Origin of the sequence: Lysinibacillus sp. UBA5994, from assembly GCF_002429725.1 — a bacterium.
Lineage (GTDB): Bacteria > Bacillota > Bacilli > Bacillales_A > Planococcaceae > Lysinibacillus > Lysinibacillus capsici.
Genome location: NZ_DJAU01000017.1, coordinates 1 through 57,671, shown reverse-complemented (window position 1 = coordinate 57,671; position 57,671 = coordinate 1). Strand labels below are relative to the sequence as shown.

Annotated in this window: 56 protein-coding genes (1 of these 56 running past the window's edge); 50 read left to right on the top strand and 6 right to left on the bottom strand. The window is 36.7% G+C overall.

Going from position 1 to position 57,671, the window contains the following annotated elements:
* Nucleotides 1-1,976, bottom strand: partial view of an accessory Sec system translocase SecA2 gene (gene secA2, locus B3D98_RS05405; protein WP_288581418.1) — the 5' portion only. 388 nt of this gene lie to the left of the window's left edge; 1,976 of the gene's 2,364 nt are visible here — the first part of the coding sequence; its start codon is at nt 1,974-1,976; the stop codon falls past the left edge of the window.
* Between the two features lie 225 nt (nt 1,977-2,201).
* Here secA2 and B3D98_RS05400 point away from each other — a divergent pair, with 225 nt between their 5' ends.
* Entirely contained in the window at nt 2,202-3,269 is a 1,068-nt protein-coding gene (locus B3D98_RS05400; RefSeq protein ID WP_004230902.1) for a glycosyltransferase family 4 protein, read from the top strand.
* Nucleotides 3,270-3,507: 238 nt separating this feature from the next.
* Here B3D98_RS05400 and B3D98_RS05395 read toward each other — a convergent pair whose 3' ends face one another.
* Both B3D98_RS05395 and B3D98_RS05390 read right to left on the bottom strand, forming a co-directional pair.
* A complete protein-coding gene (locus B3D98_RS05395; protein ID WP_288581413.1) occupies nt 3,508-4,563 on the bottom strand; it encodes an LCP family protein in 1,056 nt (351 codons plus the stop codon).
* A gap of 147 nt (nt 4,564-4,710) precedes the next feature.
* Nucleotides 4,711-5,346, bottom strand: a complete 636-nt coding sequence (locus B3D98_RS05390) for a YigZ family protein (RefSeq protein WP_288581410.1) — start codon at nt 5,344-5,346, stop codon at nt 4,711-4,713.
* Between the two features lie 165 nt (nt 5,347-5,511).
* On the opposite strand from B3D98_RS05390, the gene B3D98_RS05385 reads away from it, so the two are divergent.
* From B3D98_RS05385 to prfB, 35 genes are all read left to right on the top strand, one after another.
* Nucleotides 5,512-6,660, top strand: a complete 1,149-nt coding sequence (locus tag B3D98_RS05385; protein ID WP_048392088.1) for a sensor histidine kinase — start codon at nt 5,512-5,514, stop codon at nt 6,658-6,660.
* Nucleotides 6,661-6,695: 35 nt separating this feature from the next.
* Nucleotides 6,696-7,370 carry a response regulator transcription factor gene (locus tag B3D98_RS05380; protein WP_131520840.1) on the top strand — a complete coding sequence of 225 codons (675 nt, stop codon included), beginning with the start codon at nt 6,696-6,698 and terminating at the stop codon, nt 7,368-7,370.
* A gap of 285 nt (nt 7,371-7,655) precedes the next feature.
* On the top strand, nt 7,656-8,201 hold the full coding sequence (locus B3D98_RS05375) for a DUF3225 domain-containing protein (RefSeq protein ID WP_004227588.1): 546 nt from the start codon (nt 7,656-7,658) through the stop codon (nt 8,199-8,201).
* Nucleotides 8,202-8,468: 267 nt separating this feature from the next.
* A complete protein-coding gene (locus B3D98_RS05370) occupies nt 8,469-9,311 on the top strand; it encodes a DegV family protein (protein WP_288581403.1) in 843 nt (280 codons plus the stop codon).
* A 44-nt stretch (nt 9,312-9,355) separates the two neighbouring features.
* Nucleotides 9,356-10,741 (top strand): DEAD/DEAH box helicase, encoded by a 1,386-nt coding sequence (locus B3D98_RS05365; RefSeq protein WP_288581400.1) that lies wholly within the window; start codon nt 9,356-9,358, stop codon nt 10,739-10,741.
* Nucleotides 10,738-11,328: a ComF family protein gene (locus tag B3D98_RS05360; protein ID WP_288581398.1), complete on the top strand. Its 591-nt coding sequence runs from the start codon at nt 10,738-10,740 to the stop codon at nt 11,326-11,328. The genes B3D98_RS05365 and B3D98_RS05360 overlap by 4 nt, the downstream gene beginning before the upstream one ends.
* 78 nt (nt 11,329-11,406) lie before the next feature.
* On the top strand, nt 11,407-11,820 hold the full coding sequence (locus tag B3D98_RS05355) for a TIGR03826 family flagellar region protein (protein ID WP_004227580.1): 414 nt from the start codon (nt 11,407-11,409) through the stop codon (nt 11,818-11,820).
* A gap of 121 nt (nt 11,821-11,941) precedes the next feature.
* Nucleotides 11,942-12,202, top strand: coding sequence for a flagellar biosynthesis anti-sigma factor FlgM (flgM, locus tag B3D98_RS05350; RefSeq protein ID WP_054549755.1), 261 nt, complete (start codon nt 11,942-11,944; stop codon nt 12,200-12,202).
* Nucleotides 12,203-12,229: 27 nt separating this feature from the next.
* Nucleotides 12,230-12,730 (top strand): flagellar protein FlgN, encoded by a 501-nt coding sequence (locus B3D98_RS05345; protein WP_288581396.1) that lies wholly within the window; start codon nt 12,230-12,232, stop codon nt 12,728-12,730.
* A 16-nt stretch (nt 12,731-12,746) separates the two neighbouring features.
* Nucleotides 12,747-14,408, top strand: a complete 1,662-nt coding sequence (gene flgK, locus B3D98_RS05340; protein WP_288581393.1) for a flagellar hook-associated protein FlgK — start codon at nt 12,747-12,749, stop codon at nt 14,406-14,408.
* A gap of 26 nt (nt 14,409-14,434) precedes the next feature.
* The gene (flgL, locus tag B3D98_RS05335) at nt 14,435-15,685 is read left to right on the top strand and encodes a flagellar hook-associated protein FlgL (protein WP_288581390.1); all 1,251 of its coding nucleotides are present in this window, start codon (nt 14,435-14,437) and stop codon (nt 15,683-15,685) included.
* A 118-nt stretch (nt 15,686-15,803) separates the two neighbouring features.
* Nucleotides 15,804-16,364, top strand: coding sequence for a DUF6470 family protein (locus tag B3D98_RS05330; RefSeq protein ID WP_288581387.1), 561 nt, complete (start codon nt 15,804-15,806; stop codon nt 16,362-16,364).
* Between the two features lie 13 nt (nt 16,365-16,377).
* Nucleotides 16,378-16,821, top strand: a complete 444-nt coding sequence (gene fliW / locus B3D98_RS05325) for a flagellar assembly protein FliW (protein WP_288581384.1) — start codon at nt 16,378-16,380, stop codon at nt 16,819-16,821.
* On the top strand, nt 16,822-17,040 hold the full coding sequence (gene csrA, locus B3D98_RS05320) for a carbon storage regulator CsrA (RefSeq protein WP_274771619.1): 219 nt from the start codon (nt 16,822-16,824) through the stop codon (nt 17,038-17,040).
* A gap of 209 nt (nt 17,041-17,249) precedes the next feature.
* Nucleotides 17,250-18,893, top strand: a complete 1,644-nt coding sequence (locus B3D98_RS05315) for a flagellin (protein WP_288581367.1) — start codon at nt 17,250-17,252, stop codon at nt 18,891-18,893.
* Nucleotides 18,894-19,013: 120 nt separating this feature from the next.
* Nucleotides 19,014-19,361, top strand: a complete 348-nt coding sequence (locus tag B3D98_RS05310) for a hypothetical protein (RefSeq protein ID WP_288581364.1) — start codon at nt 19,014-19,016, stop codon at nt 19,359-19,361.
* Nucleotides 19,362-19,379: 18 nt separating this feature from the next.
* The gene (locus B3D98_RS05305) at nt 19,380-21,221 is read left to right on the top strand and encodes a motility associated factor glycosyltransferase family protein (RefSeq protein WP_288581361.1); all 1,842 of its coding nucleotides are present in this window, start codon (nt 19,380-19,382) and stop codon (nt 21,219-21,221) included.
* A gap of 50 nt (nt 21,222-21,271) precedes the next feature.
* Nucleotides 21,272-22,243 (top strand): UDP-N-acetylglucosamine 4,6-dehydratase (inverting), encoded by a 972-nt coding sequence (pseB, locus tag B3D98_RS05300; protein ID WP_288581444.1) that lies wholly within the window; start codon nt 21,272-21,274, stop codon nt 22,241-22,243.
* A gap of 14 nt (nt 22,244-22,257) precedes the next feature.
* On the top strand, nt 22,258-22,872 hold the full coding sequence (locus B3D98_RS05295) for a pseudaminic acid biosynthesis-associated methylase (protein WP_288581358.1): 615 nt from the start codon (nt 22,258-22,260) through the stop codon (nt 22,870-22,872).
* A gap of 46 nt (nt 22,873-22,918) precedes the next feature.
* Nucleotides 22,919-24,070: an N-acetyl sugar amidotransferase gene (locus tag B3D98_RS05290; RefSeq protein WP_288581355.1), complete on the top strand. Its 1,152-nt coding sequence runs from the start codon at nt 22,919-22,921 to the stop codon at nt 24,068-24,070.
* A gap of 130 nt (nt 24,071-24,200) precedes the next feature.
* Nucleotides 24,201-24,761, top strand: a complete 561-nt coding sequence (gene pseH / locus B3D98_RS05285; RefSeq protein WP_288581352.1) for a UDP-4-amino-4,6-dideoxy-N-acetyl-beta-L-altrosamine N-acetyltransferase — start codon at nt 24,201-24,203, stop codon at nt 24,759-24,761.
* Nucleotides 24,758-25,480 (top strand): glycosyltransferase family protein, encoded by a 723-nt coding sequence (locus B3D98_RS05280; protein WP_288581349.1) that lies wholly within the window; start codon nt 24,758-24,760, stop codon nt 25,478-25,480. The genes pseH and B3D98_RS05280 overlap by 4 nt, the downstream gene beginning before the upstream one ends.
* Nucleotides 25,480-26,436 (top strand): UDP-2,4-diacetamido-2,4,6-trideoxy-beta-L-altropyranose hydrolase, encoded by a 957-nt coding sequence (gene pseG, locus B3D98_RS05275; RefSeq protein WP_288581346.1) that lies wholly within the window; start codon nt 25,480-25,482, stop codon nt 26,434-26,436. The genes B3D98_RS05280 and pseG overlap by 1 nt, the downstream gene beginning before the upstream one ends.
* On the top strand, nt 26,433-27,479 hold the full coding sequence (pseI, locus tag B3D98_RS05270; RefSeq protein WP_288581441.1) for a pseudaminic acid synthase: 1,047 nt from the start codon (nt 26,433-26,435) through the stop codon (nt 27,477-27,479). Before pseG ends, pseI begins: the two co-directional genes overlap by 4 nt.
* Before the next feature lie 20 nt (nt 27,480-27,499).
* Nucleotides 27,500-28,630, top strand: a complete 1,131-nt coding sequence (gene pseC / locus B3D98_RS05265; RefSeq protein WP_288581343.1) for a UDP-4-amino-4,6-dideoxy-N-acetyl-beta-L-altrosamine transaminase — start codon at nt 27,500-27,502, stop codon at nt 28,628-28,630.
* A gap of 60 nt (nt 28,631-28,690) precedes the next feature.
* Complete coding sequence (locus B3D98_RS05260) at nt 28,691-29,596, top strand: methyltransferase domain-containing protein (RefSeq protein WP_288581340.1); 906 nt, start codon at nt 28,691-28,693, stop codon at nt 29,594-29,596.
* Between the two features lie 656 nt (nt 29,597-30,252).
* Entirely contained in the window at nt 30,253-30,645 is a 393-nt protein-coding gene (locus B3D98_RS05255; RefSeq protein WP_288581338.1) for a flagellar protein FlaG, read from the top strand.
* Nucleotides 30,646-30,712: 67 nt separating this feature from the next.
* Nucleotides 30,713-32,248 (top strand): flagellar hook-associated protein 2, encoded by a 1,536-nt coding sequence (locus B3D98_RS05250; RefSeq protein WP_288581335.1) that lies wholly within the window; start codon nt 30,713-30,715, stop codon nt 32,246-32,248.
* A gap of 14 nt (nt 32,249-32,262) precedes the next feature.
* A complete protein-coding gene (locus tag B3D98_RS05245) occupies nt 32,263-32,622 on the top strand; it encodes a flagellar protein FliT (protein ID WP_288581332.1) in 360 nt (119 codons plus the stop codon).
* A gap of 202 nt (nt 32,623-32,824) precedes the next feature.
* Nucleotides 32,825-33,235 (top strand): flagellar export chaperone FliS, encoded by a 411-nt coding sequence (gene fliS / locus B3D98_RS05240; protein ID WP_048392059.1) that lies wholly within the window; start codon nt 32,825-32,827, stop codon nt 33,233-33,235.
* A gap of 181 nt (nt 33,236-33,416) precedes the next feature.
* Nucleotides 33,417-33,800: a PilZ domain-containing protein gene (locus tag B3D98_RS05235; RefSeq protein ID WP_048392058.1), complete on the top strand. Its 384-nt coding sequence runs from the start codon at nt 33,417-33,419 to the stop codon at nt 33,798-33,800.
* Between the two features lie 90 nt (nt 33,801-33,890).
* Nucleotides 33,891-34,442 (top strand): ribosome hibernation-promoting factor, HPF/YfiA family, encoded by a 552-nt coding sequence (gene hpf / locus B3D98_RS05230; protein ID WP_004227537.1) that lies wholly within the window; start codon nt 33,891-33,893, stop codon nt 34,440-34,442.
* Between the two features lie 144 nt (nt 34,443-34,586).
* Nucleotides 34,587-37,097: a preprotein translocase subunit SecA gene (gene secA / locus B3D98_RS05225; protein WP_054549768.1), complete on the top strand. Its 2,511-nt coding sequence runs from the start codon at nt 34,587-34,589 to the stop codon at nt 37,095-37,097.
* A gap of 328 nt (nt 37,098-37,425) precedes the next feature.
* Nucleotides 37,426-37,968, top strand: a complete 543-nt coding sequence (locus tag B3D98_RS05220; RefSeq protein WP_048392056.1) for a competence protein ComK — start codon at nt 37,426-37,428, stop codon at nt 37,966-37,968.
* Between the two features lie 122 nt (nt 37,969-38,090).
* Nucleotides 38,091-39,195, top strand: a protein-coding gene (gene prfB / locus B3D98_RS05215) for a peptide chain release factor 2 (RefSeq protein ID WP_237497242.1) whose coding sequence is annotated in 2 segments (ribosomal slippage) — nt 38,091-38,165 and nt 38,167-39,195 — 1,104 coding nt in all. Because the reading frame shifts where the segments join, the coding sequence is not laid out codon by codon here.
* Nucleotides 39,196-39,238: 43 nt separating this feature from the next.
* On the opposite strand, the gene B3D98_RS05210 is transcribed toward prfB, so the two are convergent.
* Entirely contained in the window at nt 39,239-39,748 is a 510-nt protein-coding gene (locus B3D98_RS05210; protein WP_048392055.1) for a competence protein ComK, read from the bottom strand.
* A gap of 227 nt (nt 39,749-39,975) precedes the next feature.
* Here B3D98_RS05210 and B3D98_RS05205 point away from each other — a divergent pair, with 227 nt between their 5' ends.
* From B3D98_RS05205 to B3D98_RS05150, 12 genes are all read left to right on the top strand, one after another.
* Nucleotides 39,976-40,224, top strand: coding sequence for an IDEAL domain-containing protein (locus B3D98_RS05205; protein ID WP_054549770.1), 249 nt, complete (start codon nt 39,976-39,978; stop codon nt 40,222-40,224).
* Between the two features lie 431 nt (nt 40,225-40,655).
* Nucleotides 40,656-42,635, top strand: coding sequence for an excinuclease ABC subunit UvrB (uvrB, locus tag B3D98_RS05200; RefSeq protein WP_115674275.1), 1,980 nt, complete (start codon nt 40,656-40,658; stop codon nt 42,633-42,635).
* 7 nt (nt 42,636-42,642) lie between these two features.
* Nucleotides 42,643-45,510 (top strand): excinuclease ABC subunit UvrA, encoded by a 2,868-nt coding sequence (gene uvrA / locus B3D98_RS05195; protein WP_112117403.1) that lies wholly within the window; start codon nt 42,643-42,645, stop codon nt 45,508-45,510.
* 283 nt (nt 45,511-45,793) lie between these two features.
* Nucleotides 45,794-46,981 (top strand): DUF4097 family beta strand repeat-containing protein, encoded by a 1,188-nt coding sequence (locus B3D98_RS05190; protein ID WP_054549774.1) that lies wholly within the window; start codon nt 45,794-45,796, stop codon nt 46,979-46,981.
* 242 nt (nt 46,982-47,223) lie between these two features.
* Nucleotides 47,224-47,910: a cell division ATP-binding protein FtsE gene (gene ftsE, locus B3D98_RS05185; RefSeq protein WP_016991524.1), complete on the top strand. Its 687-nt coding sequence runs from the start codon at nt 47,224-47,226 to the stop codon at nt 47,908-47,910.
* A complete protein-coding gene (gene ftsX, locus B3D98_RS05180; RefSeq protein WP_004227513.1) occupies nt 47,900-48,784 on the top strand; it encodes a permease-like cell division protein FtsX in 885 nt (294 codons plus the stop codon). Before ftsE ends, ftsX begins: the two co-directional genes overlap by 11 nt.
* A 53-nt stretch (nt 48,785-48,837) precedes the next feature.
* Nucleotides 48,838-50,145 carry a murein hydrolase activator EnvC family protein gene (locus B3D98_RS05175; protein ID WP_048392050.1) on the top strand — a complete coding sequence of 436 codons (1,308 nt, stop codon included), beginning with the start codon at nt 48,838-48,840 and terminating at the stop codon, nt 50,143-50,145.
* A 642-nt stretch (nt 50,146-50,787) separates the two neighbouring features.
* A complete protein-coding gene (locus tag B3D98_RS05170) occupies nt 50,788-51,420 on the top strand; it encodes a hypothetical protein (RefSeq protein ID WP_288581310.1) in 633 nt (210 codons plus the stop codon).
* A complete protein-coding gene (locus B3D98_RS05165; RefSeq protein WP_048392048.1) occupies nt 51,417-52,004 on the top strand; it encodes a redoxin domain-containing protein in 588 nt (195 codons plus the stop codon). The genes B3D98_RS05170 and B3D98_RS05165 overlap by 4 nt, the downstream gene beginning before the upstream one ends.
* A gap of 220 nt (nt 52,005-52,224) precedes the next feature.
* Complete coding sequence (locus B3D98_RS05160; RefSeq protein ID WP_048392047.1) at nt 52,225-53,667, top strand: S41 family peptidase; 1,443 nt, start codon at nt 52,225-52,227, stop codon at nt 53,665-53,667.
* A 122-nt stretch (nt 53,668-53,789) separates the two neighbouring features.
* The gene (locus B3D98_RS05155) at nt 53,790-54,971 is read left to right on the top strand and encodes a PDZ domain-containing protein (RefSeq protein WP_288581295.1); all 1,182 of its coding nucleotides are present in this window, start codon (nt 53,790-53,792) and stop codon (nt 54,969-54,971) included.
* Nucleotides 54,971-55,192, top strand: a complete 222-nt coding sequence (locus tag B3D98_RS05150) for a DUF2198 family protein (protein WP_004227503.1) — start codon at nt 54,971-54,973, stop codon at nt 55,190-55,192. The genes B3D98_RS05155 and B3D98_RS05150 overlap by 1 nt, the downstream gene beginning before the upstream one ends.
* A gap of 34 nt (nt 55,193-55,226) precedes the next feature.
* Here the strand turns inward: B3D98_RS05150 and B3D98_RS05145 are convergent, their stop codons facing one another.
* Both B3D98_RS05145 and B3D98_RS05140 read right to left on the bottom strand, forming a co-directional pair.
* Nucleotides 55,227-55,553: an AzlD domain-containing protein gene (locus B3D98_RS05145; protein ID WP_048392045.1), complete on the bottom strand. Its 327-nt coding sequence runs from the start codon at nt 55,551-55,553 to the stop codon at nt 55,227-55,229.
* Nucleotides 55,550-56,284, bottom strand: a complete 735-nt coding sequence (locus B3D98_RS05140; protein ID WP_048392044.1) for an AzlC family ABC transporter permease — start codon at nt 56,282-56,284, stop codon at nt 55,550-55,552. Before B3D98_RS05140 ends, B3D98_RS05145 begins: the two co-directional genes overlap by 4 nt.
* 124 nt (nt 56,285-56,408) lie before the next feature.
* On the opposite strand from B3D98_RS05140, the gene B3D98_RS05135 reads away from it, so the two are divergent.
* The gene (locus B3D98_RS05135) at nt 56,409-56,960 is read left to right on the top strand and encodes a helix-turn-helix domain-containing protein (RefSeq protein WP_048392043.1); all 552 of its coding nucleotides are present in this window, start codon (nt 56,409-56,411) and stop codon (nt 56,958-56,960) included.
* A gap of 11 nt (nt 56,961-56,971) precedes the next feature.
* Entirely contained in the window at nt 56,972-57,610 is a 639-nt protein-coding gene (locus B3D98_RS05130; RefSeq protein WP_004227497.1) for a TVP38/TMEM64 family protein, read from the top strand.
* Nucleotides 57,611-57,671 lie beyond the last annotated feature (61 nt).

Here is a 57,671-nt window from a genome sequence, read left to right as displayed (position 1 = left end):
TCCATTTGTTCGTAATCCCATTCAATTGGAGATACATCTTCTGGCGCGGCGTCATGAACAGCAAAATCAACCGTTTCACGTAGCATTTTCTTCAGTTCACCCATTAAATCTTCGCCAGCTAAAATTTTGTCGCGAAGTCCATAAAGAACGGTACGTTGGTCATTGATAACATCGTCTAATTTTAGGTTATACTCCCGCATGCCATATTGGGAACCTTCAACAATTCGTTGTGTTCGGTCAATAAGCTCTTGAACCTCTTTATTTTGAATAATACCCTGATCATCTACAATCATTTTTGCAGAGAATTTTTCTACTTCTTCTTTTGCGTAACGGCGGAACATATCATCTTCAATAGAGAGAATGAAGCGACTTTCGCCTACATCACCTTGACGGCCTGAACGCCCACGCAACTGATTGTCTACACGACGGCTTTCATGCTTTTCTGTCCCAATTACATATAAACCACCAAGCTCGTGTACATTCTCACCTAACATGATATCCGTACCACGACCAGCCATGTTTGTCGCTACCGTAATACGACCCTTTTGACCTGCCTGTGAAATAAGTTCAACTTCTTGTTCAACTGTTTTTGCATTAAGTAATTGGAATGTTAATTTTTCCTTTTTCAGATAGTCAGCTACAGTTTCAGATTGTAAAATCGATGTTGTCCCAATTAAAATTGGCTGGCCTTTTTCATGACGTTTTTTAACCTCAGCTGCAACATACTTATATTTTGCTTCCTGTGTGCTAAAAATAAGGTCAGGTTGATCAATACGCTGACGCGGACGGTTTGTTGGGATTTGCACAACTTCCATGCCGTATACTTCGCGAATTTCTTTTTCCTGTGTTTTCGCTGTACCTGTCATCCCGGAAAGCTTTGGATACATACGGAAATAGTTTTGAATTGTGACCTGGGCCATTGATTTATTTTCATCTGTAATCGTTACGCCTTCTTTAGCTTCAATCGCTTGATGTAAACCATCAGAAAGTGAACGACCTTCCAAAATACGACCTGTAAACATATCAACAAGCTCAATTTTGTCTTCTTTGACAATGTAATCAACATCGCGCTTAAACATCACATGTGCACGTACTGCTTGGATTACGTAATGGAAGAGTGTTTGGTGTTCTAAGTCATATAAATTATCGATATTGAAGGCAGCCTCAACCTTTTCAATACCTTTATCCGTTAGAGAAGTAGCCTTTGTTTCATCGTCAAAGTCATAATCTTCATCTTTCTTAAATCGTTTCGCTAACATAGCAGCAATGCGGTGTAATTCATCATTAGAAGGCATTTTACCTGCGATAATTAAAGGTGTTTTCGCTTCGTCGATTAATACACTATCTACTTCATCGATAATAGCGAAGTGATAAGGACGTTGTACTTTATCTGCTAAGCTATAAGCCATATTGTCACGTAGATAATCGAAGCCAAACTCAGTACCCACACCGTATGTAATATCGGCGTTATAGGCTTCTTTCTTTTCACCAGGTTCCATCATTGGTACATTTAAACCTACAGTTAAGCCAAGGAAACGATGGATTTGACCAACAAGCTCATAGTCACGCTTTGCTAGGTAATCATTAACCGTGATGACATGAACACCTTTACCTTCTAATGCACGCACATAAGAGGGAAGAGAAGCAACAAGTGTTTTACCTTCACCAGTAGGCATTTCAGCAATATTGCCTTCAGTTAATACCAGGCCACCGATAAGCTGGACATCAAAATGACGCATTCCTAATACACGCTTTGAGGCTTCGCGTACAACAGCAAATGCGTCCGGGATGATCGATGTAAGAGGCTCACCTTGTTCTAATTGATCTTTGAAAATAAAAGTCATTTCTCGTAATTCGGCATCTGACTTGTTAACATATTTTTCTTCAAGATTGTTAATTTGATCTACTATTTTGTAGTAGCGTTTTAATTGACGAGCACTAGTTTGCTCTTTATTACTTTTGAAAATTGAGAACATGAAATATACGCTCCTTTAAAGTTGTCTACATGCTAGACACTCCATTATTCTATCAAATTTTGCGAATGGTGACTACATTTGACTGTATAGGAATCTATTAATGCTAAAATGTACAAAATATTTGTGAAATCGTGGAAAATGTTTAGAAAAAGTATATTTCAATGCTTGTTCATGCTATAATCAATTTGGATTTCAATGTAGATTATATATTTGAGGAGGAGAGACATGCTTTACGTGTCTTTAATAGCAGCGTTCGTTGCATCCATTTTGTTAACTCCATTAGTGAAACGTTTAGCGTTTAGAATAGGTGCAGTGGATGCACCAAACTATCGAAAAGTACATGCTCGAATTATGCCAAGACTTGGCGGTTTAGCCATTTTCCTTGCCTTTATTATTGGCGTGACGATTTTATACTCATTTTTAGTTCATACAAAACATGGTAGTAATGAGGCTTTATTAGCTATCATTATTGGTGCTTGTATAATCGTAATCACAGGTGTTATTGATGATATGCGTGAGATTTCTGCTAAAGCAAAAATGCTTGGTCAGCTAGTTGCTGCACTGATTGTTGTTTTTGTAGGTGGTATTGAAATTGAAATGGTTAATCTACCTTTCTTAGGTACATTAGATTTTGGTTTATTGAGTATTCCATTAACGATTATTTGGATCATCGGTATTACGAATGCCATTAATTTAATTGACGGCCTTGATGGTCTAGCTGCAGGTGTTTCTACGATTGCACTGATTACATTAGCTGTCATGGCGTTTATCATGAGCAATGTGTTTGTTTTAGCGTTAGCAGCCATTTTAGCTGTAGCTTCACTTGGTTTCTTATTTTATAATTTCCACCCAGCAAAAATCTTTATGGGTGATACAGGGGCATTGTTCCTAGGATTTATGATCTCTGTGTTAGCGTTACTTGGTTTTAAAAATATTACATTCGTAGCTTTAATCATTCCAATTATTATCCTTGGTGTTCCGATTTCTGATACATTCTTTGCCATTGTTCGTCGTGTTCGCATGAAGAAGAAATGGTCTGACCCAGATAAATCACATTTACACCATCGATTACTCGATATGGGCTTTACACATCGACAAACAGTCCTAATTATCTACGGAATTGCAGTAATGTTTGGATTAGCAGCTATCATTTTCTCTATGGCAAAGGTTTGGGGAGCTATATTACTTGTAGCGGTCATCCTAACTGCTATTGAAATCTTTGTAGAGGTCATCGGATTGGCTGGTAAAAACTATAAACCATTATTAAATTTTGTACGGATATTTAGTAAATAAAATATAAGCAATCATACAATTTGTATGATTGCTTTTTTGTTGTTAAATAGGGTTACTATTAAAGTTAGACACTGAGAAACTCTTTTAAACCGATTATATATAGGGAATGGAATAGAAGGTAAACTTAAATAAGCTTGTTTATCGATTACTAGGAGGGGTAAATGAAAAGGGTAGTCAATCAATAGAGAAGCCATATAAAAAGACCATAGACAAGTTGTTTGTCTATGGTCTGAAAGCTCTATTCAGTAACTGAATTGTCATCGCTACTAGCAGCACTATCTGTTCCTGTATTGCCACTTGTTAGACTTGATGATTGTTCATTTAGGCCAAGATGGTTTTTGAAAATCTCCTTTGTTTCTTCAACAGAATCTTGATTTAACTGGTAATAATAAATACCAGTAGATGTATCATCCGTGCCATCTAATGTTAAGGAATCGATACGTGGTGCGCCTTTTGATAAATAAGATAAGAAGGACTTCATTTCAGTGAATGTCATATCTGTTTTCATATTATCACCAAGAGCTTTAATGACATCATCATATTTCGTAACGGACTTAACAGAAGCGACTTTTTTAATAATCGCAGATAGAATTTCCTGTTGACGTTTACCACGCTCAATATCATTATCCTGTTTACGTGTTCTTGCGAGTGCAAGTGCCTCACTACCATTTAAATGTTGTAAGCCTGGCTGTAAGTTAATTGTAAACTTATCAAACTCATCTAATTCATGTAAAGCATAAGGTACTTCAGCTTCAATACCACCTAAAGCATCGACTACATCAATAAAGGCATTGAAATTCATACGTACATAGTAATTGATTGGAATATCAAATAGTTCCTCTACTGTTTCAATAGTAGTAAGTGTTCCACCCATAGCGTGTGCATGAGTAATTTTATCTTTATAACCTACTTTAGGAATATAAACGTAAGAATCACGAGGAATGCTTAGCATTTTAATTGTATGAGTTTTGTTATTTAATGTAGCTAAAACGAGTGCATCGGAGCGTGAATGATCCGAACCTTGCCCTCGATTGTCACTATCATCAACACCTACAAATAAAATAGAGACATTGTCTTGTACAGGCTCTACTTTCTCTACACGTTGCGTTGAAACCTCTCGACCTTCTAACTCCTCATATGCTGAGTCTGCAGCATGCTCTACCTGTTTTGTAAGGTAAACAGCATAAGCCGTTACACAAATCACCAAGCTTGCAACTAGGAGTAGTGTAACTTTTATAATTAAGGAAGCTTTAGAAGACCTCTTTTTAGTCGGACTAATAGATCTTTTTTTCATAATAAATATATTCTCCTCTAATTATTGGGAATAATAATGCGATAAAGCTAAATTTTATTCAATTTTAACTAAGTAATTGTGTGGACAATAAAATAGCTTAACAAAAAAATTATACTATGCATATTTAGTTTCGACAATTAAAACTATTTAATTGACAATAAATTCTACAAATTGAGCATCTTCGAAAGTGATGGAAGCCTGTCCATTAGTCATTTCTGTTATCCAACTTCGGAACTGTTCCTCATCCTCTTTTAGCACAGAAACAATAATTTCAACACCCTCCAAATAACGTATTTCCTCTAAAGAATATGATGAACTTCTTATTTCATTTTCGACTTTTCCTAGCCATGTATAATCAATAGCTACTTTCATAACATGATGCAATTTACGTTCAACTATCTGTGCAGCAGTTAATCCCTCTGTAGTTGCTTTTCCATAAGCACGAATAAGGCCACCACCACCGAGCTTAATGCCTCCAAAATAGCGGGTCACAACAACGACCGTATCTTTTAACCCTTGTTTTTTTAAGACCTCTAACATAGGGACGCCTGCAGTACCACTAGGTTCCCCATCATCATTTGCCTTTTGAATATGATCATGCTCTCCAATAATATAAGCGGAGCAGTTATGTGTTGCATTATGATGCAATTTTTTTATACCATCTATAAAAGAAATTGCATCCTCTTCCGTTTCTGCACGTTCTATATAAGTGAGAAAGCGAGATTTGGAAATGACAATTTCGCTTTCACCATATCCTTTTACTGTTAAATAGTTTTCTCTCATTCGTATCAATCTCCTTTTAACTAGAGTTCTATTCTATAATTTTCATGAAGAAAAAGCATTAAATTTTAGCATGGTAATGCTATAATAGGTGTAGACTATGGAATATGTGATTTTAGTCTATTAAATTAGTAAGTAATCATAAGACATTAGACTGGGGAGTATACTATGTTTTCAAATGATACCTTCGATTTAAAGTCGCTTGATGACATTTTTAATCGAATGTTAGATACAATCATGAGCTCAAAGGATGATATCTTTATTATAAGTGAACAAAGCCGCAGAAGCTTTGAAGATATGCAAAAAGAGCTGGAAATTGTTCGAAAACAAATATCAATCGTAATTGATGATGGCGATGCATTGGAAAAAAGTACGCAGCTTGCTAAGCAACGACTTGTGCTAGTGAGTAAAGCTTTTGATAATTATACCGAAGAACAAGTTAGAGAAGCCTATGAAACTGCACATGATTTTCAAGTAAAGCTCTCCGTTATTAGAACACAAGAAAAACAGCTACGGGATAAAAGAGATGATCTAGAGAGAAGATTAAGAGGATTACTCGATACGATTGAACGTGCTGATCATATTGTTAATCAGGTAAATGTCGTTTTGAATTACTTAACTTCAGATTTAAGAAATGTTGGTTTAGCCCTTGAACAAGCAAAAATGAAACAGGATTTTGGGATACGTATTATTGCAGCTCAAGAGGAAGAGCGTAAGCGTTTATCAAGAGAGATTCACGATGGACCTGCTCAAATGCTTGCAAATGTCCTTATGCGCACTGATTTAATAGATAGAACGTATCGTGAAAAAGGTATTGAAAAGGCTTTGGCTGAAATTGCCGATTTAAAGAAAACGGTACGTAATGCTTTATCTGAGGTGCGACGTATTATTTATGATCTACGACCAATGGCACTTGATGATTTGGGAATTATTCCGACATTAAAGAAGTATTTATCGACAGTGACTGAATATAATCCAGGTGTTGAAATTCATTTCCAATCGAGAAGTACAGAAAAACGTATACCTTCAAATTATGAAGTATCCATTTTCCGATTAGTACAAGAATGTGTAACCAATGCCATGAAGCATGGAAAGTGTAAAGACATTTGGGTAAAGCTTGAATGGTTAAAAGATGCTGTCAACATTGTTGTAAAAGATGATGGCATAGGCTTTGACCCACAAGTAGTAAAAGATCATTCCTTTGGGATTTTAGGAATGAAAGAACGTATTGAAATTTTAAATGGTACAATCACCATTACGAGTGAAATCAATCGAGGGACAACGGTGTTATTTAAAATACCGTTAGAAGTAGAATGATGTAACTGTCGCAGAAATCTAGGGGGTAAAGACAAATGACAAAGATTATTATTGTAGACGATCACCAGCTATTCCGCGAAGGAGTAAAACGCATTTTAGATTTTGAAGATACGTTTGATGTAGTAGCAGAAGGTGACGATGGTACAGATGTGGTTACGTTATACGCTGAAAACGAACCAGATGTTGTACTTATGGATATTAACATGCCAGGCAAAAATGGAGTAGAAGCAACGTCAGAGTTAATTACTGAATTTCCAGATGCAAAAGTGATTATGCTGTCTATACATGACGATGAAACATATGTTACGCATGCATTAAAATCAGGTGCTCTTGGCTATATGTTAAAAGAGATGGATGCAGATGAAATCGTTGAGGCGATTAAAGTTGTTGCCAACGGCGGCTCTTATTTACATCCAAAAGTAACGAAAAACCTAGTAGCAGAATTCAAGCGACTTTCAGAACATGAGAATAAAGGAAACTTCCATCAAACTGAAATTCGTCGTCCATTCCATTTGCTAACTAAGCGTGAATGTGAAGTATTACAATTATTAACAGATGGTCAATCAAACCGTACAATCGGTGAGACACTGTTTATCTCTGAAAAAACAGTTAAAAACCACGTATCAAGTATTCTACAAAAAATGAATGTGAATGACCGTACACAAGCAGTTGTAACAGCCATTAAAAATGGCTGGGTTGAAGTACGCTAATTGCTAAAACTGTTTTTAAAAGCTACTTTTTATTGAAGTAGTTTTTAAAACAGTTTTTTATTGTTTTTTGGTAATAATTTGTATTGGACTTACATGATGAAGAACAGGTCATTCACAATTTTGTAACATTACTAATCATTAGTATGAATTTGATAACTAGCAATCCATGCAACATTTTACAGCCTAATGCGTCATAAGGAAGATGTAGCACTTAAATGTTGAAAATGCACAACAAAATTCCTACGAAAGCATTTATATGCTACAATATGCGCGGGAGGTTTTTTGATGTTAAAGAAAAGTTTTCTAGCAGTTCTAATCTTATTAGTGTTAACTGCCTGTGGTAATAAAGATGAAAAGATGAGTGATGAAGAACGAGATAAAGTAATAGAGGATGGTACAGTTGGCTTTGAAATGATGGGTGGAAACGTAGAAAAGGCTGATAATGTACCAGCGGAAGATGAAAAGGCGATTTTAGCATCTTTTGATGAGTATATTGCTGCATTAAATGCTGAAGAAATTGATCGTTATATGAATACAATCTCGAAAAATCCAAAGGGCTTTAAATACGATGAAGAAAAAACATATGCATCAGAAGTATTTGATCAATTTGATATTAAGCGTGAAGTAGAAAATGTAACGATTGCAAAGTATGAATCAGAAGAGGCGCAAGTATTTGCCAACATGAAAATGCACTCACTTCAGCTTGAGACAAATGTCGAACATGAAAGTGCAGGACGTCAGGTAACAGTCTTTGTGAAAGAGGACAATGATTGGAAAGTGACGAGTGTCTTTTATATTGGCGATGACTCACAGTCAAGTACAGGAAATTAACAGAAGCTATCTTCATTCAACATAACAATTGAGTGAAGATATGCCTATTATACATAGACAATGAATGTGAAATGGAAGCTAGCTTACTAGCACAACTCTAGAAGGGCGAGAACGGGAATCCGACGTTCGTCATTCATTTCACATTCATTTCTTTTTGTTTTCCGTCATTTATGCAAAAGCGAAGCGCCAGCAATAACAACACAACAACAACAATTGCACCAAGTAGAAATAGATTGTAAACTAAAAATTATAGGAGAGTGGACATGGATGAGGACGGCAATCGTAACAGATAGTACTGCATATAATACAGCTGAGGAACGTGCACGCTTAAACATTCACATGATACCTTTAAGTGTTAATATCTCAGGTCAATTATTTGCAGAAGAAGTAGATATCACAGCATCTGAATTTTATGATAAGGTGCGTGGAGCTAAAGAATTTCCTAAAACAACACAACCTCCAATTGGAGAATTTGTTGCTCTTTTTGATGAGCTAGCAAAGGATTACGATGAGATAATTTCCATCCATTTATCGAGTGGTATTAGTGGAACATACCAAGGTGCAGTGCAGGCAGGTGAAATGGTGGAAGGTATTAATGTTTATGCCTTTGACAGTGAAATATCCTGTGCGGTTCAAGGCTTTTACGTATTAAGAGCAGCGGAAATGGCGAAAGAGGGCCATTCAGCAAAAGACATACTTGCAGCATTAGCGGACATGCAGCAGTTTATTCGTGCTTACTTCATTGTAGACGACTTAGCACATTTACAGCGTGGTGGGCGTTTATCTTCTGCAGCTGCATTAATCGGTGGCTTACTACAAGTAAAGCCTGTTTTACATTTTGTGGATAAGGTAATTGTACCTTTCGAAAAAATCCGAACACGTAAAAAGGCATTAAAGCGTGCGGAACAATTGCTAGCAGAGGATGCAAAAAAGTATGCAGCGATGGACGCTGTTGTCATTCACGGAAATTGCCCTGCTGAAGCCCAAGAATGGCTAGAGCAATTAGCCGCAACGTACCCAAACGTAAACTTTAAATTGAGCTATTTTGGTCCTGTTATTGGTACTCATTTGGGTGAAGGGTCAATGGGATTAGGATGGACAAAAAAATAACGAATTGTGAGAAGTCTCTACAGCAAAAGTAGAGGCTTTTTTCTATGAAAGGGGAGGTTTTAATGAGATATAGGGGTTGGTTGTTGCCCCCAGCATTACGTGATTTTCATGAAGGGCGCATTTGGTTAAAAGAACATTCGCCATTTTCATCTGAAGATATTGAGAAAGCAATAAAGCGAAAATACGTCAGTATAATAGAAGGAATTCAAATAAAGCCAGCTATTAAATGCAATCGTTGTCACAATACAGACCCGCACTTATTCACAAAATTCCATTGCTCAAAATGTCAGCAACAATGTGTGTACTGCCGACACTGTATTAAAATGGGGAGAGTAAGTAGCTGTACAAAATTGATGATTTGGACAGGTCCCAAGACGATAAAAATTAACAAGCATTCATTAAAATGGGCAGGGCAATACACCGAACTCCAGCAACAGGCTGCTAATGAAACCTTGGCAAGTGTGAAAGCAAAACGCTCCCATTTAATTCATGCAGTTTGCGGTGCAGGCAAAACAGAGCTACTTTTTCCTACTGTCTATGATGCATTAAAGAGAGGGCTACGTGTTTGTATTGCTACACCACGGACAGATGTAGTGTTAGAACTGTATCCACGCTTTCAAGAGGCTTTTCCGGATACAGTTATTCATGCTTTATACGGTGGAGCACCTCACCAAAATGGCTATGCACAGCTTGTTATAGCAACAACCCATCAGCTCTACCGATTTGATAAGGCATTTGATGTCATTATTGTAGATGAGGCAGATGCTTTTCCTTATACATTTGATGAAACTCTACAAAGAGCAGTAGAAAAGGCTAAAAAGGAGAATGCTCCTCTGGTATTTGTGACAGCAACCCCATCAGCATCATTACTCCATACTTTCCAGCAAGAAAGCTACTCTTTTATTCCAAAACGTTATCATAATCATCCATTACCAATCCCACAAGTAAGTTCTTTATGGGGCTATGATAAATGCTTTAAGCGAGGTAAAATCCCTAAAAGGTTAAAAAAGTGGGTGGAGGAGCGCTTACACCAAAAGGAACCCTTTTTACTATTTTTCCCGACAATTGACTTAATGAAACGTGCAACTCCTCTTTTTCAAGGGTTAAATGAAGACATATTAGCTGTGCATGCAGCTGACCCAGAGCGGAAGGTGAAGGTGTTAAAGCTACGAAATAAAGAAGTTCCAGGCTTATTAACCACTACGATATTAGAAAGAGGCATTACAATCAGCAATGTACAGGTGGCTGTTATAGGGGCAGAGTCATTGATTTTTACTGCAAATGCTCTCATTCAAATTGCAGGTCGAGTTGGGCGAAATGTTCAATTTCCTGATGGGGATGTCCTATTCTTTCATCACGGTATTACGGCAGAGATGGATGAGGCATGCGCAAAAATTCAATTTTATAATAAGAAGGGATTTTCTGAATGAATAAAATAGAACCTCACTGTTTAGTATGCACACAGCCGTTAAAAATAACTATTTCCTGGAAAATGATTCTAACCAAGCAATTCTCGCCGACTATATGTGAAAGATGCGCCGCTCGTTTTGTACCTTCACAATCTGCTACATCCCTTTATCAATATAATGAGGCGATGAAGGATTACTTACACCAGTTAAAGTTTCTTCAAGATGTGGCTCTTGCCAAGGTATTTCGACAGGAGCTCTATGATCGTCTCAATAAAGAAAAAGCAATTATTCTCCCCATTCCAATGCATCCTCTCAAGCAACAGGAGCGTACTTTCTCGCATACTGATGAACTATTAAAAGCGGCTCATATTCCCTTTATTCAATTATTAGAAAAGACAACGACAGAAACGCAAAGCTCCAAAAATAGAGAGCAGCGAATACAGGCAGCTCCACTTTTTTGCTTAAAGGAGGGAGCACAAGTTGAACATAAAAATTATCTTCTTTTTGACGATATAAAAACTACAGGGGCAACTCTACAGCATGCTACAACTGTTTTAATGCAGGCGGGTGCTAAAAATGTCCAATACTTCACATTAATTGAAGGATGAAAATACCAATGCATTATGTATAATAGATAATGAGACAGCATTCGTAGATAAATTTGCTAGAAAGAGGAGGAAAGGCCAATGGCAGAGGTTCGTAATTGTCCGAAATGTAATGAGTTTTTTAATTATACAGGAGTCCGAGAAGTGTGTCATAAGTGTGCACAATCAGAGGAGGAGCTTTATCAAATCGTTTATCGTTTCTTACGTAAACGTGAAAACCGTGCGGCAACTGTAGAACGTATTGTGGAAGCAACGGGAGCGGATAAAGACTTACTGTTTAAATGGGTTCGTAAAGGCCGTTTACAGCCAGCAATGTTCCCTAACCTTGGCTACCCATGTGATAACTGCGGTCATCTCACGACGACAGGAAAGCTCTGCTCGAAATGTCAAGATGAATTAAAAGCAGACTTACGGACATTTGAAGCTGCCAAAGAGTTTCGTCAAAGTGTCGAAGAACGTGAGAGAGTAACCTATCACTCAGAGCGTAAACGTTAATTACTCCAAGTGTGTTAATTTTAAACAAAATTAGCACACTTTTTTCTATGTGAAAACTTAACATTATGTGAGACAATCCGAAATAATAGTAAGATAGGATTTAGAGATGGGGGGTATTGAAATGAAAATTACATCTTATGGAGTTAATGCAGTAAACGCCTATAAAAACCAAGTACGTAATGTGAAATCAAATACAAACAAGGCATCTTTCGCCGATAAAATTGAAATTTCAAAGGCTGCACAAGAAATGCGGGGTGTTTCAACATACAGTTCGGAGCGAGCAGATCATGTTCAACAGTTGAAAAAGGATATTGCTTCTGGGGAATACAAAGTAGATGCGCGTAAAGTGGCAGAGGATATGCTGAAATATTATCGTTTCTAGGGAATAGCAGAAAGGGTGTATAACGATATGTCTGTAGAAGCAATTAGTTCTACACTAACAATGCTAGAGAGAATGCATAAAAGCTTACTCGAACTAGCATTTAAAAAAACAGAAATTATTAAAGCTGGCGATATCGAAGCGCTAGACCAATTGCTCAAGGATGAGCAGGCGCACGTAGCAGCCATCGATAAGCTCGAGCAACAGCGTCAGAAACAGGTAACGGACTACCTTGAAGCAAAGGGACTTGCTTCAGCTGACAAAACAACTGTCGCGGATGTCATCGAGGCTGCTGAACAACAAGCTGACAAAGCAACACTATCAGCAGTTCGCGAACGTTTAATGCAAATTATCAATGACCTACGAAAACAAAATGATTTAAATCAAAAACTCGTTTTCCAATCCTTACAAATCGTCAACCTAACATTAGATGCAGTAAGACCACGTACAGAGCAAATGAACTATTCCAGCAATGAGGTCCGTGGCACAAACAATATAGCTAAAAAATCATATTTCGATTCACAAGCATAACAAGGGAGGAAAAAACATGCGCTCAACATTTATGGGCTTAGAAGCTAGTAAACGTGGTCTCTTCACGCAGCAAAGTGCTTTATATACAACAGGTCACAATATTTCCAACGCCAACACATTAGGCTACTCTCGTCAACGAGTAAATATGCAAGCAACACCTGGTTTTCCAACTGCCGGACTAAATTCGCCTTCATATCCTGGTCATCTTGGGACAGGTGTCGAAGCAACATCTATCCAACGTATTCGCGATGAGTTTATTGATCGCCAATATCGTCAAGAAACAAATAAGTTGGGGTATTGGGAATCAAGAACGAAGGCGATTTCCCAAATGGAAGATGTTCTCTCAGAACCATCAGAATTTGGTATTAATCAAGCTTTTAATGATTTCTGGAAAGCTTTAGAAGATGTTGGGGCTAATCCTGAAGACACTGCTGCACGTAAAGTGGCACTTTCGAAAGCACAAGCTTTAGCTGAAGCCTTTAATTACAATGATACTCAGTTGAAATCTATCCAACAAAATTTAGGCAATGAAATCAACGTTTCTAAAAATAATATTAATTCCTTATTAAAACAGATTGCCGCAATAAATAAGCAAATTCAAGAGGTTGAGCCAAACGGATATGTTCCCAATGATTTATATGATGCACGAGATGTTTTAGTTGATCAATTAAACGAATTTATCCCTGTATCAATTGAAAGGGTTCCATCAGGTGGGCTTGCTTCAGATGTTGCTGAAGGAAGTCTAACTATAAAGTTTACTCCCTATCCAAATGGGGATCCTATTACATTAGTGAGTGGAAAAAATTATGTGGAAATTTCGATTACAGGTAATGAGGCTGATAAGGATATTAATGGCGACTCGCTATCAAATGTTTTTAAGCAAATAAATGTTTCTAAACTTGGTGAGCCACCTGTTAAACCAATACCTAACGATCCTGATAGTGAAACTATCTCATACGATGAGTTAGAACCATCGAAGGGAAGATTTGTTTCACTTATTGATTCGTATGGTTATGAACAATCTGTTGCTGGGGTAACTACAGTAAAAGGACTCTACCCAGAAATGCTTGCGGAATTTGATAAATTGGTCAATTCCTTTGCACAGCTCTTTAATGCTATGCATGCGGAAGGGTATCAATTAGATGGTAAAAAGGCAGAGGAACCTGATTTATTTATAGGTGCAGATCCTTTAACTGGTAAATTTACAGCTGCATCTATAAAAGTTAATGAAAAGTTTGTGAAGAGCCCTTCTTTATTAGCTGCTTCAAGCGGTGAAGGAGAAGAGGGTAATGGTAAATGGGCAATAGAATTAGCCAATTTACAAAAATTTAATTTTGATGATAGTAAAGCTGGGACAACCCAACAGTTTATGAATAAAAATGTAGATATACCTGCTGATATAGGATTATCTGGAGCCACCTTCCAATCCTATTATCAAGGGATGGTTGGACAAATGGCTGTGAATGGTCAAGAATCTATCCGACTACAAACAAACTCAGAATCGCTTTTACTAAATGTGGCAAATAATCGTGCCTCCATGAGCTCAGTATCGCTGGATGAAGAAATGACGAACATGATTACATTCCAACAAGCTTATAATGCGAATGCTCGTATGATAACAGTGGTAGATGAAACATTAGATAAAATTATTAATGGTATGGGACGAGTTGGCTTGTAAGTTAAATTTGAAGGGAGTATTAATTAATGCGGGTTACACAATCAATGCTATCAAGCAATATGCTTCGAAACCTAAACGCTAGTTATAGCAAAATGTCTAAATTACAGAATCAGATTGATTCTGGAAGAAAAATAACTCGTCCCTCAGATGATCCAGTAGTAGCAGTAAAGGGAATGAGTTATCGAACTTCTATTGATAGAGTTGAACAATATAAACGTAATATAGGAGAGGCAACTAACTGGCTTGATACAACAGACTCTACACTTGGGGAAGTTGGAGAAGCACTTAACCGTGTAAAAGAGCTCGTTATTCAAGCAGCCAGCGATTCAAACACAGCAGATGATCGAGAAAAAATAAAAGCAGAAATTGATCAAATCCGTGAACAGATACGTGATTTAGGTAATACACAAGTGGGTGGGAAGTATCTATTTACAGGAACAAATACACAAAAACCATTGTATGTAGATGTGAAATATTATGATCAAGAGGCCATTCAAAAGCATTATGATACATTACAGAAAAATTTAACTGATGCAACTGCATCTGGTGACCCAACAGCAATTGCAGCTGCACAACAAGCTGTTGATGATTTAGATAATGCTATTGCTGATACAGATCCAAATGTGCTAAAAACCTATTTAGAAAGTCAAAGCATTCCCATGAAAACAGGAAGAGTGTTAAATGGCACATATTTAGATAAAGATAATAATTTAATCAATCCTTTTGATAGTTTTAAAGATATGACATTAAAAAAAGCTGACGGAACAACACAGTCCTTACCATTGTTTAACGAGCCTAATGCACCAACATTAACTGCTCAGGATCAAGATGTTAAAATTGAGGTATTTGATAATATTCAGTTACCAGTAAATGCAGTTGGTTTTGAATTGTTTAATCAAGTTGATCAATTTATGAATAAAATATCAGAGGCTCTGAAAGCAGGCTCAGACACAAATAATGCTACAGATATTAGTGATTTACTTGGTGGGGTTATCAATATAGATGATCCTTCAGCTAAGGGTACTGATTTTTCAGACGTTCAGGCTGCCTTACTTGCTACTCGAGCAGAGGTTGGTGCAAAACAAAATCGTGTGGAGATGATGGAAAATCGATTAGATATCCATAAAATAAATATTACAAAACAATTATCCGAAAATGAAGATGTGGATTATTCAGAAGCAATCACTGAAATGGTTACAGCAGAGTCTATTCATCAAGCGGCTTTATCAGTAGGTGCAAAAATTATTCAACAGACTTTAGTTGATTTTATAAGATAAAAATATATAATTTGTTGATTAAACTTAGAATATCTTCTGAAAGTGAATTATAAGTAATTTAAGAACAAAGCGCTTGAGTAGACAATACTCAAGCGCTTTGTTGAAGGAGAAATAGTATATGAAGATTCCTCAAATACAAATCAATATAACCGACATTAAAATGGAATATACTATACAGGATCCAGTCCAAAAAATCCAGCAGCCTAAAGCGTCTCAAAGTATTGAACAGCCCGCTGCAATCTTAGAAATTAATACAACTAGAGGAAAATTAAAAATAGATTCTTCACAAGCACGACGAGATTTAGGTTTGATTGGTCCTTTAGAATCCTCTAAAAATTTTGCTGAGGAAGGAAAACAAGAAAATCTATCAGGAATAAAGCGTCGAGTGGATGAAGGTAGACAGATTATGCTTCAATCTGGAAAAGAGCAAGGACGTAGCACTATTCAGAATATAGCAAAACAAAATCATGGACCTTCACGTCCTGGACCGTACAATATAAAATTTGTACCTTCAATCGGATCGGTAAAAATAGATTACACACCAGGTACAACAGACGTTCATATTGAGCAACAAGCACCTAAAATTGAACATAAGGTGAACAAGCCGAGTATCGACTATACACCTGGAAAAGTAAATGGGACAATGGTACAAAGACCAGATGTTGATGTAACGGTGTAAAGGAGTGCTATAAATGAAAATTAAAACAAAGTTTTTAGGTGAAATAGAAATTAATAACGATGAGATCGTAAAATTTAACGAGGGATTACCTGGTTTTAGAGATGAAAAAGAATTTATCTTAATCCCTATAGATGCAGATATCCCTTTACTAATACTACAATCCGTGAAAAATGCAGAAATTGGTTTTATATTAGCATATCCATTTGCTTTTAAAGCTGATTATGCTTTTGAGATTAGTGAGGAAGACAGAAATGATCTCCAAATCGAAGAAGAACAAGATGTTGTAGCTTATTCTATTGTCACAATGAATGAAAAATTTGCAGACTCCACACTCAATCTATTAGCACCAGTTATTATTAATATTAATAAACGGCTTGGCAAACAAATTGTGTTATTAGATAGTGCACAATACCCATTACGCTTTCCAATGCAACCTTTGGAAGGAAGTGCAAAATAAATGTTAGTGCTTTCGCGAAAAAAAAATGAGTCTATCATGATTGGGGATAATATAGAAATAAAAATATTAGCTATAGAGGGAGACCAAATAAAAATTGGAATAGTAGCGCCCAAAGCAGTTAAGGTACACCGTGCAGAAATTTTTGAAGCCATTAGGGAACAAAACAGAGCAGCATTAAATGTTGTACCGAGTTTTATAGACCAGCTAAAAAGAAAATAATTGTTTACCCGTACTTATTATGAAATTCTAAATAATAGGTATTATGAGAGTTTATTGGAGTGCATAAAAAATATAAAAATATTTTTTAAAACTATTAAACATTGCGATTCTAATACGATATAAAGATTGTTAGGCAAGAGGAAACTTTTGCTATACATATTCCACACGGATGTGGGATGCACAATACACTATTCAAGGAGGAATTCCAAATGAGAATTCAACACAATATTTCTGCGTTAAATACGCACCGTAATCTTGCGTTCAACAACACGCAAACTTCTAAAGCATTAGAAAAATTATCTTCAGGATTCAAAATCAACCGCGCTGGAGACGATGCTGCTGGTTTAGCAATCTCTGAAAAAATGCGTGGACAAATCCGTGGTTTAGATATGGCATCTAAAAACTCACAAGATGGTATTTCTTTAATCCAAACTACTGAGGGTGCTCTTAACGAAACACACTCAATTTTACAACGTATGCGTGAGCTAGCTGTACAAGCTGGTAACGATACAAACACAACTGGTGACCGTGAAGAAATCCAAAAAGAAATCAACCAATTAACTTCAGAAATCAACCGTATCGGTAATACAACAGAGTTCAACACGAAAAAATTACTGAACGGTGATCTTTCTTCACAATTCGGTGGTACTTCAAAAACAGTAAGCACAACACTTGCAAAAGATGGCACAGTTACTGTAGCAGGAAAAAGCTCAGTAGCATGGAGTGATTCTGGCAACTCTGCAGATTTCAAAGTTTCAATTACTGGTAAAGCTGACAACGGTTTTGACTGGTCAAAAATTTCAGGTTCAGGTACGATTGAAATCGAAAACACTGGAAGCGGCTTTACATTAAAAACAAACGGCTTAGCTGATTCAGGCGGTTTAACATTAAGTGGTCTTACAACAGATTTAAGCTACGATAAGTCGACTGACACATATTCATACGATAGCCAAGGTATTAAATTCTCCTTCACTGGAGAACAAGCGAAAAACTGGAAAGCTGGCGAAAAAGCTACAATTACAGTTAAAGGTAATGCAACAACTGGCGATTACGATTTAAGCGATAAACCAAGATTAACTGATGCTGCTATTTCAGGCGGCGATGCTGTAATGGGGAATATCACAGTAAGCGGTTCTAAACTAGATGGCTTAAGCAGTGTGAAAGTCGCTCATGATGGTACAGCTTCAGGTAAGGTAACAGTTACTTTACAAAATGCATCTGGCACAGCTTTAGCAACTTATGAATTTAATGGTGTGACGTCAGGTACTGATCTAGACTTTAGCGCAGACGGTATTTCATTTAAATTTACAGCGGGTTCTGGTGCAGCAAGTGGTACATTCAAACTTGAAACAGAAACGAAAACAGAAACAGTAAAAGAAAATACAGAAGATAAGTCACTAAAATTCCAAATTGGTGCGAATGAACACCAAGCATTATCTGTTTCAGTTGAAGATATGCGTGCATCTGCACTTGGTATCGTTGGTGCAGGAAAAGGCTTTACATCTGATAAAACAGTAAATGATGGAACAAATGCTACAGGTATTGAGTCAGCATTAGACTTATCATCACATGAAAATGCTGCAAATGCTGTAACAGTACTTGATGCAGCAATTTCAAAAGTATCTTCTGAGCGTGCAAAACTAGGTGCGGTTCAAAACCGTTTAGAGCACACAATCAATAACTTAGGTGCTTCTTCTGAAAACTTAACAGCTGCTGAATCTCGTATCCGTGATACAGATATGGCTGCTTCAATGATGGAATTCACGAAGAACAACATCCTTACTCAAGCTGCTCAATCTATGCTTGCGCAAGCTAACCAACAACCACAAGGTGTTCTTCAATTATTAGGTTAATTGATAGAATAACTCACAAGCTAGTAGGAAATTTACTTTTCCTACTGGCTTGTTTTTTATTAACTCTTTGCAGAGAATGTCGATATAAAGAAAAATAGGATTTTTGAAAAGGTGATAACTATGCAGAATGAGTTAACGGAATTAAAAAATACATATTATGACTACGTGGGTAACATTAGTGAAGGATGTCAAACAATTGCGAATACCTTACGTCAAGAAGAGGTTGTAGAAGCATTCCAATCTATCGCGAACTTTGCTGAAGGGTTAGAGTGGCTACTTACTGTAGAACATGCAATGCAAGGACAAGGTTGGACAATAAATAGTCGCATTGAAGAAGTACAGTGGGTCATGAGAGAAATTAATGAAGCATTAGAAAATCAAGATTTAACACTAACCGCAGATTTATTTGAATATGAGCTTGTTCCAATTTTTTTAAGTGCAAGTGAATGGGTTTTTACGCAAAAATAAAAAAGGGGTAACCGTTATATGTTAACAGATAATCGTCGCTTATTAAAAAATTTAAACGAAACGACATATGCACGTATGCAATCGTATGAGCCGGTAGCAAATGAGGCATCAATCGTCGTTGAACAAGCTCGTAACGGAAACGATTCACTCGCTATTTGGAATGAAGGGAAACTCGTCCAAATACATAGTAAATATGATCCACAACGAGAGGTCGATACATTTTTACAGCGCTTCCCTCAACTAGCGGACAGTTCACATATTTTTATAATTGGGATTGGCTTGGGCTATCATATTGCACAAATAGTCGCTCAAAACCCATCGGTGAAATTAACGATTTATGAACCGAATGAAGCAATTTTATTTAATTATTTGCAACGACATAAATTAACGAATAACATCTCAGAATTATTCGTTTCCCTACATGATGTAAAGGATTTAGAAAAATTAGCAAAAAACTTCACAGAAGAAACAGTGACGATGGTTTGGCCTTCTTATCAGCGTCTCTACGGTGAAGAAATACAAGAAACACAGCAAAATTTAGTGAAGCTATTAAAGCATACACGTGATTCTTTAGGTGTAAACGTTAGTTTTCAGCATCGTTGGATTGTCAATTCTTTATTAAATTATCCAAAAACAATTAAAACATCTAACATCATTAGTGTAGAATATCAGAAAATTTTTGATGATAAGCCAGTCATTATTGTTGCAGCAGGACCATCCCTAAATGAAGAATTACCATTATTGAAAGCAATTAAAGAGGAAGAATCCGCTTATATTTTTGCTGTCGGATCAGCCATTAATGCGTTGCTTCATGCACAAATTACACCACACGCAGTGTTTTCATATGACCCAGAAGGGGTTAATCAAAATGTTATAAAAAAGATTAAAGAGGAAAATATTACGAATGTTCCATTAGTTTTCGGGACTTCTGTAGGTTGTGAGACGATTATGCATTACCCGGGCAAACTCGTCCATATGGTTACGAGTGCTGATACGTTATCGAGCAATATTCTACGTATTTCCCCAAAAGTCATTATTGAAGATTCACCGTCTATTGCGGTTATGACATTACAAGTCGTTAAAAAGCTAAATATGGCACCGATTATTTTAGTCGGTCAAAACTTAGGTTATGTGAACGATACTTATTATGCACAGGGAATTCAGTATGAAGATTTTGAAAATACTATAACAGAAGAGCAAAAGAAAAAGATGGTCACTGTTAAAGACGTGCACGGTCATGATATAGTAACAAACGAAAGTTTTATGCGTATGAAACGTGGATTAGAAGTCACTATTCAAAAATATCCATATGGACGTGTCATTAATACAACAAGGCAAGGGGCACATATTCATGGTACGGAGTATATACCACTTGCAGAAGTGCGGGAAACCTATTTAACCGAAGGAAATATTACGACACCACAGTGGGTAATTGAAAAGCCGGCATATGTGCAAGGACAAGAGAAATTTGAAGCAATTATGGAAAGCTACCAACAAATGTTAGAAGATATTGATGTTTCTGTGAAATGGGCTAATAAAATAGTTGAAAATTATGAGGCAAAGCTATATAACTCTATTAATTCCTTAATTTTAGAATTTAATAAAGTATTCAAGAAGGTTATCGAAAGTGATGCTCATCAATTTATTATAAAGGCGGGCATAAAAGTACAACATCAAAAGTTCAATGAAAACTATAAAAAAATTGATTTTGAAAAAAATCCAAAAAAACAAGCGGAGAAATTTATAGAAATTTCTTATGCATACTTAGGCAGTATTTATGAACTTGCAGCCGAGTTAATGCAAATGATGCGTGCAACAGATTGGCAAATAAAAACAGGCAAAGAAGTAACGATTGAGTAGAAAATGGATGATTATCAACAGTAAAAAAAGAGGAAAATAAGGTGGAACATATGAATGTGTTAAAAAATAAAACAATATTAGTAACGGGCGGCACGGGTTCATTCGGTAAAAAACTCACGCGAAAAGCGTTAGAATTAGGCGTGAAAAAAATTATCGTCTTTAGCCGAGATGAATTAAAACAATATGAAATGAAGCAAGAATTCCAAGACGAACGCATTCGCTTCTTTATCGGCGATGTGCGTGATAAAGATCGTTTGTACCGAGCTTTCGATGGTGTTGATATTGTGATTCATGCAGCTGCGATGAAGCATGTTGATGCTTGTGAATACAATCCATTTGAAGCAGTAAAAACAAATATTAACGGTGCACAAAATATTATTGAAGCTGCGATTGATCGAAACGTCGATAAAGTAATTGCTCTTTCAACGGACAAAGCTTGCTCACCTGTTAACTTGTATGGTGCAACAAAACTAGCATCAGACAAGCTATTCGTGGCAGCGAATTCCTATGTTGGAGAAAAGAGAACACGCTTTTCTGTTGTTCGATACGGCAACGTTGTTGGTAGTCGGGGGAGTGTTGTGCCTTTCTTTAAGAAAGTCAAACATACGGGTGTTATTCCAATCACAGATGAACGTATGACACGTTTTTGGATTACACTTGAGCAAGGCGTACAATTTGTTCTTGATAATCTTGAGCGCATGCATGGAGGGGAAATTTTCGTGCCAAAAATTCCTAGCATGAATATTATGGATTTAGCAAAAGCGATTGCACCAGATTGTAGGTATGATTTTGTCGGTATACGACCAGGTGAAAAGCTACATGAAGCGATGATTATGGAAGATGATGCACGTCATACACGCGAGTTTGATACGTACTATGTGATTCAACCAGAATTTACTTGGTGGTCACACGAGAATGCGAATGAAGGTAAGAGTATATCTGAAGGATTTACCTATACGAGTAATAATAATTCGGATTGGCTAACGATAGAAGAATTAGAAAAACTAATAATCAACATGTGAAAGAGGATAATACTATGTTTAAAACAGAACAAGAACAGTTTTGGTTTGGTGAATTTGGTGATAATTATGTGATGAGAAATAGGGACTTACAACTTCTATCGAGCAATGTTAATCTATTTTCGAAGATTATGGAGAAAACGAAAGATGTCACAACATTTATAGAATTCGGTGCGAATATTGGAATGAATTTGAAAGCACTGAACATTATTAAACCAAATTTAAAAACATCTGCAATAGAAATTAATGAACAAGCAAGTGAAGCTTTAAAAACTGTTATTAATGAAGAAGTCTTTAACGAATCTATTTTAGATTATAATCCTCAAAAGAAATATGATTTTGTATTAATAAAAGGTGTGCTAATCCACATTAATCCTGAAGAATTAAAAAATGTATATGAGAAATTATATAATAGTTCTTCAAAATATATTTGTATAGCAGAATACTATAATCCAAGCCCTATAGCGATTGATTATAGAGGCCATTCAAATAAATTATTTAAGCGTGATTTTGCTGGAGAGATAATGGAACAGTATGGTGATTTAGAGTTAGTTGATTATGGCTTTGTTTATCATAAAGACGCAAACTTCCCATTAGATGACATAACGTGGTTTTTATTAAAGAAAAATTAAAATATAATAAATAAATTATGTTGATATAAAAGGATGGATATACCTTATGATAAAATATTGTAAAAAGTGCGTTTTACCAAATACGAAACCACATCTAATTATTGATGATGAAGGTGTATGTGATGCATGTAGAAATTTTGAAAATCGTGAAACAGTGGATTGGCAACTTAGAAAACAAGAGTTAATTCAAATTCTTGATAAATATAAATCAAAAGACGGTTCTAATTGGGATTGTATCGTTCCGGTTAGTGGTGGAAAAGATAGTACATACCAGGTAATTAAACTTTTAGAATTTGGAATGAACCCTTTATGTATAACAAGTACAACTTGCCATTTAACTGAAATCGGAAGAAAAAATATAGAGAACATTAAAGATTTAGGTGTAGATTATATAGAAATAACTGCAAATAAAATTGTTAGAAAAAAACTAAATCGCATCGGATTAAGAGAAGTTGGGGATATTTCGTGGCCAGAGCATGCAGGCATATTTACTGTACCTGTGAAAATGGCAGTTAAATTTAATGTGCCATTATTAATATGGGGTGAAAATCCCCAAAATGAATATGGTGGACCAGCGGCGTCTAATAAAAATATTTCTGATAGAGAGTTTTTAGATAAATACGCGGGGCTTTTAGGGTTAGATAGTAAAAATTTACTTGGGAAAGAAGAGTTAAAAGAAAAGGATTTAATACCATACACATACCCGACAAACGAAGAATTAGAGACAGTAGGCGTAACTGGCTTATTTTTAGGGTACTATTTACCATGGGATGGATATACAAATTATCTTTTATCACAAGCACATGGGTTTACTTCATGGGGGAAAACAATTGAAGGATCCGCAGTAGACTATGAAAACCTTGATAACTATCAAACAGGAATTCATGATTACTTTAAATTTCTAAAATTTGGCTATGGAAGAGCCTCTGATTTAGTTTCTATGCATATTCGTCGAGGAAGATTGACTAGAGAAGAAGGAATGAAAATTGTAAGAAAACATGATGGCCAATTCCCGTGGTCTTATTTGGACAAACCGCTAGAAGAGATTATAGAACCATTAGAAATCTCTTTGGATGAATTCATTTCTATTTGTGATAAATTCACTAATAAAGCTTTATTTAAAGTAGATGATATGGGAAATTTGGTTAAAGACAACCAAGGGAATTTACAAAAAATAAATGATGATAACATAATTTAATAAAAATTATGTTATTAGGGAAATAGGAAACTTAAGAAGCTATTAGATGACGAACATAAACGTTATCTTATAGCTTTTCTTGTATACATAGTAAAAGTTTAGAGTGTCTCAACTTGGAGGGAGTGTGGATATGAAGGCGGAACTTATAGATATTCAAGAAAGCAATCTTGAAATGATACTTGATTGGCGAAATAAAGAGAATATACGCTCTGTAATGTACAATGATGAACTAATAAACTGGACACAACACTTAGAATGGTATCATTCGTTGGAAAAAAGTAAGAATAAATTATCGAAAATATTCTCAGTAAATGATACACCAGTAGGTATTGTGAATTTTAATAACATAGATGAAGTAAATTTACATTGTTATTGGGGATTTTATATTGGAGCAGAGAATACATCTAAGGGTACGGGACTCCTATTAGGATTAGTAGCATTGGATTATATTTTTACTAACTATCCATTAGTAAAAGTATATGGTGAAGTTTTAGAATCAAATAACATTAGTATCCGTTATCATGAAAAATTAGGATTTAAAAAAGAAGGTATATTGAGAGCCCATATTAAAAGAAAAGATTTTTTTGAAAATGTGCATGTGTTTAGTATTTTGAGAGATGAATGGTTGGAAAACAAAGCTATAATTACTGATGAAGTAAACAAAATATTTAATATTAAGGTGATAAAATGAAAACAATTGTTATCATTCAAGCAAGAACCGGTTCTACACGTCTACCTGGGAAAGTATTAAAACCGTTACACAATCAAGATGTATTATCGTACGTTATTACACGTTGTCGTGCTATTGAAGGTGTAGCTGAAGTAGTGATAGCAACGAGTGTGTTGCCCCAAGATGATGCAATTGTACGGTGGTGTAAAACGCATCACGTTGCTTATTATCGCGGATCTGAGGACGATGTGTTAGATCGTTATGTACAATGTGCGAAAAAATATGAGCCAGATTATGTTATGCGTGTCACTTCGGATTGTCCTTTTTTAGACTATGAAATGGCAGGCGAGATGTTAGCAAAGATGGAAAGAGAGCAAAAAAATGTAATGTTACTGAACGGATCATTACCACGTGGATTAGCTGTAGAAATTATTTCTTATGAATCACTACTACTTATACATGAACTAGGTAAAGAGTTACGCCACCGAGAGCATGTGACATATTACGCTTATGAATTTAATGAGCAATTTACAACAGCAATATTTGATGTGCCTGCCAACCGTCAAGCACTTGCATTGCGGATTACTTTAGACACAGAAGAAGATTACGAACTCATTACAACTATTGCTTCGCACTTTAAAAATCCCCTTGTTTCAAGTGTTGAAGTGATTCAATATTTACAAGCTCACCCTGAAATAGCTGAAATCAATGCACATATTGAGCAGAAGCCGGTGATTTAATGAAAGTTATTATTCGTACGGATGCCTCTGTTAGTATTGGTAGCGGACATGTGATGCGTTGCTTGACAATCGCTAAAAATCTTCGACGTAACGGTTGTCATGTGATTTTTTGGATGGAGTGGTTACCGGGGCATTTAATTGATTTTGTTGCAAGCAAAGGTTTCTTAAATATTACAGCTGCACAGCAAGCAGATTTATACATTATTGATCATTATCAAATGAATAAAGAATGGGAGCAATCAGTGCGACAATACACAGCTAAAATTGTTGTTATTGATGACTTGGCTCGGGAACATGATTGTGATTTATTGATTGATCAAAATGTATATCCAAACTTTGAAGCTCGTTATGATAGCAAAGTACCTATAGATTGTGTGAAACTACTAGGTCCAAAATATTTAATTGTACGTGATGAATTTATAATCGCACGTCAACAGTTCCAACAGCGAAAAAATAAAATTGAGCGTCTATTCATTTTTATGGGCGGAAGTGATCCTACAAATGAAACAATGAAAGTATTAAGTGCTTTGGAAGGTTCCCAATTTACGCATATTGATGTTGTTGTTGGTAGTAGTAATCCGATGAAAGAACATATTGAAAACATTTGCGAAAAAAGGAACTATTATTATCACTGTCAAATTGATTATATGGCAAAGCTTATGCAACAAGCTGATTTTGCGATTGGGGCTGGGGGGAGTACTCTCTGGGAACGTTGCTATTTAGGCCTTCCTTCAAGTTCGACGATTGTTGCCGATAATCAAAAAGAAGGTACTATATATGCTGAACAATTAGGTGTAACGATTAATTTGGGTTGGTATGAGCAAGTAACAGTTGAAACATATAGACAATTATTAGCTAATGTACAAGTAAACGAAATGAGTCATACGGCATTACATCTAACAGAAAATAATGAGCCGAATGCATGGTTAAAAGAAATATTGGAGTTGATGAAATGATTAAAATTGGACAAAGAGAAATCGGACAACATACAAAACCGTTTATTATTGCTGAAATGTCGGGCAATCACAATAAATCATTAGAGCGTGCACTACATTTAGTCGAACTAGCAGCAGAAGCAGGAGTAGATGCACTAAAATTACAGACATATACACCAGATACGATTACGCTTGATGTACATACAGGAGAGTTTTTTATTGAGGATGATGCGAATATTTGGAAGGGGAATTCGCTTTACAACTTATACCAAGAAGCATACACACCATGGGAATGGCATAAAGCAATTTTTGATCGTGCCAATGAATTAGGACTGATTGCATTTAGCTCCCCATTTGACGAAACAGCCGTTGATTTTTTAGAACAGTTAAATGTACCAGCGTATAAAATTGCTTCATTCGAAAATGTTGATATTCCTCTTATTCGAAAAGTAGCGAAAACAGGAAAGCCAATGATTATTTCTACGGGGATGGCAAGCGCTGCGGAGTTGGATGAGGCAGTACGTGCAGCTCGTGCGGAAGGTAATGAACAAATTATTTTATTGAAATGTACTAGCACATATCCAGCGACACCTGCTAATTCTAATTTAGCAACTATTCCACATATGCGTGAATTATTCAATACCGAAATAGGCTTATCTGACCATACGATGGGTGTTGGTGTATCAGTCGCTGCAGTAACGCTTGGAGCGACAGTTATTGAAAAGCATTTCACGACGGCACGCTCAGATGGTGGGGTAGACTCGTCGTTCTCTATGGAACCGCATGAATTGAAAATGCTTGTGGAAGAAGCAGAGCGTGCATGGCAAAGTTTAGGGAAAGTAAATTATGGTCCTACAGAAACTGAAGAAAAATCCAAAATATTCCGCCGCTCGTTGTATATTGGTGCAAATTTAAAAGCTGGAGATGTACTTAGTGCAGATAACTTGCGTAACGTGAGACCTGGCTTTGGACTTTCTACCAAATACTATGATTTAGTATTAGGAAAAACAATTAAAAAGGATGTAGAAAAAGGTACACCGCTAAGTTGGGATTTACTACTTTAATAGCGAAAAGAGGAAGGAATATGGAAAAGCCAAATCATTTTATCTCATATGGTAGACAGTCAATAGATGACGAAGATATTCAAGTTGTTATTGATACATTGCGCTCACCATTTTTAACGCAAGGACCGAAAGTTGCTGAATTTGAGCAAGCAGTTGCAAATTACGTCGGTGCAAAATATGCTGTCGCTTTTTGTAATGGCACAGCGGCACTACATGGTGCTTGTTACGCAGCAAATATTGGTGAAGACGATGAAGTAATTACATCTCCAATTACCTTTGCGGCAAGTGCCAACTGTGTTCGCTACGTTGGTGGAAAAGTCGTTTTTGCAGATATTGATGCGGTGACATATAATATCGATCCAAAACAAATTCGAGCGAATATTAACGAAAAAACGAAAGCAATCATTCCTGTAGATTTTACGGGACAACCTGCTGATATGGATGAAATTATGGCGATTGCAAACGAACATAATTTAATTGTAATTGAAGATGGTGCACATTCATTAGGTGCTGATTATAAAGGACGAAAAGTAGGCACACAAGCACATATGACAATGTTTAGCTTCCATCCTGTTAAGCCAATTACTACCGCTGAAGGTGGCATAATCGTTACAAATAATGAAGATTATTATAATAAGCTTTTAAAATTTCGAAGCCATGGTATTGAACAAACGCCTTTCGCAAATGAGCAAGGGGCCTGGTATTATGAAATGACAGAGCTTGGCTACAACTACCGCATGACGGATTTACAAGCAGCACTAGGTCTTTCTCAAATGGCAAAACTTGATACATTTATTGAACGTCGCAGAGAAATTGCATCACTGTATACATCAGCTTTAAAAAATGTAGAGGGCATTATTACTCCAACACAATTAGATGGAACAAATTCTGGTTGGCATCTATACATGATTCAGCTTGAATATGCAAACCGCAAGCAAGTGTTTGAAAAGATGCGCGCGGAGAATATAGGTGTACATGTTCACTATATACCTGTGTACTGGCATCCTTACTATACACAATTTGGTTATGAAAAAGGGCTTTGTCCTATTGCTGAAAAGTGGTATGAGAAAGCATTGACATTGCCTATACATCAGGAATTAAGTGATAGAGAGGTTAAGTATATTGTAAGTAAGCTCTCAGAGAAAATATAAACTTATTTTTACATAATTTAGTTTTTGAAAAAATGTGGATGTAGAAAGAAGGATTTTTTAATGAATAAATTGGCATTATTAAAAAGAATAAAAGAACTGTATGAGCAAAAAAATCAAAATATTACTCAATACTTAAAAGAATTGACGAATACGCAACAAAATACTACCGAAGATATTTTAATAAGCTATGACTTTCAAGCAGGGCAGTATACAAAAGCTTTTAAAGAAAATAGAGAAATGAAAAAGCAACATTTACAGCAAGTAGTTAAAACTATTGATGATTTAAAAGATAGTTCCTCTATTCTAGAAGTAGGGATAGGAGAAGCAACTTCTCTAGTAGAAATTATGCAATCTACTAAAAATCATTATTCAAAAATTCTGGGGTTGGACTTATCATGGTCAAGAATAAAATATGCAAAAAAGTTAGTTGAAGAACATAATATTCCGAATGTTGAGTTGTTTACAGGCGATATGTTTAATATTCCATTGGCCAATAATGCAGTCGATATTGTTTATACAATTCATGCACTTGAACCAAATGGAGGAAAAGAAATAGAAGCATTAGAAGAGTTATATAGAGTTGCCAATAAGTATATCGTATTAGTGGAACCATGTTATGAAAATGGTACTGAAGAAATACAAAAAAGGATGGACAAGTTAGGATACGTAAAAAATTTGAAAATGCATATAGAAAGCTTAGGGTATAAAATTGCTGAAAGCTATCCTTTGAATTTTAATATGAATCCATTAAATCCAGCTAATGTAATAGTAATAGAAAAAGAGAATCGGAATGAAAAGGGAAAAATAAATGTAGATTTATGTTGTCCTATAACGAAAACTCCATTACATAAAATAGGAAATTGTTATTATTCAAAGGAAAGTTTGCTTGCGTATCCTATAATAGATAATATACCTTGTCTGATGAGTAATAATGCAATAATTGCTACAAAAATGATTGAAGATTAGAGAATTTATTATATAGAAATATCCTCTGCAAGATAGACATTAGTTAGTTAGATTTAAAGTAAGCACTTAATACAGCACACCATCAACTAATTCCGCTGTCATGAGACAATGATGAAAGTGATTCTAGTTGGAGGTTTTTTAGAAGAAAGTAATCGTCATTTAGCGTCCCTGAAAAAACAGACGGGCGCTATTTGACGTTTATCTTCACTGGTTAGCGGTTGTCCAAATTGACGTTGTGTACTGCTAGCTATCGGGAGGCTTTAATACTAATGGTACAAACATATTACATGTAATATGCGATTAGAAATTTGATTCATTCTAATAAACAATGGTTTTTTTGTAAGTAGATGAAGAGGTGTTGGAAGTGACAGAGGCTATTGATACAGTATTAAAATATTTGACGATTGTTTCTAAAAATAGCGAATGCCGTTGAATTGACTATGTTTTTCAATTTCTTATACCAATGTCATGTAGTGCAGGTTTCCTAAAGAAATTCTATAACTACATTATATAAACTCTTAACACCCTAAATTTTGTTAAATAATTACGTTGCTAAAGGAACATTTTTCAATTTTAATAATAGCTTGTTGTGGAAAAAGTAGAAATGATGCCGATAAATAGTTTACAAAGTATTGAATAATTTGGAGGCGTGTACTATGCGTGTTGATTCACAAAAATTAGATGGTTCATTGCAACAAACTTCAATATCAGTAGCACAAGGTAGTGCCACGAAGCAAGTAGCAAACACTCAATTACAGCAAGGGACATTTACACTAATTGAGAAAGTAGCTGAACAATCAAATACTACTGATACAGAGGTATTTTCCAAAGATAAATTGGAAAAGGCAGTGGAATCTATTAATGAGTTTTTACAATTAGAGCATACATCATCGAAATTTGTTTTTCATGAGGGGTTAAATAAATATTATGTTCATTTAGTGGATACAGATACAGATGAGGTGATAAAAGAAATACCACCAGAACGTTTGTTAGATGCATTTTATCAAATGCAAAAATTAGCTGGTATGATCGTTGATGAAAAAATATAGTATGACGCAACCTGAATAAAAATAGCCACAAAGGATAGTTTATATAATTTTGAGGAGGTATATTGAAATGAGAATTGGTGGATTAGCTTCTGGAATGGATATCGATAGTCTTGTTGAGAAACTCATGACAGCGGAAAAAGCACCGTTGAACAAGCTTTATCAAAGAAAACAAACATATGAATGGCAACGCGATGCATATCGAGATGTGAATAAACAATTGCAAGCATTTGATAAATATATTGCTGATAATTTACGTTTGGAAAGTGTCATGTTAAAGAAAAATGCAGCAAGTAGCAATGAAGCAGTAAAAGTTACTGCTAATGCAGATGCAGTAGGTTCATTAAAAATTGATAATATCACACAATTGGCTAAAAATACTACTGTATTGAATGATACAAGCAAAGGGATTACTGGAAATCAAAAACTTAGTGAATTAGGTATAACAGATAAGCAAGATATAAAAATGCAAGTATTGCAAAAGGACGGTACGCTGAAAGAAGTTAAATTTACCTTTAATCCGGAAGACACTGTGAAAAGTATTATCAATAAGTTAAATAAAAGTGATTCTGGTTTGAATGCATTTTTCGATGAAAAATCAGGCGGAATCTCTTTATCTACAGTTGCAACTGGAAAAGGTGTAGAGTATAAAAAAGATGGAGCTACAGTTGCTACTGAAACATCTATGTATGTTGAAGAGGGAATGGCTATATTTACAGCCCTTGGTTTTGGTTCTAATCAGCAACTAGATGATGCATCTAATCAGATTGCCTCTAAGGGACAAAATGCAAAGTTAACAGTAAATGGGTTAGAAATCGAACGAACTTCTAATAACTTTAATATTAGTGGGTATAACATTTCATTACAAAAGGTATATAATACAACAACTCAACCAGCCGATTCTCCAATTGAAATTACATCAACGACAGATGTAGACAATATGTTTGATAAAATTAAAGAATTTGTTACAACTTACAATGGTTTAGTAGATTCACTGAATTCATTAACAAAACAAAAAAAATACCGTGATTTCCCACCGTTAACAGAAGAGCAAAAAGCGGATATGGATGAAAAAGAAATCGAAAAATGGGAAGAGAAAGCAAAAAGTGGTGTCCTTCGTAATGATCAAATTGTTCAAGGTGCACTCAATAAAATGCGTTCTATTCTTTATGAAAAGGGTGGTAGTTCCAATGCTCTGATGGATACGTTACATGAATTAGGTATTACAACTACTAAAACATATACTGATGGTGGGAAGCTTGAGATTGATGAAACAAAATTAAAACAAAAAATCGCAGAAGACCCACGAGCGGTATTTGAAACATTTTGGAATGATGCTGAGGGAAGTAAAGGGATTGCTAATAAATTACGTGCCTCTATAGATGAAACAAAAGTAAAAATTGAGGAACGTGCTGGGAAAGCTTCTTCGACAGATCAAACCTATACAATCGGTAAGAATTTGGTTGATGTGGTTAAACGAATTGATACATGGAAATTAAAATTGGAAGCAATCGAAAAACGTTATTGGAATCAGTTTACAGCAATGGAAAAGGCTATTAATAAAGCAAATGAACAGTCGTCCTTATTTATGACGGGTCAACAGTAATTGGAGAGTTTTAGATGGAGAAATTAAACGTGTTACTTCAAATTTCTGCTAAATTGTATGAGCATCTTTCAGTTAGCCCTAAAAGTGATGATCGCGATGAATATATTAATACCATCAATTACATGTTAGACAAGCGTGGTGCAATTATTGAAGAAATGAATAATGAGGGATTTCTTTTCGATGAACAAAATCGTATTCATCGTACATTGCTAGAATTAGATAAGGGTATTAAAAAGCGTTTAGCAGATGTAATGGATGCAGTTAAACAAGATATGGCAAACCTACAAAAAACGAAAAAAAGTGAACAGCAATATTTCAATCCTTATTCAAATGTTCGCGTAATGGATGGCATGTATTATGACAAAAAAAATTAATCGTTTATCTTCATTCATCGTGCTGGAAGTTGCTAGATGAATGAAGATAAAGCATTGGCAGATGTCATCCGATTTTAAAAGGAGTGAATTGTGAGCATACAATTCAAAATCCAGACAAATTTACGCTGAGACGTAAATAGCTTTTCTTCGGAAAATGGTTTAAACTAGTAAATAAGTAACCTTTCAAAGGAGTTGTCCTTTATTGGCAGCAAATTTAACAGCACAAAACGCGTATAAACAAAATAGTGTGACTACAGCTTCACCTGGCGAATTGACATTAATGCTTTATAATGGATGCTTAAAATTCTTGCATAAGGCGAAACAAGCTATCCAAGATAAAAATATTCAAGAGAAAAATACAAACATTCAAAAAGCTCAGGCGATTATTAGTGAACTGATGTCTACACTCAATATGGATATTGAGATTTCGAAACAAATGCTACCTCTTTATGAATATATGAATCATCGTTTAGTAGAAGCCAACATTCAAAATGATGTAGCCATTATTGAGGAAGTAGAAGGATTTGTGACGGAATTTCGCGATACGTGGAAGGAAGTAATTCGCATTAATCGACAACAGCAATTTGGTCAGGGAAACAGCGGACAAATTTAGACACAATTAGAGACCATCGAAAGAGATGGTCTCTTTTTTGTTAAACCGTTATTATCATGAAATAGTCATAAATTAGGCTATTCAACGGTAAAATATGTTACTTATTCCCTGTGGCTGTTAGTTGGGCATCATGGCATAATCAAAGCAATAAACATGTTTAAAAGAGTACTGGGGTGGGAATATGATCTTTAAGCGTCAAGAAGGTTTCCGATTTAAATTTAAGGAGCCTATTCAAATAACTTTTGCTATTTATGAGAATGGGAAGGTCAATCATGGACAAACGGCTATGGCTGACTTGTTGGATATAAGCCCACGTGGATTAAAGATGTTTACGGAAGTGGATTTAGGTATAAATCCTCCTCCATTAGATATCCATTTTGTGCTTGATACACAAGAAGTTCGCGCTTATGGAGAAGTGATTTGGAGTCGTCCATTTGGGAGCGGCAAGCAATACGGCATCTATTTCAATAATCAAGGACCCGTGGAAGATTTGATTGTTGAAGAACTAAAGCTTCGACGAAAAAAGGAAGCAGCTGAAGCGAAAAAACAAAATAATAATTTATAAAAATTTTTGTAAAAAAAAGAATGATTTTAGAGGAATTTCACACACTTGTGTAGAAATAGATAGTATAGCAGTTATAAAGGAGGAGTTTACATGTTAAACTTTAACATTCGTGGTGAAAATATTGAGGTAACTCCAGCTATTCGAGAGTATGTTGAGAACAAAATCGATAAAGTTGAACGCTATTTTAACGAAGATGTTAATGCCAACGCTAATGTCAATTTAAAGGTTTACAATGACAAACAAACTAAAGTGGAAGTTACTATTCCAATGAAGAATCTAACTCTTCGTGCTGAAGAGCGTCATAATGATATGTATGCTGCTGTTGATCTAATTGTTGATAAATTAGAGCGTCAGATCCGCAAGCATAAAACAAAAGTAAACCGTAAATTCCGCGAGCGTGAAGGTGCAGGCCTTTATTTTGCTACTACTCAAGCAGCCGCTGATGCTGTGTCAGAGGAAGAAGAGTACTCAATTGTTCGTACAAAGCAATTTGATTTAAAACCTATGGATCAAGAAGAGGCAGTTCTACAAATGAATATGCTTGGACATGATTTCTATGTCTTTACAGATGCTGAATCGAACGGCACAAATATTGTGTATAAACGTAAAGATGGAAAATATGGCTTAATTGAAACAACTTAAAACTTCATGATGACGAAGGCTCTCGCGATGGCGAGGGCCTTTTTTTGGTATGACAATCATATGTAGCCGGGGTGACAGTTTGCATGAAACTGTTACACAATGGTAAAATGAAAGTTGAATCTATATAGGAAGTGAAAAACATTCATGGCAAACCTATTAAATAAATTATTTGATTTCAATAAACGTGAGCTAAAAAAATTAGAAAAAATCGCTGACCAAGTTGAGAGATTCGCTTCTCAAATGGAACAGCTTTCAGATGATCAACTACAAGCGAAAACAGATGAATTTAAAAAGCGCTATGCTGAGGGTGAGCATTTAGAGTCGATTCGTGCCGAAGCGTTTGCTGTTTGTCGAGAAGCGGCAAAACGTGTATTAGAGATGTACCCATTCCGCGTTCAAATCATGGGGGCAGCCGCTCTTGATGAGGGGAATATTGCGGAGATGAAAACCGGGGAAGGTAAAACTTTAACAGCGACAATGGCTGTTTATTTAAATGCGATCACTGGTAAAGGTGTACATGTTGTAACAGTCAACGAATACCTAGCGAGTCGTGATGCTGCTGAAATGGGACAACTTTATAATTTCTTAGGCTTATCTGTTGGGCTTAATTTAAATAGCCTTTCAAAAGATGAAAAACGTACTGCTTATGAGGCAGATATTACGTATAGTACAAACAATGAGCTAGGATTTGACTACTTACGTGATAACATGGTGCTTTACAAAGAGGAACGTGTACAACGTCCATTGCACTATGCTGTCATTGATGAGGTGGACTCGATCTTAATTGATGAAGCTCGTACGCCATTAATTATTTCGGGTCAAGCTGGGAAATCAGCACAGCTTTATAAACAATCAAATGCGTTTGTACGTATGTTAAATGCGGAAACGGATTATACGTATGAAGAATCCACAAAAGGTGTTACGTTAACAGATGCAGGTGTGGAAAAGGCAGAAAAAGCATTTGGCATCGATAATCTATTTGATTTGACACATGTTCGTTTAAATCATGCGATCAATCAATCATTAAAGGCGCATGTAAGTATGCATAACGATGTCGATTATGTTGTGCAGGATGGCGAAATTGTGATCGTTGATGGCTTTACTGGTCGTTTGATGAAGGGTCGTCGTTATTCTGATGGCTTACACCAAGCAATTGAAGCTAAAGAAGGCGTTGAGATTCAAAATGAATCGATGACTATGGCGACAATTACCTTCCAAAACTACTTCCGTATGTATCAAAAGCTTGCAGGGATGACAGGTACAGCGAAAACAGAGGAAGAGGAATTCCGTAATATTTACAATATGAATGTTGTCGCTATTCCGACGAATAAACCGATTGCTCGTGATGATCGTGCTGACTTGATTTTTGCAACGATGGAAGGGAAATATAAAGCAGTTGCTGCTGATATCGCAGAGCGTCATAGAGCTGGTCAACCTGTTCTTGTTGGTACAGTTGCTATTGAAACGTCTGAGATTATTTCTAAATTATTGGATAAACATAAAATTCCTCATAATGTATTAAATGCGAAAAATCATGAACGTGAAGCTGAAATCATTGCGAACGCTGGTACAAAGGGTGCAGTGACAATTGCAACAAACATGGCTGGACGTGGTACCGATATTAAACCTGGCGAAGGAGTACTCGAAATTGGCGGTTTAGCGGTAATCGGTACAGAGCGACATGAATCACGTCGTATTGATAATCAGCTTCGTGGACGTTCTGGTCGTCAAGGGAATCCAGGGGTTACACAATTCTACCTATCCTTAGAGGATGATTTAATGCGTCGTTTTGGCTCTGATAATATGAAGTCGATGATGATGCGCTTAGGTATGGATGATTCCCAGCCATTGCAATCTAAAGTTGTGTCGAGAGCTGTAGAATCAGCGCAGAAACGTGTCGAAGGTAATAACTTTGATGCGCGTAAACGATTATTACAATATGACGATGTACTACGTCAGCAACGTGAGATTATTTATAAAGAGCGTTATGATGTACTAGAAACAGAAAATATGCGTGTGCTTGTTGAGTCTATGATTCAAGAAACAATTGATAACGTTGTTAGCCTGTATACTCAAGGTGAACAGAAGGATTGGAACCTAAAGGCTATTGAAGACTTTGTAGCGGCTAATCTTTTAGAGGAAGGTCAACTTAAAGTATCTGATTTCCAAGGCAAGTCTGCTGAAGATATTAATCAGCTAATCTCTGATGCTGTTCATGTTCGTTATGATGAAAAAGAGGCAGAACTGACACCAGAGCGTATGCGTGAGTTTGAAAAGGTTATTTTATTACGATCAATCGATACAAAATGGATTGATCATATTGATGCAATGGATCAACTACGTCAAGGTATCCATCTGCGTGCTTATGGTCAAAACGATCCTCTTCGTGAATATCAACAAGAAGGCTTTGCGATGTTTGAGGATATGGTAGCCTCTATTCGCGAGGATGTTGCGAAATATGCGATGAAAGCAGAAATCCGCAATAATCTGGAGCGAGAAGAGGTGGCAAAGGGGCAGGCTGTTAATCCAAAAGAAGAAGGTGGCGCTGCGCCGAAAAAGCAACCAGTACGTAAAGCTGAAAACATTGGCCGTAATGATTTATGTCCATGTGGTAGCGGCAAGAAATTTAAAAACTGTCATGGCACAGCTCAATAATATCTAGGTGAAAAAATCATTTTAACTACGTGTTGAAATGATTTTTTCTTTTTAAAATTACTTAAAAATAAAGAAATTTTAGTATAAAAAGTCAGAATTTATAGACAATTGAAAAATATGGGTATACAATAGCTGTAATAATAGGTATATAGTACAAGTTATTTATCCTATTATTATCCTGAATTTTTGATGGTGATACTAAGTCTTAAGGAGGATCGGAATTTTCAAGCAATCTTACTCATTGAAAATAGCGGGAATGTACGCATATTTGTATATTCCTTTTTATTTTGACTGGAAGCAACATAAAATGTATAAAGGGGGACTATAGATGCATAAAAAAGATATTATGAATAGTGAAACAATGATGTATATGCCTGTGTATGATTCCTTTGGAAATTTATGTACGCAGGTGTATGAGAAAAATAATGAGTATATATCTACGTTACCACCAACGAAATTATTGGACTTTAATCTGCGTTATTTTGGTTCTAGTTTAAGAGGAGCGTTCGATGGTTCGAAAATGATCCTAGGCAAGCTTAATAAAAATCCTATCGTCGTGCACGAACGTTGTAATATTTTATGGTTTCCTAGTAGGTCTCCTTTACACCCTGACTGTATCTGGTTCGCAGTTCATCATATAGATGACTATGTCGCTGTGGATAAAAAGAGGACAAAGGTTACTTTTATGAATGGCAAGGAATTTATTGTGGATGTCAGTGTCAATGCGTTAGAGTCTCGGATTCAAAGAGCTTTTTTATTAAAATATAGACTAGAGAAACGAACAAAATATTTACTTGTTCAGTATGACCGTGTGAAAGTATTTCAACGTCTTGCCAAGAATATGTTTGAGGACGAGACGCAGGATAGTTGACTTAATTCCACAAAACATCTGCTAGATAGTATGTTTTCGTTTCTAAAAACGTTATAATAAAAAGATACGGAGCTTTATGAATAAAGTGTTAGCTCCATGACTAACGTTCGGAGGATTTAACGATGATTGAATTAGCAGATGTACGCAATGTGTTAGACACTACAGCCAAAAAATTGGCGGACTTTAGGGGGTCTCTTTGACTTAGAGAACAAAGAGGCACGTATTCAGGAGCTAGATGAAATGATGCTAGAGCCAGGCTTTTGGGATGATCAGCAAGGTGCTCAGGTGATTATCAATGAAGGAAATGGCTTAAAAGCTATTGTCAATGAATATAAAGATTTAGTGGAAACACATGAAAATTTAGATATGACACTGGAACTTTTGCGTGAAGAACCAGACGAAGAATTACAAGAAGAACTAGGCAAAGAACTAGCAGAATTCCAACAAAAGATGGCTGATTTTGAGCTTCAATTACTGCTAAGTGGCCCATACGATCAAAACAATGCCATTTTAGAGCTGCATCCTGGTGCTGGTGGTACGGAGTCACAGGACTGGGGTTCAATGCTATTACGTATGTATACACGATGGGCTGAGAAGCGAGGATTTAAAGTGGAAACAGTGGACTATCTACCAGGAGATGAAGCTGGGATTAAATCTGTAACATTGTCGATTAAAGGTCACAATGCTTTCGGTTATTTACAAGCGGAAAAGGGTGTGCATCGTCTAGTACGTATTTCTCCATTCGATTCGTCTGGCCGCCGTCATACGTCCTTCGTTTCCTGTGATGTTATGCCAGAGTTTGACGACAATATAGAAATCGATATTCGTACAGAGGATTTAAAAATTGATACGTATCGTGCAACAGGTGCAGGTGGTCAGCATATTAATACGACAGATTCTGCAGTCCGTATTACTCATATTCCTACTGGTACGATCGTACAATGTCAAGCTGAGCGCTCCCAGATTAAAAACCGTGAAAAAGCGATGACGATGTTAAAAGGGAAGCTATATCAACTAGAACTTGATAAACAGCAGGCACAATTAGATGAAATACGCGGTGAGCAAAAAGAAATAGGCTGGGGCTCCCAAATTCGTTCGTATGTCTTCCACCCATACTCGATGGTGAAGGATCATCGTACAAATGAAGAAACAGGTAATGTGGGTGCTGTGATGGATGGCGATTTAGATCCATTTATTAATGCCTATTTACGTTCAAAAATAAATTAATACCCAGATTCCCCAAGAGTGAGATGCTCTTGGGGAATTTTTGTTAAAAGGGTGGATGATAGGGTGCATCTTGGCTCAGCTGTTTTCGTTCATTCATGTAATATTTATACAGCATAGAAGCGTTAAGAAATTGTTTACTAATGGAAGCATAACGAATAGGTAGTTCGATTTGTTTATCATTTTTTAACGTTACAATACACCCCAATTCACTAGGAGTAATATTAATAATTGCATGAAGCCCTATCCATATATTGTGAATGGAGCTGGGTGAATAAGTTGGCAGAAAAATACAGGGATAACCATAATCAAAGGCCACGACGATTGGTAGCTTATGTTGATTGCCGAAAAAACGTTTAGCCGATTGTTTTGCGGCTTCATAAGTTGATCCTAATGAGAGACAGGATTTTCGAAGGACATGCATCGGTTTGCGTGTAACAATCAGCTCATTATGCTTATCAATCACATGCGTGAAGACTTTGGAGTCATGCTGAATAGGTTGCAGCAAATAAGTATTGAATGAAATTAAGTAGCCGTTTACAAAGTTAGTTGTCATATAGGGAGTGCCTCCTCTTTTCTAGTGATAACGGTAGTGTAAAACAGAATATGACTTTCTTAAATTAAATGAAATAGTTGAAAATCGTTCAGAAAAGCACGAAATGCCTAGAGAATTTGCTCTAAATATAAAATGATTAATAGCTAATCCAAGATATTTTCGAATCGTAAGCATTGCTTTTTAAATTCAATTTTCATATAATTTAGAAAAGGATCGAGGTGGGATCGTTGGATAAATATTATTCGTATACAGATTTTCTGAAAGCCGTTGGTCAGTCGAAAAAAGTTGATGAGGCAGAGAAATTATTAAACGAGATTTATTTAGATTTATTTTTAAATCGTATCCAGCGTATGCATCGGCAAGAGCAGCTCATGGTTCTGATAGATAGAGCACTCGATGAAAAAGATGAAAACGCATTTTATCAATACGCATCCGAACTAACTTCCTTACACCAAACAGAAGATGAATCATATTGACGAACCCGCTCTCCATATCCATTGGAGAGTGGGATTTTTTTGCCTTTGAAAATAGTTGCAGAGGATGTGAAGATTGTATGTTTTGGTTAGAAGAAGTGATCTTGCTTATAGAATGGGGAAAGTCATTTAAAAAGTTTGAGACGCTGTTTATAAAAAAAGTGAGAGTCGCTCTAAAAGTACATAGCCCGACTCCTGAGAGAGTGTGAGCTGCACATAAAGCAAAACAGGAAATCCCATCCATCGATGAAGCTTGAAAACCTAATAAAACGGCTATTATAAGAGTAACAAGTTAAATTGACTGTATTGTTATGTATTAAAAATTTTAGAGATGAAAAAAATTTTTACAAACATTCGTTCGTTAAATGTTCGAAATTTTAATATTGCTATGCTAAAATATATGTACAAATTGGAAGGAAAGGACGGGGACATGAGTGCAAACATTTGATTTACAAGCGCCATATCAGCCTAACGGGGATCAGCCACAGGCCATTGCGGAATTAGTGGAGGGTGTGAAAGCAGGCAAACGTCATCAAACATTGCTTGGTGCTACTGGAACAGGTAAGACGTTTACCATTTCGAATGTCATCCAGCAAGTTAAAAAACCAACACTAATTATGGCACACAATAAAACGTTAGCTGGCCAGTTGTATAGTGAATTTAAAGAGTTCTTCCCGAATAACGCCGTTGAATATTTTGTCAGCTACTATGATTACTACCAACCAGAAGCTTATGTACCGCAGACAGATACCTATATAGAAAAAGACTCTAGCATTAACGATGAAATTGATAAGCTGCGTCACTCTGCTACTTCTGCATTGTTTGAGCGTGAGGATGTCATTATTATTGCATCCGTGTCCTGCATTTATGGTTTAGGTTCTCCCGAAGAATATCGAGAAATGGTTGTTTCCATTCGTACAGGCATGGAAATTGAACGTAATCAGCTATTACGCAAGCTTGTAGACGTTCAGTATGAGCGAAATGATGTTAGTTTTACTCGCGGAACATTTCGGGTACGTGGAGATGTAGTGGAAATCTTCCCAGCCTCTCGTGATGAGCATTGTATTCGTGTGGAATTTTTTGGGGATGAAATCGATCGCATTCGTGAGGTAGATGCACTAACGGGAGAGATTTTATCGGATCGAGAGCATGTTGCTATTTTTCCTGCATCTCACTTCGTTACACGAGAAGAGAAAATGCGTAAAGCGATTGAAAATATTGAAAAAGAATTAGAGGAACGACTTGCATTATTACGTGCAGAAGATAAATTACTAGAGGCACAGCGTTTAGAACAGCGTACACGCTATGATTTAGAGATGATGCGTGAAATGGGCTTTTGCTCTGGGATTGAAAACTATTCACGTCATTTAACATTGCGTGAAGCAGGTGCTACTCCATATACTTTGCTAGATTATTTCCCCGAAGACTTTTTACTTGTGGTTGATGAAAGTCACGTAACACTTCCACAGGTTCGAGGAATGTACAATGGTGACCAAGCACGTAAAGGAGTGCTCGTAGAACATGGCTTCCGATTGCCATCTGCTCTAGATAACCGTCCATTACGTTTTGAAGAGTATGAAAACCGCGTACATCAAGCGATTTATGTATCAGCCACACCAGGTCCTTATGAACTGGAGCATACACCAGAAATGGTAGAGCAAATTATCCGTCCAACTGGATTATTAGATCCATTAATTGATGTACGTCCTATTGAAGGTCAAATTGATAATTTAATTGATGAAATACAAGATCGAATTGCGCGTGATGAGCGAGTTTTAGTGACAACGCTAACGAAGAAAATGTCTGAGGATTTAACGGCTTACCTGAAGGAAATGGGCTTAAAAGTAGAATACTTACATTCAGAAATTAAGACACTAGAACGTATTGAAATTATCCGTGAGCTACGCAAAGGAACGTATGATGTGCTAATAGGTATTAATCTATTGCGTGAAGGTCTTGATATCCCTGAGGTGTCCCTTGTGGCAATTTTAGATGCTGATAAAGAAGGATTTTTACGTTCAGAGCGTTCATTGATTCAAACCATTGGTCGTGCTGCTCGTAACGCGAATGGTCATGTCATTATGTATGCGGATCATATAACTGACTCGATGAAAAAGGCGATTGATGAAACGCAACGTCGTCGTGCGTTACAAATGGCTTATAACGAGGAGCATGGCATAACACCTCAAACGATCATTAAGAAAATCCCAGATGTGATTCGCGCAACACAAGTAGCAGAAGAAGAGGAATCGTATGTAACAAAGGCAACAAAAGGCAAAAAGCTGACAAAGGCGGAAAGAGAACAGCTCTTAGCTTCCCTAGAAGTCGAAATGAAGGAAGCAGCAAAAGCGCTTGATTTTGAACGTGCGGCTGAGTTACGAGATACAATATTTGAATTGAAGGTAGAAGGGTGAATGACTTGTGAAAAATACTGAAATTGTCGTGCAAGGCGCACGTGCTCATAATTTAAAAAATATCAATGTCACAATTCCACGTGACCAATTAGTCGTTTTAACAGGATTATCAGGCTCTGGAAAGTCTTCTCTAGCATTTGACACAATTTATGCGGAGGGCCAACGTCGTTATGTTGAGTCCCTCTCCGCCTATGCCCGCCAATTTCTTGGACAAATGGATAAACCAGATGTCGATGCAATAGAAGGCTTGTCGCCTGCTATTTCCATTGACCAAAAAACAACTAGTCGTAACCCACGATCTACTGTCGGTACGGTAACGGAAATCTATGATTACCTACGTTTACTTTATGCACGTATTGGTAAACCGATTTGTCCAAATCATGGCATAGAAATCACTTCCCAAACGATTGAGCAAATGGTGGATCGTTTATTAACCTATCCTGAGAGAACTAAGATGCAGCTCCTTGCACCAATGGTTTCTGGACGTAAGGGTACCCATGTTAAACTGCTAGAAGATTTAAAAAAGCAGGGGTTTGTTCGTGTACGAATTGATGGGGAATTGCGTGATTTAGATGATGCTATCGAACTTGATAAAAATAAAAAGCATTCCATCGAAGTAGTAGTGGACCGTGTTGTTATGAAGGAAGGGATTGCTGCTCGTCTGAGTGATTCTTTAGAAACGGCTTTACGCCTGGCAGATGGACGTGTGCTTGTCGATGTGATGGAACATGAAGAGTTACTATTTAGTGAGCATCATGCCTGCCCATTATGTGGTTTTTCTATTGGTGAGTTAGAGCCTCGTATGTTTTCATTTAATAGTCCGTTTGGTGCTTGTCCAAGCTGTGATGGCTTAGGTTCAACACAAGAGGTAGATTTAGATTTAGTGGTGCCTGATTGGGATCGTTCTTTGTTAGAGCATGCCATCGCACCATGGGAACCAACAAGTTCGCAGTACTACCCACAATTACTAAAAGCTGTATGTGATCATTACGATATTCCAATGGACGTGCCTGTGAAGGATTTGCCAAAGGAAAAGATGGATAAAGTTTTATATGGCTCTGGAAAAGACAAGATACACTTCCATTATGAAAATGAGTTTGGCAATGTGCGAGATCAAATGATTGAATTTGAAGGGGTGGTGCGCAATGTTGAGCGTCGTTTTAAAGAGACGACATCCGATTATGTTCGTGAGCAGATGGAAAAATACATGGCACAGCAGGCTTGCCCTTCATGTAAAGGGTATCGTTTAAAGCCTGAGACGCTAGCAGTGAAAGTAGCTGATAAACATATCGGTGAGGTCACACAATATTCAATTCAGGAAGCAGACACTTTCTTTAAAGAGCTTGATCTCACTGAAAAGGATATGCAAATTGCTCGATTAGTTTTACGAGAAATCGAAGAACGATTGGGCTTCCTTGTGAATGTTGGTTTAGACTATTTAACATTGAGTCGTGCAGCAGGTACATTATCTGGTGGAGAGGCACAACGTATTCGCCTTGCTACACAAATTGGTTCACGATTAACAGGAGTCCTCTATATTTTAGATGAGCCTTCGATTGGTTTGCATCAGCGAGATAATGATCGACTGATTAGCACATTACAAAATATGCGTGACATTGGAAATACGCTGATTGTGGTAGAGCATGATGAAGATACGATGCTTGCTGCAGATTATCTCATCGATGTAGGACCTGGAGCAGGCGTCCATGGCGGTCAAATTGTGGCAGCAGGTACACCACAGGAAGTTATGAATAATGAAAAATCCTTAACTGGACAATATTTAAGTGGTAGAAAGTTTATTCCTTTACCAATTGAAAGACGCCAACCAAATGGTCGAAAGCTCTCCATTAAAGGTGCCAAGGAAAATAATTTACGCAATGTTAAAGTAGATGTTCCATTAGGCTTATTTGTAGCAGTGACAGGTGTGTCTGGTTCAGGGAAATCTACACTGATAAATGAAATTTTATATAAATCTTTGGCACAGAAGCTTAATCGTTCAAAGGTTAAGCCTGGCGAGCATAAAGAAGTGACAGGTATCGATGAGCTTGAAAAAGTAATCGATATTGATCAATCGCCAATTGGTCGTACACCTCGTTCAAACCCAGCAACTTATACAGGTGTTTTTGATGATATTCGCGATGTTTTCGCAGCAACAAATGAAGCAAAGGTACGAGGCTATAAAAAAGGACGCTTTAGCTTCAATGTTAAGGGCGGTCGCTGTGAAGCATGTCGTGGTGACGGCATTATTAAAATTGAAATGCATTTCCTTCCAGATGTTTATGTACCATGTGAAGTATGTCACGGCAAACGTTATAACCGTGAAACACTTGAAGTGAAGTATAAAGATAAGAGTATTGCAGATATTCTCGATATGACAATTGAAAATGCAGTAGTGTTCTTTGAAAATATTCCAAAGATCCAGCGTAAGCTACAAACGATTGTTGATGTGGGGTTGGGTTATATGAAATTAGGGCAACCAGCCACAACCTTATCGGGTGGTGAGGCGCAGCGTGTAAAACTAGCCTCTGAATTACATCGACGCTCAACAGGGAAATCCTTCTATATTTTAGATGAACCAACGACAGGATTACATGCCGATGATATTGCTCGTTTACTTGTCGTTTTACAGCGTCTTGTTGAAAACGGTGATTCGGTATTAGTTATTGAGCATAACTTGGATGTGATTAAAACAGCTGATTATATCATTGACTTAGGTCCAGAAGGCGGAGACAAAGGTGGTACGATTGTTGCAACTGGTACACCTGAAGAGGTAGTAGAAGTAGCAGGCTCCTATACAGGTAAATACTTAAAACCAATTCTGGAACGTGATCGTATGAGAATGGATGCATTGCTAGCAGAAGCTACTAAGTCTTAAGGGTTTTACATTCGAACGGAAATGATTAATCTGGATTGAAAGGTGATCTTAAATTGGGGAAAGTCGCTCAATCCAGATTGAAAATGATTCGAAATGTGAAGAACCCACTAAAACAGAGGTCAGAAGTGATCCAACTAATCTAAAAAACGAGCAATAAAATCTTCAGAGGTAAAAGCCTGTCGATGTTGAAATGAAAAGACCCAATTTATTCAATTTTGCAGTGAAACTTTTCACATGATGAATCGTATAAATAGTATAACGAACTGAGGGAGGCTATTTATTTATGCAAAATGAACGTCAACGAATTTTAGAACTTGTAGAAAAAGGAACAATTTCGGCACAAGAGGCGATTACATTATTAGAAGCATTAGAGCAACCTGGCAAGTCTACTCAACATGTTATGAATGATGTGTCGAAAGAGACGCAATCCTTTTCAAATGAAAAAGAGCCATTATTTGAAGAAAAATCAAAAGATGGTGACAAGAAAAAAGATGATTTTATGAAATACTTCCAAGATGAAATGCAGGATTTTCGTAAGGATTTAACGCAAATCGGTTCTCTTTTTATGGATATGATGAATACGGCTGTTAAAAAGGTAAAGGAATTTGATGTAGCTTCTCCATTTGGAGATAAAATTGAATTTACCCATACAGAAGAAGTGGCTGCTGCCAATGTGGACAATATTATTGTTGAATTACCGAATGGTAACTTCTCATTGGAATCCAGTGAAGGGGAAACTATTCAGGTGATTTGCAAGGTAAAGGCACCTTTGATGAACGAAAGTGAAGAAGAAACTCGTAATCACTTCTTAGAGCAATTTGTTGTGAAAGAGGAAGAGCAATCACTTCGTATTTTGAGCCAATTAAAGCTTGTTCAAGTCAATGTGAAGGTGCTAGTACCAAAGGATAAACTTGAAAAATTATCTGTTCGTCTAATGAATGGTAGTGTTTCATTACAGGATACAGAATTCGAAGAATTAAAAGTGAAAACGTTAAACGGTGCCATTAAAGGAACGAAGTTTAATTTTGGAAAAGCTGAAGTGGATTCTTCTAATGGTTCCATTGAATTAACGAATGTTCGAGGTAAGGATTTAGAGGCTGAAACATTGAATGGGCGTGTTTATTTGGATGGTGCATTGGATGAAGTTGAAGCTAAGTCTGTCAATGGACATGTAGTCGTAACAACATGCTCGACAAATTCTTCTAAAATTAAAGCTCAAACAGTTGCTGGAGCAGTGGAATTATATGTCCCACGAACAATTTCATTGAGCGGTAAAGTCGTAACTAATTTCGGTAAAGTGGATGTGGGGATCCAGGATGTTTCTAAAATGGAGTCACAAGATCAATTCTTATCCAAAGTAGTCCGTTTCGACAAAGAAGTTGAAAATGCGAATCGCCTATTTATAGAAGGTGAATCGAAAACTGGTGCTGTTTTAGTGCGCTACACAACAACAGATGAACAACAAATTTAACAGTAGAAGCATTCAAGGTAAAGCTTGAATGCTTTTTCTTTTCAAACAGGATTCGACCTAGCACATAGAGGCGAATCTTGTTTTTATTTTTGTCATATTTTTAAGGATAATGGCAAGGAAAGAATGAAATAGAAGGAACTGCCACGGATTGAAATGAAACTGTAATAAAAAAACAGAAATAGAGTGCTATAATAGTAAAAGAAATACCTCTTACATAGATGAGAGTTTTAGGTGGTTTAATCATGATAGAAATGAAAAATGTGACAAAGAAATACCCAAACGGTGTTGTTGCGACAAATGGTATTTCCGTTAATATAAAGCAAGGCGAATTTGTGTATGTAGTTGGCCCAAGTGGGGCAGGGAAATCCACATTTATTAAATTGATGTACCGTGAAGAAAAAGCAACATCAGGACAAATAATTGTAAATGGTATTGATTTAGCAACTTTAAAGAATAAGAAGGTCCCTTTTTTGCGCCGTCAACTTGGTGTAGTTTTCCAAGATTTCAAATTGCTACCTCGTTTGAATGTCTATGAGAATGTAGCGTTTGCGCTTGAAGTAATAGAGGAAAAGCCAGATGAAATCCGACGTCGGGTTATGGAAGTGCTAGAACTAGTTGGATTGAAGCATAAAGCAAGAATGTTTCCAAATGAACTTTCAGGAGGAGAGCAGCAACGAGTATCGATTGCTCGTTCAATCGTCAATGTCCCAAAAGTGGTGATTGCAGATGAACCTACAGGAAATCTTGACCCTGAAACATCATGGGAAATTATGAATTTATTTGAGGAAATTAATGCACGTGGGACAACGATTGTAATGGCAACCCACAACCGTGAAATTGTAAATACGATTCGACGTCGTGTTATTGCAATTGAAGGCGGCTTAATTGTCCGTGATGAACACGGAGGTGAATACGGCTATGAAATTTAGTACAGTAAAGCGCCACTTCCGGGAAAGTATCAAATCACTTGGTCGAAATAGCTGGATGACCATTGCCTCTGTCAGTGCCGTTACCGTTACGCTCATTCTAGTAGGTGTTTTTGCGCTTATTATGATGAATTTAAATAAAGTAGCAACGGATTTAGAAAATGATGTCGAAATTAAAGTGTTAATTGATGAAACAGCAGATGAAGCTGCTGAAAAAGCACTCATCGAAAAAGTCAAAAAATTGCCTGGTGTCTCCGAGATGACGTATTCCACTAAGGAAGATGAGTTAACCAAGCTAGTAAAAGACTTCGGTGATGATTTTAAACTATTTGAACAAAGTAACCCTTTACGTAACGTTATTTATGTAAAAGCTGCTGATCCACAGCAAACAGCAAAAGTTGCGAAAACCATTGATAAATATGAGTATACATATGATGTAATGTATGGCGAAGGAAAAGTTGAAAAACTATTTAACTTCTTAAATATTAGTCGTAATGTAGGAATCGTACTTATTTTAGGGTTATTATTTACGGCAATTTTCTTAATTTCTAATACAATTCGTATAACGATTATAGCTCGACGTGATGAAATAGAAATTATGAAACTTGTAGGGGCTACAAATTCATTCGTGCGTATCCCATTCTTATTAGAAGGTATGTGGCTTGGAATTTTAGGTTCAATTATTCCGATTGCGGTTGTCACGACCCTTTACCACAATATATATAAAATTATTGCACCACGTTTACAAGGAGAGCTTGTTCAATTACTAGATTTTTCTCCACTTGTGTATCAGGTAAGCGGTCTTCTGTTACTCATTGGTGTACTGATCGGTATTTGGGGAAGTTTCATGTCAGTACGTAAGTTTTTAAAAATTTAGTCACAACGGATATTTGTGAAAAAGAAAAGAATAGTCGAAGGGGAGTTCAATCGGTGAAAAGTAAGGCGAAAAACATATTAAAAACACTTGCAGCAGCATCTGCTCTAATTCTTTTTATCCAAACTCCATCAGCATATGCAACAAGTTTATCGGATTTAAAAGAAGAAAAGAAACAAGTTGAAACAAAGAAGAATCAGTTAAATTCATCTATCAGCAATAAATCAAATGCAATTACAGCTAATCAAGAAAAGCAACAACAAATCTTAGATCAAATTCAAGCATTGAACGCTGAAATCGACAAAACTAATAGTAATATTAAAAAAGTACAAGCAGATATTCGGGCAACAAATGAGGAAATTAAAAAGTTAGAAGCTTCTATTGAAGAGCTTTTGCATAAAATTGAAGAGCGCGATTTATTGTTACAAGAACGTGCACGTGCCATTCAAGCTGGGGGCTCTGTAAGTTATTTAGATGTTTTGCTAGGCTCTAATAGTTTTGTAGACTTTATTGATCGTTTCTCTGCAGTTAATGCATTATTGGAAGCGGATCGTCAAATTATTCAAGATCAAAAAGATGATAAACAAAAATTAGAAGAGCAAAAGCAAAGTGTAGAAGAGAAACGTAAAAACCTAGAAGGTAAAAAAGCTGAGCTTGAACGATTAAAAGCATCATTAGACAGTCAAAAAACTGAGAAAAATAAACTAGTAGACCAATTAGAAAAAGAGCAAGAAAAGCTGAAATCAGAAAAGGTATTACTTGAAAAAGAATACTCAGAGGCTTTGGAAGTAAGTCAGGAATTGCAAGATCAAATTATTGCTGAACAAAATCGTTTGGCTGAAATTGCACGTCAGCAAGAGGCAAAACGTAAAGCAGCCGCCGCGGCCGCGGCAGCAGCTGCTGCTAACAATGGTGGCGGATCATCTGGTGGTACAGTCCATGCGCCTCAATCAAACGGAACTTGGATAAAACCAACGAATGGTCGCTTAACATCACCATATGGTTGGCGAAATCTTGGAGCAGGTCCTGAATTCCATTATGGTGTCGACCTTGCAAATGCAACGGGAACACCAATATGGGCAGCAGCAGATGGCGTTGTTTCTTACGCAGCACCACTTAGTTCGTATGGTAATGTTGTCATTGTAACGCACTCTATCGATGGACAAATTTACACAACCGTTTATGCACATTTAAGTGCATTTAATGTTAGTGTAGGACAAGAAGTAACACAAGGTCAGCAAATTGCAGCCATGGGTAGTACAGGTCGCTCTACTGGTCCACACTTACACTTTGAAGTGCATATTGGTCCTTGGAAAGGACAAGCAGTCGGCAGTGTAAATCCACTGAAATATATTCCATTGTAAACATAAAAGCTATACACTAGCGTTTTCTAGTGTATAGCTTTTAATATTTCATTGAATGTTTCACCATTCACCAACTTATAGGTTAGCCCATTAATAGCCATTTTGCAGAACAGTATTTTTAATGTATGGTCAAAATAAGTAAGATCCAATTGATAGACAACATCAGCTTTTTTGTTATTTAATAAGGTTCTTTTTAATTCCAAAGTACGTAAGTCTAAACGCAAACATCTAATCGTGGATTTTCACGATTGAGAATGGCAAAGCTTTTATTGGTACCATTGTCAACTTCCAAATCGTTATCTTATTTACTATTTCTAGAAGATCTTTATTAAGAAAAAATCTTGTAGTAAATTCTTTGTTCGATACTCTGAGTACAGCATCAGAACACTAATACTAAGACAAATAGCAGCAATCCATAGTATAAGTCGCTTTGAAAGCATAACTCCTCCCCTTTTCTCATTTTACGAAATATTCCATTGAAAGTTTCATCGCTATTATAAGATTCTAAATAATGTTATGATGAATATATACTTAGTGGGGTATTTTTATTGTTGTTATTTCTGAAGATTTTCTTAAAACAGTGTGAAATAGTCTTTTTTTAAAAAGGTTCTATGCTATGCTTTCGGAGGAGGATTCGTTGAATTGATAAATACAGAGTGGTACTCAATCCGAACATTAACTTTACCAGCTACTGCAGTCGCTTTACTTATTACTTTTTTTATTGTGTGGCTTATCTTGCGCTTACAATTTTCTAAAAAGTGGTCTGAGCTATATAGTGATGCCATTTTCACCTTTATTATTGTTTGGAAGTTAAGTTTGCTTGTAACAGATTTCAAAACGGTAGTAAACAATCCAATTACATTGCTTTATTTTAATGGCGGAACAATGGGTGTTCTTCTCGGTGTCATTGTAGCATCTTTGCAAATATGGAGAAAGCGACAGAGTCTACAGCTTGGGGAACAAGAGATGATAGCTGGTAGCTGGGCTATTATTCTCACGCAATCCATTTATCAAATGCTTGCTGTGCTATTTAATGACAACAATATATCGAGTGAAGTTATAACATTAGCTGTGCTAAGTGTAGTCACGCTCGTCATATTATGGAGATTAGTAGCGGTGAAACAAGCTCTCATACTCTATACAATTAGCTATTTGATAGTGGCTATCTTCCAGCCGCTTGGTATAGGGCAAACAGCTGTGGCTGTCAGTGTAATACTACTTTGTTTGGGCTTAACTATTCAGCATGAACGAATCAATGTGGGAGGTAAGAAATGAAAAAAAATATTGGACTGCTGATTGTTGTGCTATTAGTGGTTGCGATGATTGGTACATATGTAAAACAACAAATTGACGAAGAACGTGCTATTGATAAATCGGCTCTAGGTAAGGATATGGAGGAGCTAGAAACCGGCTTAAGCAAAGGCGATATACCGCCTGATTTCACCTTAACAAGCTTAGACGGGGAAGATATCACGTTAAGCGATCTTCGTGGAAAAAAAGTCGTTTTAAATTTCTGGGCGACATGGTGCCCACCTTGTAAGGCGGAAATGCCTCATATGCAAAGCTTCTATGATGAGTATGCAAAAGAGAAAAACGTTGAAATTATAGCGGTCAATTTAACAGAAGCCGAACGTGATGTGACCGCTGATGCCAAAGTGGACACAGTGATGACATTTAGAGATAGCTTTGAGCTAACGTTCCCTATTTTATTGGACCCTGACAATGAAGCTGGCTTGAATTATCAAGTCATCACGATTCCAACCACTTATTTTATTGATTCCAAGGGCCTCATTCAACGCGCCATCAGAGGACCAATGGACGTGGATATGTTAAATGATTATGTAGATGCACTAGATTGATTCATAAAAAATCTGCTCGTTTTCTATAGTGGAAACAAGCAGATTTTTTTATTTTTCATAAGTCAAGGTGAATACTCGCGGGAACCAAGGTATATCCGTGCGAATCAACAGCCAACATCCATGTGTAAAGTGAAATATTCTCTCTTAACAAATTTGAAAGGTAATTTTGTATGTTTGAAAAAATAGAGTCATACAGTAAAAGAGACGGAGGAGGGAAGATTTGCGCAAATTAACAGCCGGTGTCGGAGTCCTACTTAGTAGTTTGGTGGTGGGCAGTGGTATTTACTTTGATTGGTTTAATATTGGCGATAAAAAGGAGCCTGTTACGGAGGTTGATACTATTGGTGAGGCTATGACAATCATTGAAGAAAAATCAGTATACAGTACAAAAAAGGATGAATTAGTGGAAGGGGCTCTTCGTGGGATGGCTGATGCCATTAAAGATCCTTATAGTACGTATTACTCCAAGGAAGAGGCTGAGCAACATCGGCAAATGCTAGCTGAGGAACGAGTAGGCATCGGTATTGAACTAACCGAAAATAAAGGGAAGTTTATTGTTGTGTCACCTGTTCGCTCATCACCAGCAGAGAAAGCAGGCATGCGTTCACTCGATGAAATTGTACAAGTTGATGGGGTACGGATTGATGGGAAAACGATGAGTGAATTAATGCATTTAATTCAAGGTGAAAAGGGAACGAAAGTAACCATTGTTGTCTATCGTCCAAGTGAAGATAAGCATATTAAGATGACGATGGAGCGAGCAGCAATTTCCAATAAAACGGTAACTAGTGAGGTAGTGAAGGTAGAAGATACAGCTATTGGCTATGTAGTGATCTCTTTATTCGGTGAAAAAACCGCCAATGAATGGGTGGCAGAGACGAGTAAATTACTTCGTAAAGATGTGGAAGGAATTGTGATCGATGTACGGGATAATCCAGGTGGTTATTTACATAGCGTCGCAGCGCTACTGAGCACAGTATTGGACAATGGCAAAGTATTTGCATATATGCAAAACGCGGAAGGTGCTATGGAACCATTAAAAACGCAAACAAAAGGCTTTGATGAAAAATATATAGAAACGATGAATAAAATTCCAATTGTTGTTTTGCAAAATCAAGGTAGTGCATCTGCTAGTGAAGTATTGAGCGGAGCTTTAAAAGGCTGGGGACGCGCTTCACTTGTTGGGGTTAAGAGCTTTGGAAAAGGGACTGTACAAGAATCTTGGGAGCTTTCCAATGGCGGGGAGCTTAAATTATCAACTAACAAATGGCTAACACCAAAACGTGAATGGATTCATGGGCAGGGCATTGAAGCTAGTTTAATGATTGAGCAAAATGAATTATTTGCTTTTCAACTTCATCCACTAACAGGTAAGTTTAAAGTGGGTGATATGAGTGAAGAGATTTCCTATTCACAAAACGCCTTGCAGAAACTAGGCTATCAAATCGATCGTTTAGATGGCTATATGGATGAAACGACCGCAGAGGCCGTTAATCTTTATCGTAAACAGAAAAAATTAAAGCTAGCAGAAGATGAATTTTATATGGACACGACTTTCTTTAATAGTTTAAACGAAACGTTAAAGGATTTTAAAGCCGATCGTCAAAATGACCAACAATTCCAAATGGCCACTAGTTTTTTACTGCATACGATTGACCAATAAAACTCGCAGACAGAACAAAAATACCATAATACAAAGCTTTCTATGAGTTTGTACTACGCAAGCGTGTAGTCCTTTGATACAATAAATTCATAGTATTCAAGATAGAAATGGCGGGTGTTCGTATGGTTAGTGAGATATTAATAGAAATTGTAACAGCGATTGGCCGCTTTTTACTCAACCCATTACTATATATAGTCATAATATTTGCTATTATTTTAGGTTATCGTCGAGTAAAACAGGAGCGTAAATATTTTAATAGACGTATTATTTGGGGCTGGACGGAGCTAATCGGACAATGGAAAGATGGGTGGCTCTATGCACTAATTATTTCTATCATTAGTATTGGAGCAGGTCTAACTGTCCCAAAGGAATTTTTAATCATTTTAACGGCAGTTTCTATAGTAGCACTTATCTTGTTTGTCATGAATGCAATGTCGCCTATTTTGACAATGGGGATTGCCACACTTGCCATATGGGGTATGTCCTATTACAATTGGTCATTTTCCTGGTGGAAAATTTCGGTAGAGGATGTCCGTTTAGAGAGTGGCGCAATTGTGACAATTACCATTCTTGCGGGCCTTTGTGTTATTGCAGAAGGGCTATTAATTCGACGTATGGCGATGAAGGTTACAACACCTTGTATTGAGAAAACGAAGCGGGGTATGCAGGCAATTGTCTATCGGTCAAAAAATGTATGGGTATTACCTATTTTCTTTGTTATTCCTGGTGATGCGATCTCGGCTATATTGCCATATTGGCCACAGTTTACGATAGGTCATAATAGCTTTGCAATTGTGTTATTTCCACTTGTCATTGGCTTTACTAAACTGACAAGAAAGGAATTACCAGCTTATATGTATCCAAAAATTGGCCGACCTGTCTTTTTACTAGGACAGCTTATTTTAATAGGAGGATTGGCTGCATATTTTGAGCCAGTGATTGGCTTCATTACACTTGCTGTTGGTGTAATTATCCGCATTATAATTGCTATCTACTTTGCACAACAGGAAAAAACAGATCATTATGCAGTTGCGCCAAGTACGAAGGGGGCTATTATTGCAGCCGTTCTTCCTGATTCACCTGCTGAGAAGATGGGCTTACTTGCAGGAGAATGTATCCGCAAAGTAAATGGTGTGTCAATTTTTACAGAAAATGAGTTATATGAAGCACTGCAATTAAATGCAGCTCATTGTCGTCTAGAGGTTTTAGACAGAAACAATGAATTACGTTTAACACAACATGTGATTTATAGCAATGATCATTACCGTATTGGATTATTATTAGCTGAGCCGAGGGAAGTATAATGGACGTTTTTGGGAAAATGATGCTAGCATTATTCATACCAGCTTTATTGGTATTACTATTCACTAGAATTACCTATAACCGCTATGTTGCATTATTATTAGCCATTGCACTTATTGCTGCCTCTGTATATGCAGGCTATACATCCCCACCTATTATTTTCGTTATCGATGCATTTTCATTAACAGTAGGCTTTTGGCTAGCAAGTAAAATGAATAAATAAGGAAAGGTCAGTCCAGGCAATAGGACTGACCTTTTTACATGAAAAATCGCACTGCGGCCATAATGATTACTCCTGCAACTACTGTAATCGATAAGCTTTTTGTGACAAGGGCAATAATAAGAGTAGGAACAAATGTAATAAAGACTGGCCAATCAAGTGTCACTACTTTGCCGCTTTCAGTATCTATTAAATTTTCAATGACAAGAGCACTTAATATACAAACAGGAATAAAACTAAGCCATTTTAGCACAACATCAGGTAGTGTTACACTACGCACAAAAATAAATGGAATGACACGCGGTAGCCATGTTACAAGTGCGCAGCCGATAATAAGCCAGACCATATAAGAAGTTGTTGTCATTTATCTGTCACCACCCCAATTGTTGCGACAATCACAGTTGCCAATAGCACAGCCACATGTGAAGGGACTACATAAGAAAGACCGTACATAATAACCGCCATATAGCCAATTAACTTGATATAATGCATGATTTTACTTTTACCAACACTGCTCAATTGCAAAACTAAAAGTGCAACAAACATGGCAACCAAGGCAAAATCTAAACCCCATTTTTCAGGATTTGCTACCCACTGTCCTAAAAAGGCACCCGTAACACAGGAAAGAATCCAGAAGATATAGGCTGTTATATTTAACCCATCCATCCATTTACCATATAATTTACCTGTTTGCATTTGCTTTGTGACTGCTACACCAAAGGTTTCATCCGTTAATAATGTACCAAAGCCAACATTTCTAAGCATGGAGTAGCGCGTAAAGTGAGGTGCTAATGTTAAACTCATTAATAAATGACGTAGATTCACTACGAAAATGGTTACAATGATAGCAGAGGCAGGGCTACTTGTTAAAAGAAGTGCACAAAAAATAAATTGTGCAGAACCTGCGTAAATCAGTATTGTTAATAGCGCAATTTCAAGGACAGATAACCCTGAAGCGGAACCTACAACCCCAAATGCAAGTCCTATACTAATATAACCGAGTAATGTAGGCACGCAATCTTTCACGCCTTGTAAAAAACTGTCATTGGAAGAGCTTGTTGTGTCATCATGTTGAAGCTCTGTTGTACTTGTCATAAATAGGTCATCCTTTCTTGATAATTTCCATGTATACTATTGATGGAATTGTTTGATAGTTCTTGATGTTTATTAAAGTATACATATGTCTGATAAAATAAACAATAGAAATTGGTGAGTAAAGATGGAACAAATGAGTCGAAATTTAGCATTTCAATTAAAGAAAATTAGACAGCAACGTCATTTAAGTCTCGATGATGTGGCCAAAGCGACAGGTGTCAGTAAAGCACAGCTTGCACAAATCGAAAAAGGGGAGGCCAATCCGACTGTTTCAACAATTTGGAAAATTGCAGCGGGTATGCGTATGTCATTCTCTTCATTATTACAGCCGCCAACTGCCCATTACATGCGTTATAGCAGTAAAGATGTACCACATGTAGATGAGGATGAGGGACGCTATCGTGTTTACTCCATAATTCCGTATAATCCAGAGCGAGGCTGGGAGTTTTATAAGGTTGAAATGGAGCCAGGGGCAGTTAGTAGGAGTGAAGCCCATACAGAAGGGGTAGAGGAAACTGTAATGGTTATTAAAGGACAAGCAGTTATTTCTGCTGGAGACATGCATGAATTACTAGATGAAGGGGATACACTAGTATTCTCAGGGCATCAACCCCATGAATATCGCAATACTTCAGAAGGGTTAACAATTTTTCATTTAATTTTACAGTATAAATAGAGGTGTCGATATTGAATGAATGGTTTACTGTAGAAAATATTGAACAGGTTGCGGCACAGTATCGAACGTTCGGCCCAATCATTGGTTTACTGCTCCCGTTTTTAGAGGCGTTTTTACCATTCCTACCATTAGTCGTATTCGTTGTGGCGAATGCCAGTGCATTCGGCTTATGGCTAGGATTTCTATTATCTTGGCTAGGCTCTGTAGCTGGCTCCTATGCGGTTTTCTTACTTGTGCGTCATTTTGGCAAACATCCAAGACTACAATTTTTAACAGGTAGTAAAAAAGTACAGAAGCTTATTAAATGGGTGGATATGAATGGCATCAGCCCTCTTTTTGTCCTCCTCTGCTTCCCTTTTACACCATCTGTGATTGTCAATATTGTAGCGGGATTGTCACATATCCATAAAAAATTTTACTTAATCGTTTTACTTGCAGGAAAGTTTGTCATGATTTTAGGTATGAGTGTATTGGGCTATGATTTAAAATCGCTCTTGACTAGCCCAGTGAGATTGATAATTGCAGCTGTGGCCATTGTTATTTTATGGTGGGTTGGGAAGTTGATAGAGAAGCGTTTGAATGCCCGTGTAGAAAGAGATTTAAAGCAAGCGCGAAATTTGACGAAAAAGCAGGACCACCATGCCAGTTAGTAAAAATTTGTAGCCTCTTTCATTATGTGAAGAGGCTGCTTTTTTTTGTATCTTTTGAAAA

Excerpts from the sequence above, each read along its gene's own strand:
- B3D98_RS05235 (WP_048392058.1), top strand. The coding sequence starts at position 33,417 with ATGATCTTTAAGCGTCAAGAAGGTTTCCGATTTAAATTTAAGGAGCCT.
- B3D98_RS05255 (WP_288581338.1), top strand. The coding sequence starts at position 30,253 with ATGCGTGTTGATTCACAAAAATTAGATGGTTCATTGCAACAAACTTCA.
- B3D98_RS05400 (WP_004230902.1), top strand. The coding sequence starts at position 2,202 with ATGCTTTACGTGTCTTTAATAGCAGCGTTCGTTGCATCCATTTTGTTA.
- B3D98_RS05165 (WP_048392048.1), top strand. The coding sequence starts at position 51,417 with ATGAAAAAAAATATTGGACTGCTGATTGTTGTGCTATTAGTGGTTGCG.
- B3D98_RS05190 (WP_054549774.1), top strand. The coding sequence starts at position 45,794 with ATGCAAAATGAACGTCAACGAATTTTAGAACTTGTAGAAAAAGGAACA.
- B3D98_RS05280 (WP_288581349.1), top strand. The coding sequence starts at position 24,758 with ATGAAAACAATTGTTATCATTCAAGCAAGAACCGGTTCTACACGTCTA.
- pseB (WP_288581444.1), top strand. The coding sequence starts at position 21,272 with ATGAATGTGTTAAAAAATAAAACAATATTAGTAACGGGCGGCACGGGT.
- B3D98_RS05395 (WP_288581413.1), bottom strand. The coding sequence starts at position 4,563 with ATGAAAAAAAGATCTATTAGTCCGACTAAAAAGAGGTCTTCTAAAGCT.
- flgL (WP_288581390.1), top strand. The coding sequence starts at position 14,435 with ATGCGGGTTACACAATCAATGCTATCAAGCAATATGCTTCGAAACCTA.
- B3D98_RS05290 (WP_288581355.1), top strand. The coding sequence starts at position 22,919 with ATGATAAAATATTGTAAAAAGTGCGTTTTACCAAATACGAAACCACAT.
- hpf (WP_004227537.1), top strand. The coding sequence starts at position 33,891 with ATGTTAAACTTTAACATTCGTGGTGAAAATATTGAGGTAACTCCAGCT.
- B3D98_RS05310 (WP_288581364.1), top strand. The coding sequence starts at position 19,014 with ATGCAGAATGAGTTAACGGAATTAAAAAATACATATTATGACTACGTG.
- B3D98_RS05360 (WP_288581398.1), top strand. The coding sequence starts at position 10,738 with ATGAATAAAATAGAACCTCACTGTTTAGTATGCACACAGCCGTTAAAA.
- B3D98_RS05135 (WP_048392043.1), top strand. The coding sequence starts at position 56,409 with ATGGAACAAATGAGTCGAAATTTAGCATTTCAATTAAAGAAAATTAGA.
- pseC (WP_288581343.1), top strand. The coding sequence starts at position 27,500 with ATGGAAAAGCCAAATCATTTTATCTCATATGGTAGACAGTCAATAGAT.
- B3D98_RS05145 (WP_048392045.1), bottom strand. The coding sequence starts at position 55,553 with ATGACAACAACTTCTTATATGGTCTGGCTTATTATCGGCTGCGCACTT.
- B3D98_RS05150 (WP_004227503.1), top strand. The coding sequence starts at position 54,971 with ATGGACGTTTTTGGGAAAATGATGCTAGCATTATTCATACCAGCTTTA.
- B3D98_RS05260 (WP_288581340.1), top strand. The coding sequence starts at position 28,691 with ATGAATAAATTGGCATTATTAAAAAGAATAAAAGAACTGTATGAGCAA.
- B3D98_RS05375 (WP_004227588.1), top strand. The coding sequence starts at position 7,656 with ATGTTAAAGAAAAGTTTTCTAGCAGTTCTAATCTTATTAGTGTTAACT.
- B3D98_RS05210 (WP_048392055.1), bottom strand. The coding sequence starts at position 39,748 with ATGACAACTAACTTTGTAAACGGCTACTTAATTTCATTCAATACTTAT.
- secA (WP_054549768.1), top strand. The coding sequence starts at position 34,587 with ATGGCAAACCTATTAAATAAATTATTTGATTTCAATAAACGTGAGCTA.
- B3D98_RS05250 (WP_288581335.1), top strand. The coding sequence starts at position 30,713 with ATGAGAATTGGTGGATTAGCTTCTGGAATGGATATCGATAGTCTTGTT.
- ftsE (WP_016991524.1), top strand. The coding sequence starts at position 47,224 with ATGATAGAAATGAAAAATGTGACAAAGAAATACCCAAACGGTGTTGTT.
- ftsX (WP_004227513.1), top strand. The coding sequence starts at position 47,900 with ATGAAATTTAGTACAGTAAAGCGCCACTTCCGGGAAAGTATCAAATCA.
- fliW (WP_288581384.1), top strand. The coding sequence starts at position 16,378 with ATGAAAATTAAAACAAAGTTTTTAGGTGAAATAGAAATTAATAACGAT.
- B3D98_RS05355 (WP_004227580.1), top strand. The coding sequence starts at position 11,407 with ATGGCAGAGGTTCGTAATTGTCCGAAATGTAATGAGTTTTTTAATTAT.
- B3D98_RS05345 (WP_288581396.1), top strand. The coding sequence starts at position 12,230 with ATGTCTGTAGAAGCAATTAGTTCTACACTAACAATGCTAGAGAGAATG.
- B3D98_RS05370 (WP_288581403.1), top strand. The coding sequence starts at position 8,469 with ATGAGGACGGCAATCGTAACAGATAGTACTGCATATAATACAGCTGAG.
- B3D98_RS05390 (WP_288581410.1), bottom strand. The coding sequence starts at position 5,346 with ATGAGAGAAAACTATTTAACAGTAAAAGGATATGGTGAAAGCGAAATT.
- B3D98_RS05315 (WP_288581367.1), top strand. The coding sequence starts at position 17,250 with ATGAGAATTCAACACAATATTTCTGCGTTAAATACGCACCGTAATCTT.
- B3D98_RS05305 (WP_288581361.1), top strand. The coding sequence starts at position 19,380 with ATGTTAACAGATAATCGTCGCTTATTAAAAAATTTAAACGAAACGACA.
- B3D98_RS05295 (WP_288581358.1), top strand. The coding sequence starts at position 22,258 with ATGTTTAAAACAGAACAAGAACAGTTTTGGTTTGGTGAATTTGGTGAT.
- B3D98_RS05365 (WP_288581400.1), top strand. The coding sequence starts at position 9,356 with ATGAAAGGGGAGGTTTTAATGAGATATAGGGGTTGGTTGTTGCCCCCA.
- B3D98_RS05380 (WP_131520840.1), top strand. The coding sequence starts at position 6,696 with ATGACAAAGATTATTATTGTAGACGATCACCAGCTATTCCGCGAAGGA.
- B3D98_RS05245 (WP_288581332.1), top strand. The coding sequence starts at position 32,263 with ATGGAGAAATTAAACGTGTTACTTCAAATTTCTGCTAAATTGTATGAG.
- pseI (WP_288581441.1), top strand. The coding sequence starts at position 26,433 with ATGATTAAAATTGGACAAAGAGAAATCGGACAACATACAAAACCGTTT.
- B3D98_RS05330 (WP_288581387.1), top strand. The coding sequence starts at position 15,804 with ATGAAGATTCCTCAAATACAAATCAATATAACCGACATTAAAATGGAA.
- pseH (WP_288581352.1), top strand. The coding sequence starts at position 24,201 with ATGAAGGCGGAACTTATAGATATTCAAGAAAGCAATCTTGAAATGATA.
- B3D98_RS05140 (WP_048392044.1), bottom strand. The coding sequence starts at position 56,284 with ATGACAAGTACAACAGAGCTTCAACATGATGACACAACAAGCTCTTCC.
- flgM (WP_054549755.1), top strand. The coding sequence starts at position 11,942 with ATGAAAATTACATCTTATGGAGTTAATGCAGTAAACGCCTATAAAAAC.
- csrA (WP_274771619.1), top strand. The coding sequence starts at position 16,822 with ATGTTAGTGCTTTCGCGAAAAAAAAATGAGTCTATCATGATTGGGGAT.
- B3D98_RS05385 (WP_048392088.1), top strand. The coding sequence starts at position 5,512 with ATGTTTTCAAATGATACCTTCGATTTAAAGTCGCTTGATGACATTTTT.
- pseG (WP_288581346.1), top strand. The coding sequence starts at position 25,480 with ATGAAAGTTATTATTCGTACGGATGCCTCTGTTAGTATTGGTAGCGGA.
- flgK (WP_288581393.1), top strand. The coding sequence starts at position 12,747 with ATGCGCTCAACATTTATGGGCTTAGAAGCTAGTAAACGTGGTCTCTTC.
- B3D98_RS05220 (WP_048392056.1), top strand. The coding sequence starts at position 37,426 with ATGCATAAAAAAGATATTATGAATAGTGAAACAATGATGTATATGCCT.
- B3D98_RS05155 (WP_288581295.1), top strand. The coding sequence starts at position 53,790 with ATGGTTAGTGAGATATTAATAGAAATTGTAACAGCGATTGGCCGCTTT.